At 64.5% G+C, this 52,437-nt stretch carries 65 protein-coding genes, 1 tRNA gene and 3 pseudogenes (1 of these 69 only partly in view); 35 read left to right on the top strand and 34 right to left on the bottom strand.

Annotation, left to right across the window (positions count from 1 at the left end; translation table 11 throughout):
• Nucleotides 1-392: 392 nt before the first annotated feature.
• The 3 genes and pseudogenes from EN851_RS30070 to EN851_RS30080 all read right to left on the bottom strand — a co-directional run.
• A pseudogene (locus tag EN851_RS30070) lies at nt 393-1,052 on the bottom strand (terminase family protein); the annotation flags it as partial.
• Nucleotides 1,009-1,404 carry a hypothetical protein gene (locus EN851_RS30075; protein WP_135930630.1) on the bottom strand — a complete coding sequence of 132 codons (396 nt, stop codon included), beginning with the start codon at nt 1,402-1,404 and terminating at the stop codon, nt 1,009-1,011. The gene EN851_RS30075 and the pseudogene EN851_RS30070, both read right to left, overlap by 44 nt.
• A gap of 4 nt (nt 1,405-1,408) precedes the next feature.
• Nucleotides 1,409-1,771, bottom strand: a complete 363-nt coding sequence (locus tag EN851_RS30080) for a hypothetical protein (protein ID WP_135930631.1) — start codon at nt 1,769-1,771, stop codon at nt 1,409-1,411.
• Nucleotides 1,772-2,257: 486 nt separating this feature from the next.
• Between EN851_RS30080 and EN851_RS30090 the strand changes: the two genes are divergently transcribed.
• Both EN851_RS30090 and EN851_RS30095 read left to right on the top strand, forming a co-directional pair.
• Nucleotides 2,258-2,527 (top strand): hypothetical protein, encoded by a 270-nt coding sequence (locus EN851_RS30090; protein WP_127279405.1) that lies wholly within the window; start codon nt 2,258-2,260, stop codon nt 2,525-2,527.
• Nucleotides 2,528-2,606: 79 nt separating this feature from the next.
• On the top strand, nt 2,607-2,912 hold the full coding sequence (locus EN851_RS30095; protein WP_127279404.1) for a hypothetical protein: 306 nt from the start codon (nt 2,607-2,609) through the stop codon (nt 2,910-2,912).
• Nucleotides 2,913-2,943: 31 nt separating this feature from the next.
• On the opposite strand, the gene EN851_RS30100 is transcribed toward EN851_RS30095, so the two are convergent.
• Nucleotides 2,944-3,372, bottom strand: a complete 429-nt coding sequence (locus EN851_RS30100; protein WP_127279403.1) for a DoxX family protein — start codon at nt 3,370-3,372, stop codon at nt 2,944-2,946.
• Between the two features lie 635 nt (nt 3,373-4,007).
• Here EN851_RS30100 and EN851_RS30105 point away from each other — a divergent pair.
• From EN851_RS30105 to EN851_RS30120, 4 genes are all read left to right on the top strand, one after another.
• Complete coding sequence (locus tag EN851_RS30105) at nt 4,008-4,187, top strand: DUF3606 domain-containing protein (RefSeq protein ID WP_015317039.1); 180 nt, start codon at nt 4,008-4,010, stop codon at nt 4,185-4,187.
• 244 nt (nt 4,188-4,431) lie between these two features.
• A complete protein-coding gene (locus EN851_RS30110; protein WP_127870391.1) occupies nt 4,432-4,875 on the top strand; it encodes a GFA family protein in 444 nt (147 codons plus the stop codon).
• 127 nt (nt 4,876-5,002) lie between these two features.
• A complete protein-coding gene (locus EN851_RS30115; RefSeq protein WP_127279401.1) occupies nt 5,003-5,239 on the top strand; it encodes a DUF982 domain-containing protein in 237 nt (78 codons plus the stop codon).
• An 11-nt stretch (nt 5,240-5,250) separates the two neighbouring features.
• On the top strand, nt 5,251-5,496 hold the full coding sequence (locus tag EN851_RS30120) for a DUF982 domain-containing protein (RefSeq protein ID WP_135866170.1): 246 nt from the start codon (nt 5,251-5,253) through the stop codon (nt 5,494-5,496).
• A gap of 64 nt (nt 5,497-5,560) precedes the next feature.
• Here EN851_RS30120 and EN851_RS37765 read toward each other — a convergent pair whose 3' ends face one another.
• Together EN851_RS37765 and EN851_RS30125 are read right to left on the bottom strand one after the other, a co-directional pair.
• Complete coding sequence (locus EN851_RS37765; protein WP_281041107.1) at nt 5,561-5,695, bottom strand: hypothetical protein; 135 nt, start codon at nt 5,693-5,695, stop codon at nt 5,561-5,563.
• A gap of 91 nt (nt 5,696-5,786) precedes the next feature.
• Complete coding sequence (locus EN851_RS30125; RefSeq protein WP_127279767.1) at nt 5,787-6,083, bottom strand: hypothetical protein; 297 nt, start codon at nt 6,081-6,083, stop codon at nt 5,787-5,789.
• Between the two features lie 345 nt (nt 6,084-6,428).
• Between EN851_RS30125 and EN851_RS30130 the strand changes: the two genes are divergently transcribed.
• From EN851_RS30130 to EN851_RS30145, 4 genes are all read left to right on the top strand, one after another.
• Nucleotides 6,429-7,337: an alpha/beta hydrolase gene (locus EN851_RS30130; protein ID WP_135930632.1), complete on the top strand. Its 909-nt coding sequence runs from the start codon at nt 6,429-6,431 to the stop codon at nt 7,335-7,337.
• A 361-nt stretch (nt 7,338-7,698) separates the two neighbouring features.
• Complete coding sequence (locus tag EN851_RS30135) at nt 7,699-7,995, top strand: hypothetical protein (RefSeq protein WP_135882017.1); 297 nt, start codon at nt 7,699-7,701, stop codon at nt 7,993-7,995.
• A gap of 55 nt (nt 7,996-8,050) precedes the next feature.
• Nucleotides 8,051-8,124 (top strand) — tRNA-Gln (locus EN851_RS30140).
• Nucleotides 8,125-8,262: 138 nt separating this feature from the next.
• The gene (locus EN851_RS30145; protein WP_127279764.1) at nt 8,263-8,466 is read left to right on the top strand and encodes a CsbD family protein; all 204 of its coding nucleotides are present in this window, start codon (nt 8,263-8,265) and stop codon (nt 8,464-8,466) included.
• Between the two features lie 814 nt (nt 8,467-9,280).
• Here EN851_RS30145 and EN851_RS30150 read toward each other — a convergent pair.
• Complete coding sequence (locus EN851_RS30150; RefSeq protein ID WP_127279763.1) at nt 9,281-9,550, bottom strand: hypothetical protein; 270 nt, start codon at nt 9,548-9,550, stop codon at nt 9,281-9,283.
• A gap of 75 nt (nt 9,551-9,625) precedes the next feature.
• On the opposite strand from EN851_RS30150, the gene EN851_RS30155 reads away from it, so the two are divergent.
• The 5 genes from EN851_RS30155 to EN851_RS30175 all read left to right on the top strand — a co-directional run bounded on the left by EN851_RS30155 (nt 9,626) and on the right by EN851_RS30175 (nt 12,293).
• Complete coding sequence (locus EN851_RS30155; RefSeq protein WP_135916728.1) at nt 9,626-10,000, top strand: hypothetical protein; 375 nt, start codon at nt 9,626-9,628, stop codon at nt 9,998-10,000.
• 923 nt (nt 10,001-10,923) lie between these two features.
• Nucleotides 10,924-11,211 carry a hypothetical protein gene (locus EN851_RS30160; RefSeq protein ID WP_127870387.1) on the top strand — a complete coding sequence of 96 codons (288 nt, stop codon included), beginning with the start codon at nt 10,924-10,926 and terminating at the stop codon, nt 11,209-11,211.
• A 138-nt stretch (nt 11,212-11,349) separates the two neighbouring features.
• Nucleotides 11,350-11,556 carry a hypothetical protein gene (locus EN851_RS30165; RefSeq protein WP_127870386.1) on the top strand — a complete coding sequence of 69 codons (207 nt, stop codon included), beginning with the start codon at nt 11,350-11,352 and terminating at the stop codon, nt 11,554-11,556.
• An 85-nt stretch (nt 11,557-11,641) separates the two neighbouring features.
• Nucleotides 11,642-11,911 carry a DUF982 domain-containing protein gene (locus EN851_RS30170; RefSeq protein WP_245511705.1) on the top strand — a complete coding sequence of 90 codons (270 nt, stop codon included), beginning with the start codon at nt 11,642-11,644 and terminating at the stop codon, nt 11,909-11,911.
• Nucleotides 11,912-12,059: 148 nt separating this feature from the next.
• Entirely contained in the window at nt 12,060-12,293 is a 234-nt protein-coding gene (locus EN851_RS30175; RefSeq protein WP_135930633.1) for a DUF378 domain-containing protein, read from the top strand.
• Nucleotides 12,294-12,418: 125 nt separating this feature from the next.
• Here the strand turns inward: EN851_RS30175 and EN851_RS30180 are convergent, their stop codons facing one another.
• Both EN851_RS30180 and EN851_RS30185 read right to left on the bottom strand, forming a co-directional pair.
• On the bottom strand, nt 12,419-13,480 hold the full coding sequence (locus EN851_RS30180) for a PAS domain S-box protein (RefSeq protein WP_245464335.1): 1,062 nt from the start codon (nt 13,478-13,480) through the stop codon (nt 12,419-12,421).
• Nucleotides 13,481-13,576: 96 nt separating this feature from the next.
• Nucleotides 13,577-13,822 (bottom strand): hypothetical protein, encoded by a 246-nt coding sequence (locus EN851_RS30185; protein ID WP_127277998.1) that lies wholly within the window; start codon nt 13,820-13,822, stop codon nt 13,577-13,579.
• Nucleotides 13,823-14,093: 271 nt separating this feature from the next.
• Here EN851_RS30185 and EN851_RS30190 point away from each other — a divergent pair, with 271 nt between their 5' ends.
• Nucleotides 14,094-14,402 carry a hypothetical protein gene (locus EN851_RS30190; protein ID WP_127870384.1) on the top strand — a complete coding sequence of 103 codons (309 nt, stop codon included), beginning with the start codon at nt 14,094-14,096 and terminating at the stop codon, nt 14,400-14,402.
• A gap of 90 nt (nt 14,403-14,492) precedes the next feature.
• The gene (locus EN851_RS30195) at nt 14,493-14,678 is read left to right on the top strand and encodes a hypothetical protein (RefSeq protein WP_127870383.1); all 186 of its coding nucleotides are present in this window, start codon (nt 14,493-14,495) and stop codon (nt 14,676-14,678) included.
• 39 nt (nt 14,679-14,717) lie between these two features.
• Here EN851_RS30195 and EN851_RS30200 read toward each other — a convergent pair whose 3' ends face one another.
• The 4 genes from EN851_RS30200 to EN851_RS30215 form a co-directional block, all read right to left on the bottom strand.
• A complete protein-coding gene (locus EN851_RS30200) occupies nt 14,718-16,706 on the bottom strand; it encodes an AI-2E family transporter (protein ID WP_135930634.1) in 1,989 nt (662 codons plus the stop codon).
• 160 nt (nt 16,707-16,866) lie between these two features.
• A complete protein-coding gene (locus tag EN851_RS30205; protein WP_135930635.1) occupies nt 16,867-17,946 on the bottom strand; it encodes a D-alanine--D-alanine ligase family protein in 1,080 nt (359 codons plus the stop codon).
• Between the two features lie 23 nt (nt 17,947-17,969).
• Nucleotides 17,970-18,587, bottom strand: coding sequence for a C39 family peptidase (locus EN851_RS30210; RefSeq protein WP_135930636.1), 618 nt, complete (start codon nt 18,585-18,587; stop codon nt 17,970-17,972).
• A gap of 105 nt (nt 18,588-18,692) precedes the next feature.
• Complete coding sequence (locus EN851_RS30215) at nt 18,693-19,151, bottom strand: hypothetical protein (RefSeq protein ID WP_245520848.1); 459 nt, start codon at nt 19,149-19,151, stop codon at nt 18,693-18,695.
• A 290-nt stretch (nt 19,152-19,441) separates the two neighbouring features.
• Here EN851_RS30215 and EN851_RS36535 point away from each other — a divergent pair, with 290 nt between their 5' ends.
• Complete coding sequence (locus EN851_RS36535; RefSeq protein WP_189521959.1) at nt 19,442-19,660, top strand: RNA-binding protein; 219 nt, start codon at nt 19,442-19,444, stop codon at nt 19,658-19,660.
• A gap of 78 nt (nt 19,661-19,738) precedes the next feature.
• On the opposite strand, the gene EN851_RS30225 is transcribed toward EN851_RS36535, so the two are convergent.
• The 5 genes from EN851_RS30225 to EN851_RS30245 form a co-directional block, all read right to left on the bottom strand.
• On the bottom strand, nt 19,739-20,560 hold the full coding sequence (locus EN851_RS30225) for an outer membrane beta-barrel protein (RefSeq protein WP_135930637.1): 822 nt from the start codon (nt 20,558-20,560) through the stop codon (nt 19,739-19,741).
• 58 nt (nt 20,561-20,618) lie between these two features.
• Nucleotides 20,619-21,335, bottom strand: coding sequence for an outer membrane protein (locus EN851_RS30230; protein WP_135930638.1), 717 nt, complete (start codon nt 21,333-21,335; stop codon nt 20,619-20,621).
• Nucleotides 21,332-21,517, bottom strand: a complete 186-nt coding sequence (locus tag EN851_RS30235; RefSeq protein WP_245520835.1) for a hypothetical protein — start codon at nt 21,515-21,517, stop codon at nt 21,332-21,334. Before EN851_RS30235 ends, EN851_RS30230 begins: the two co-directional genes overlap by 4 nt.
• Nucleotides 21,518-21,741: 224 nt before the next feature.
• Nucleotides 21,742-22,701 carry an AraC family transcriptional regulator gene (locus EN851_RS30240; RefSeq protein WP_135930639.1) on the bottom strand — a complete coding sequence of 320 codons (960 nt, stop codon included), beginning with the start codon at nt 22,699-22,701 and terminating at the stop codon, nt 21,742-21,744.
• A 236-nt stretch (nt 22,702-22,937) separates the two neighbouring features.
• On the bottom strand, nt 22,938-23,366 hold the full coding sequence (locus EN851_RS30245; RefSeq protein ID WP_135930640.1) for a VOC family protein: 429 nt from the start codon (nt 23,364-23,366) through the stop codon (nt 22,938-22,940).
• A gap of 156 nt (nt 23,367-23,522) precedes the next feature.
• Between EN851_RS30245 and EN851_RS30250 the strand changes: the two genes are divergently transcribed.
• Complete coding sequence (locus tag EN851_RS30250) at nt 23,523-23,777, top strand: hypothetical protein (RefSeq protein WP_245520836.1); 255 nt, start codon at nt 23,523-23,525, stop codon at nt 23,775-23,777.
• A 15-nt stretch (nt 23,778-23,792) separates the two neighbouring features.
• Here EN851_RS30250 and EN851_RS30255 read toward each other — a convergent pair whose 3' ends face one another.
• From EN851_RS30255 to EN851_RS30270, 4 genes are all read right to left on the bottom strand, one after another.
• Entirely contained in the window at nt 23,793-24,962 is a 1,170-nt protein-coding gene (locus tag EN851_RS30255; RefSeq protein WP_189521967.1) for a PLP-dependent aminotransferase family protein, read from the bottom strand.
• A gap of 155 nt (nt 24,963-25,117) precedes the next feature.
• Entirely contained in the window at nt 25,118-25,576 is a 459-nt protein-coding gene (locus EN851_RS30260; protein WP_135882101.1) for a GNAT family N-acetyltransferase, read from the bottom strand.
• Between the two features lie 273 nt (nt 25,577-25,849).
• On the bottom strand, nt 25,850-26,137 hold the full coding sequence (locus EN851_RS30265; protein WP_127280753.1) for a GIY-YIG nuclease family protein: 288 nt from the start codon (nt 26,135-26,137) through the stop codon (nt 25,850-25,852).
• Between the two features lie 186 nt (nt 26,138-26,323).
• A complete protein-coding gene (locus EN851_RS30270; protein WP_245520837.1) occupies nt 26,324-26,812 on the bottom strand; it encodes a hypothetical protein in 489 nt (162 codons plus the stop codon).
• A 101-nt stretch (nt 26,813-26,913) separates the two neighbouring features.
• Between EN851_RS30270 and EN851_RS30275 the strand changes: the two genes are divergently transcribed.
• On the top strand, nt 26,914-27,513 hold the full coding sequence (locus EN851_RS30275) for a DUF922 domain-containing protein (protein ID WP_135930642.1): 600 nt from the start codon (nt 26,914-26,916) through the stop codon (nt 27,511-27,513).
• A gap of 47 nt (nt 27,514-27,560) precedes the next feature.
• Here EN851_RS30275 and EN851_RS30280 read toward each other — a convergent pair whose 3' ends face one another.
• Nucleotides 27,561-29,096, bottom strand: a complete 1,536-nt coding sequence (locus EN851_RS30280) for an acid phosphatase (protein WP_135930643.1) — start codon at nt 29,094-29,096, stop codon at nt 27,561-27,563.
• A gap of 209 nt (nt 29,097-29,305) precedes the next feature.
• Here EN851_RS30280 and EN851_RS30285 point away from each other — a divergent pair.
• A pseudogene (locus tag EN851_RS30285) lies at nt 29,306-30,539 on the top strand (cytochrome c peroxidase).
• A gap of 208 nt (nt 30,540-30,747) precedes the next feature.
• Here the strand turns inward: EN851_RS30285 and EN851_RS30295 are convergent.
• Together EN851_RS30295 and EN851_RS30300 are read right to left on the bottom strand one after the other, a co-directional pair.
• Complete coding sequence (locus tag EN851_RS30295; RefSeq protein WP_135930644.1) at nt 30,748-31,452, bottom strand: SDR family oxidoreductase; 705 nt, start codon at nt 31,450-31,452, stop codon at nt 30,748-30,750.
• A 334-nt stretch (nt 31,453-31,786) separates the two neighbouring features.
• A complete protein-coding gene (locus EN851_RS30300; protein ID WP_135930645.1) occupies nt 31,787-32,404 on the bottom strand; it encodes an XRE family transcriptional regulator in 618 nt (205 codons plus the stop codon).
• A gap of 136 nt (nt 32,405-32,540) precedes the next feature.
• On the opposite strand from EN851_RS30300, the gene EN851_RS30305 reads away from it, so the two are divergent.
• The 3 genes from EN851_RS30305 (at nt 32,541) to EN851_RS30315 (ending at nt 36,634) form a co-directional block, all read left to right on the top strand.
• Nucleotides 32,541-33,674 carry an FAD-binding oxidoreductase gene (locus EN851_RS30305; protein WP_135930646.1) on the top strand — a complete coding sequence of 378 codons (1,134 nt, stop codon included), beginning with the start codon at nt 32,541-32,543 and terminating at the stop codon, nt 33,672-33,674.
• A 44-nt stretch (nt 33,675-33,718) separates the two neighbouring features.
• Entirely contained in the window at nt 33,719-35,347 is a 1,629-nt protein-coding gene (locus EN851_RS30310) for an ABC transporter substrate-binding protein (protein ID WP_135882030.1), read from the top strand.
• A 186-nt stretch (nt 35,348-35,533) separates the two neighbouring features.
• The gene (locus EN851_RS30315; protein WP_135930647.1) at nt 35,534-36,634 is read left to right on the top strand and encodes a serine hydrolase domain-containing protein; all 1,101 of its coding nucleotides are present in this window, start codon (nt 35,534-35,536) and stop codon (nt 36,632-36,634) included.
• Between the two features lie 6 nt (nt 36,635-36,640).
• Here EN851_RS30315 and EN851_RS30320 read toward each other — a convergent pair whose 3' ends face one another.
• Entirely contained in the window at nt 36,641-37,204 is a 564-nt protein-coding gene (locus tag EN851_RS30320; RefSeq protein WP_135916742.1) for a cytochrome b, read from the bottom strand.
• A 125-nt stretch (nt 37,205-37,329) separates the two neighbouring features.
• Complete coding sequence (locus EN851_RS30325) at nt 37,330-37,815, bottom strand: MarR family transcriptional regulator (protein WP_245520838.1); 486 nt, start codon at nt 37,813-37,815, stop codon at nt 37,330-37,332.
• 122 nt (nt 37,816-37,937) lie between these two features.
• Here EN851_RS30325 and EN851_RS30330 point away from each other — a divergent pair, with 122 nt between their 5' ends.
• From EN851_RS30330 to EN851_RS37925, 3 genes and pseudogenes are all read left to right on the top strand, one after another.
• Nucleotides 37,938-38,753 carry a p-hydroxycinnamoyl CoA hydratase/lyase gene (locus tag EN851_RS30330; protein WP_135930648.1) on the top strand — a complete coding sequence of 272 codons (816 nt, stop codon included), beginning with the start codon at nt 37,938-37,940 and terminating at the stop codon, nt 38,751-38,753.
• Nucleotides 38,754-38,791: 38 nt separating this feature from the next.
• A pseudogene (locus EN851_RS37920) lies at nt 38,792-39,813 on the top strand (AMP-binding protein); the annotation flags it as partial.
• 219 nt (nt 39,814-40,032) lie between these two features.
• A complete protein-coding gene (locus tag EN851_RS37925; RefSeq protein WP_348630741.1) occupies nt 40,033-40,305 on the top strand; it encodes a hypothetical protein in 273 nt (90 codons plus the stop codon).
• A 12-nt stretch (nt 40,306-40,317) separates the two neighbouring features.
• Here the strand turns inward: EN851_RS37925 and EN851_RS30340 are convergent, their stop codons facing one another.
• Nucleotides 40,318-41,043 carry a 3-keto-5-aminohexanoate cleavage protein gene (locus tag EN851_RS30340; protein WP_135930649.1) on the bottom strand — a complete coding sequence of 242 codons (726 nt, stop codon included), beginning with the start codon at nt 41,041-41,043 and terminating at the stop codon, nt 40,318-40,320.
• A gap of 198 nt (nt 41,044-41,241) precedes the next feature.
• Between EN851_RS30340 and EN851_RS30345 the strand changes: the two genes are divergently transcribed.
• On the top strand, nt 41,242-41,436 hold the full coding sequence (locus EN851_RS30345) for a hypothetical protein (protein WP_189521960.1): 195 nt from the start codon (nt 41,242-41,244) through the stop codon (nt 41,434-41,436).
• A 102-nt stretch (nt 41,437-41,538) separates the two neighbouring features.
• Here the strand turns inward: EN851_RS30345 and EN851_RS30350 are convergent, their stop codons facing one another.
• The gene (locus EN851_RS30350) at nt 41,539-43,644 is read right to left on the bottom strand and encodes an EAL domain-containing protein (RefSeq protein ID WP_135919373.1); all 2,106 of its coding nucleotides are present in this window, start codon (nt 43,642-43,644) and stop codon (nt 41,539-41,541) included.
• 232 nt (nt 43,645-43,876) lie between these two features.
• Here EN851_RS30350 and EN851_RS30355 point away from each other — a divergent pair, with 232 nt between their 5' ends.
• Nucleotides 43,877-44,326 (top strand): ester cyclase, encoded by a 450-nt coding sequence (locus EN851_RS30355; RefSeq protein WP_127870364.1) that lies wholly within the window; start codon nt 43,877-43,879, stop codon nt 44,324-44,326.
• A 59-nt stretch (nt 44,327-44,385) separates the two neighbouring features.
• Here the strand turns inward: EN851_RS30355 and EN851_RS30360 are convergent, their stop codons facing one another.
• Together EN851_RS30360 and EN851_RS30365 are read right to left on the bottom strand one after the other, a co-directional pair.
• On the bottom strand, nt 44,386-44,919 hold the full coding sequence (locus tag EN851_RS30360; protein ID WP_189521961.1) for a hypothetical protein: 534 nt from the start codon (nt 44,917-44,919) through the stop codon (nt 44,386-44,388).
• Between the two features lie 107 nt (nt 44,920-45,026).
• Entirely contained in the window at nt 45,027-45,353 is a 327-nt protein-coding gene (locus tag EN851_RS30365) for a DUF1330 domain-containing protein (RefSeq protein ID WP_127279716.1), read from the bottom strand.
• 175 nt (nt 45,354-45,528) lie between these two features.
• Here EN851_RS30365 and EN851_RS30370 point away from each other — a divergent pair, with 175 nt between their 5' ends.
• From EN851_RS30370 to EN851_RS30395, 5 genes are all read left to right on the top strand, one after another.
• Entirely contained in the window at nt 45,529-46,221 is a 693-nt protein-coding gene (locus tag EN851_RS30370) for a helix-turn-helix domain-containing protein (RefSeq protein ID WP_127279717.1), read from the top strand.
• A gap of 86 nt (nt 46,222-46,307) precedes the next feature.
• Nucleotides 46,308-47,423, top strand: a complete 1,116-nt coding sequence (ada, locus tag EN851_RS30375) for a bifunctional DNA-binding transcriptional regulator/O6-methylguanine-DNA methyltransferase Ada (protein WP_135930715.1) — start codon at nt 46,308-46,310, stop codon at nt 47,421-47,423.
• Nucleotides 47,424-47,436: 13 nt separating this feature from the next.
• Entirely contained in the window at nt 47,437-47,661 is a 225-nt protein-coding gene (locus EN851_RS30380) for a hypothetical protein (protein ID WP_135930651.1), read from the top strand.
• A 331-nt stretch (nt 47,662-47,992) separates the two neighbouring features.
• Nucleotides 47,993-48,544, top strand: a complete 552-nt coding sequence (locus tag EN851_RS30390; protein ID WP_135930652.1) for a methylated-DNA--[protein]-cysteine S-methyltransferase — start codon at nt 47,993-47,995, stop codon at nt 48,542-48,544.
• Complete coding sequence (locus EN851_RS30395) at nt 48,541-49,284, top strand: 2OG-Fe(II) oxygenase (protein WP_135930653.1); 744 nt, start codon at nt 48,541-48,543, stop codon at nt 49,282-49,284. The genes EN851_RS30390 and EN851_RS30395 overlap by 4 nt, the downstream gene beginning before the upstream one ends.
• Before the next feature lie 9 nt (nt 49,285-49,293).
• On the opposite strand, the gene EN851_RS30400 is transcribed toward EN851_RS30395, so the two are convergent.
• Nucleotides 49,294-50,196, bottom strand: coding sequence for a LysR family transcriptional regulator (locus EN851_RS30400; protein WP_127279721.1), 903 nt, complete (start codon nt 50,194-50,196; stop codon nt 49,294-49,296).
• 121 nt (nt 50,197-50,317) lie between these two features.
• On the opposite strand from EN851_RS30400, the gene EN851_RS30405 reads away from it, so the two are divergent.
• Nucleotides 50,318-51,232 carry an alpha/beta hydrolase gene (locus EN851_RS30405; RefSeq protein WP_135930654.1) on the top strand — a complete coding sequence of 305 codons (915 nt, stop codon included), beginning with the start codon at nt 50,318-50,320 and terminating at the stop codon, nt 51,230-51,232.
• Nucleotides 51,233-51,236: 4 nt separating this feature from the next.
• Here the strand turns inward: EN851_RS30405 and EN851_RS30410 are convergent, their stop codons facing one another.
• Together EN851_RS30410 and EN851_RS30415 are read right to left on the bottom strand one after the other, a co-directional pair.
• On the bottom strand, nt 51,237-52,178 hold the full coding sequence (locus EN851_RS30410) for a sigma-70 family RNA polymerase sigma factor (protein ID WP_135930655.1): 942 nt from the start codon (nt 52,176-52,178) through the stop codon (nt 51,237-51,239).
• Nucleotides 52,175-52,437, bottom strand: the end of a protein-coding gene (locus tag EN851_RS30415) for a dihydrofolate reductase family protein (protein ID WP_135882043.1). Its footprint extends 271 nt past the window's final position; the window shows 263 of its 534 coding nt (coding positions 272-534); its start codon lies off the right edge, out of view; it ends in the stop codon at nt 52,175-52,177. The genes EN851_RS30410 and EN851_RS30415 overlap by 4 nt, the downstream gene beginning before the upstream one ends.

Here is a 52,437-nt window from a genome sequence, read left to right on the forward strand (position 1 = left end):
TCCCAAGCTCTCCCGCGGCTGTAACCTCAGGTGGTACGGGCGACTTCGCCAAGCCAAGGTCCGGGCGGCCGCCCGGACCTTGGCTCAATCGCTTCAATCCCACGAAATCTCTCTCGTGTAGATACAAGGTGGCTCGGCGAAGCCGAGACGGAGAGGGGCATGGCGCCGACCTGGTTGAGCGGGCGCCCTACGAAGCCCCCTCTCCGACCGCTGCGCGGCCACCTCTCCCGCGCTTTGCGGGGGCGAGGAACCCAAGTCCTGAGCGGACCCGGCCGGGTCCCCGCTGCTCTGCAGCGTCCCGGCGTTCGCCGGCCTTTCATCGTGCCATCGGCACGATGAATTCGCTTACGCGAACCGGCTGCTCACCCCATCCCCTCCACCTCCCCCGCCGACAGGAACAGCAGCACCACATCGCTCATCCCCAGCAGCGGCGTGAAGGTGACGATGGTGATGCCGCCGGTGGCGTTGGTGCGGGTCAGGCCCTCGGAATAGATGTCGAGCGGCGGTTCCTCGTCGAACCAGACGCCGTGCAGCGTCTCGCCCTGCCATTTCTCGCGGCCTTTCTCGAAGCTCTTGAACGACAGCACGCTCTCGCCGGCCTGTCGGTCGCCGCCGCCGCCATGGCGCACCACGACGCTGTCGAGCGCACCGGGCGCGCCGCGTCCCATGATGGCGTCGGCGATCGCGTCGGCCGGGATCATGCCGGTGCCCCATGCCGCCTGCTGCTGCGGCGGGCCGACCAGCACGCGCTGCGGGTTGTCGCGCGTGCCCTCGCCGGTGACGCCGGCGGCCCATAGCCGCACCGGCGTGTCGAAAACCTTGCCTTGCCACCACGCGGGATAGCGGCCGGTGAGGTGCATGGCCCATTCGGCGCCGCCCGCGCGGGTCTTGCCGAGCTGGTTGCCGGCCATGAACAGCCGCTCGCGGTTGACCGCTCCAGCCGCGTGAAACTCCGCCTGGCGCTGATACGGTTTGTACACCGCCAACTGGTTGCCGCGTCTTCGGCGGTCAAGTTCCGCCAGCAGCGCCAGATATTCCGTCTTCGCGGCCATCGGCGGGGTCGTCGAGGAACGGCCTGAGGACGGTTTCGAGGCTGCGGATTCGGCTGCGGATCTCTTCATCGCTCAGTGCGTCCAGATGGTTGATGGCGACATTGAAATCCCTTGGCAGCACCGAAAGCACGATCTTCAGATACTGATCCGGCTTGTCGGCCCGCACCTCGGCCAGGACGCCGGCGCCATGCGCCCGGAAATCGGCCCGCACGGCGGCGAGAAAATCGTCGCCCAGCGTCTTCTTCGTCCGCTTCGGGCGGGGCGCCTTCGCCGCTGCCGGGCTGGCGGCGGCTTTGCGCCTCGCCGGCCTTGCCTTGCGGCGCTTCGGCACGGCGTCGGTTTCGTCAGCCATCGACCTACCCCAAGGCATCGCCGGCCGCCGCCTTGGGCGGCTCCGATCTGCTTCGCCGGACCGCCTTCTTCGAGCGAACGGTTTTCTTCCCGGCCCGCTTGCCACGCTTCGGCCTTGCGGCGGGTTTTGCCGCCCCGGCCTGAGCCTTGAGCTTCGCCATGGCGAGGCCGACAGCGCGGCTGTCGATGCCGGCCCGCGGAAAACAAAACCCACCGCTGGCGTCCCGCACCATCCCGATCAGCACGCCGGGCGCCACCGCCTCGACACGGCCGAGCCGCGCCTGCGGCGCCACGCCGTCGAATTCGCCGATGGCGCTGACGACCTCAAGGCCGTCATCGCCGGTGATGATTGTGGCATAGCGGGGCATGGGATTTCTCGCATCTCGCGGAGGTAGCGCTCTATGGCGCCCCCCTCTGTCCTGCCGGACATCTCCCCCACGAGGGGGGAGATTGGCTGTCATCTCGGCTTTCGCCAATTTCCAACGTCTGATGGAGTGGCGGAGCGCCAAAGCTGCCGATCTCCCTCCATGTGGGGGAGATGTCCGGCAGGACAGAGGGGGGCGCTGTCCCGCCAGCATTCAGATTTGCAATCGCAGCGGCGTTCCTGGCATGGCGCCAAAAAACAAAACCCGCCTCGGCGGCGGGTCGATGGCGCAAATCAGCACCATGGACAAATATGTAGCATGGCTGCCCTCACCCGGTCAACGAGCTTCTAGGAAAAAATTCATATTTTGCTGGAAGGGGCATGACCGCGGCCCTGACATTCATCAGGCTTTTCAACAGCCGGCTCCTGTGAAATCATCAGCGGCAGCTCATGGAATGATTCCCGTCGCACGGCCTTTTAGGAGAGGACGATGGACAGACCAGCCATGGCATCCGTCTTCAGGATGCGGCACGCTCCGGCCACGGTTTCCGGTGTGCGCAGCACTGGCCAGGGCCAGGCGGATCCGATCATCCGGGTGCACTCGCTTGGCGAAGCGATCCGCTTCGTCGCCCACGCTTACCCCAACTACGACATCAGCACCGTCGCCATAGACTGCGGCGACCCCTCGATCCCGCGCCTCGGCAGCCTCGAGGTCAAGGCGGTGTGGCGCGAATATGGCGAGCGCCTGACGCAGGAGTAGACGCGTCCGGCCGGCCAGCGTCCTGGGATCGGAAACGCCGCTGACGCGTTTCCACTGCGATCAATGGAGGGAGCAGTCCATGAACGTCGCCAACCTGCAACTCGAAGGCCTGCTGATGGCCGTCGCCTCGATCAACCACGTCCTGGTCAAGAAGGGCGTGCTGACAGCGGAGGAGATCGACATTGCGCTGCGCAAGGCCGAGGCCTCCGAAACCGGCGAGGAGCGATCAGGAGGCATGTCGGCGTCGAGCCGCGACGCCGTCAACTTCCCGATCCGGCTGCTGGAACTCGCCAACCAGTGCCAGCCGGAGGCGGACATGCCGTCCTTCTCGAAGCTGGCCCGCATGGTCGGCCAGATGAAGGAGCCTTATAACGACCAGATGTAGGGTCCTCTTCGCGCCTTGCCGGGCGGGCTGCTTATGCCCTGCCCGGCCATCCCAGGTTCAGCGCCAGAATCCTCCCCGGTCCATGGACCGCCGCGAACAGCAGCCCGGCCAGGAATGAAAAATGGTCGACGAAGAAGCCGAATTCGGCCTGGTTGCCTGACCAGTGGCTGGGTCCGTGGAAGGCAAAGGCCAGGAACAGCACATAGGCGGCGGCGACCAGGGCGGCCTGCGTGAAGAAGGCGCCGCTCAGCAGACACAGCACCAGCGCAACCTCCAGGATCGCCGCGCACCAGGCGAGGAAGAGCGGGAACGGGAAACCGGCGGCCGCGATATAGCCCGCCGTGGCCTCCATGCCCATGAATTTGAAGGTCACCGCCATCAGGAAGACGGCGGCGAAGATCAGCCGGGCAACGAGGAGGGCCGCGGTCTGCCACGGCGATTGTGCGATTTGCGACGACATGGTTGTTCTCCAGCTTCATCAGCCCCAAGGACGCGCCGCCACGCGCGGATCCGACATGGGCCAGCGATTTTTCATGAGTCGGCGATTTTTTTCTCTCCGATTTCGGAGCACGCGCAGGGCGCCGGTCGTCAGCCGCCACAACATGCGCCGGGCGTTGACGAACAATTAACGATCCTGAAACTTGTCCGTAACCGGCAACGTGATATTGTTAGCTGGGGCTAATGCACGGCGTGTCCTGTGCACTGATTTTGGGGTGGGTCGAGTTTTGGGCGCAAGCGTCAGGTTGGGAACGAAGTCCTATCTGGTCCGGTCACCGGTGTTGGAGTGCGATGGCTGCGGCGGCACAGGACAGGTTTTCCAGTGCCCGCGCTGGACGAGTTCAAACGGCCTTTGCTGTCCCGCCGGCACGCATTACCGCGGCTGCCCCGGCGCCAGCGCGCCCTGCGCCGAATGCGGCGCGACTGACGGCCACGGCGCCGACCCGGCCTTTCCATCGGCCTGAACCGGGGCCGGCCGCAAGTGCCCGGCCGTCGCCGCCATCCGCCATGGAACCAGCATGACCGATCCGTGTTATGTCTGACCGCGACATCTAGACGTCCGCGCAACCATGCGGCTTACAGAAAGTGAGGCCAGCCATGCCCGACGACAAATCGAAGACCAAGCAGGACCGCAAGCTGGTCTCGAGCGAGGAGACCTATGAGGTCGCCGCCTTCGCGCGCAAATACGGCATTCCGCAGAGCGAGGCGCAGACCATCATCAAGCGCTATGGCCCCTCGCGCAAGAAGCTCGACAACCACATGGCCGCGCGCGGATAGAAGAACGCGGCCCGCAAGGCGGCAACCATTTCACCTGGATGGCGTTGAAGATTGCTGCGGGCCGCGTCAACCGGGCCCGGCGGTACGGTGAACAGGATGTCTTTTTCCCGGTTTCTCATCCTGGCCAACGAAATGGCAGACGAGCATCTGTCCCGCCCGGCCCGTGGCATGCCAAACTGACGAAGCATCGGCTGCACAGCCGTATGGCTGACAGCCAGGGTGGCGAAAACGGAGGGCCGCAACCATGTCCGAGACAACACGCAGGACCGGTAGCTGCCTGTGCGGCGGCGTGCATTTCGTCGTCACCGGCCAGCCGTCGCGGGTTGGCCTTTGCCACTGCAAGGACTGCCGCAAGGCGAGCGGTTCGGTCTATTCCGCCTTTGCCATCTGGCCGCGCGATGCCTTCGAGACATCGGGCGAAGTGGCCAGCTACGGCACACGCAGCTTTTGCCCGACCTGCGGCAGCCGCGTCGCCTGGGTCGACGACAACGAGGCCGAGGTGATGCTCGGCAGTCTCGACGTCGCGCCGACGGACCTTGAACCGCAATATGAATTGTGGACCGGCCGGCGCGAAACCTGGCTGCATGCCTTGCCCGACGCCGAGCAGTTCGAGCATGACCGGCCGCTGGCAGAGGGCGCGGATCTGCCAGCGCCGAGAGCCTTGTCGGACGCCGTCGCGAGCGATTGAGCGCAAGCTTGAAAATTGATCGTCCGGACCTGGAACCCTGCCCTGTCGGCCACGTTATCCGGCGCTTCCTCTGTGCATGTCGGCTCGCCCCCGGTTTTGACCGCCATGCGATTCATGGAGACGACCGTTGAACGACAAGATGTTTCCCCGACCGATCCGCCTGAAGTTCGCCCCGGAACGGGAGCGCGTGGTGCGCAGCGCCTGGGAAGGTCTGGAATGCCTTGGTGACTGGCCGGCCGGCCGGGGCCGGCGGTACCGGGCGGCACTGCGCAGCTGCCGCGATGCCCTGGATGGCTGGACGCCGCCGGAAAAGGCGATGCGGGCGATGATCGACGCCGCGCGTGAAGCGCGCATCCTCCAATAGCGGGAAAACCAATGGCCGATTTGATGCTGTCGACACCGCTGCGGGTCAAGCCGCATGGATCGGACACGATCCGTGAGGTGGCCACGCTCCAGGACGCCAGTGAAGTCCTCATCGACTGGCCGCATGCCAAGCGCGGCCCTTTCTACCAGGCCGCGCGCGAGAAGATCGAGGCGGCGCTAACCAACAATGAAGGCGCGGCACAGGCACAGGAGGCCTTTACCGCGCTGTGCGATCACGCCGGCCTTCTGGTCCGATAGGCCAAGGCAAATGCCCAAACAAAAAGCAGGCGAACTCGCCTGCTTTTTTTGGACCCATTTTCGATCATTGGGTGGGCAGATCGCCGTTGACGATCGGGTGGGAACTCTCGAAGCCGAAGCTCTTCGGCGCCATCAGCATCAGGACGATCACAACAGCAATAGAGGCAAGCAACGTAGCGGTGCCGGCAACATCTCTCACGATCCCATCCTTCCCAGGTCCGTCTTGTCATAGAAACGTTTCCTGGTTCGCGAGGTTCCGCTGCAGGCACTGCAATGTCGTCTAACCAACTCTACTGCTTCGGCGGCTGGGGCGGCACTTCGCCAGGCTTGATTACCGGTGTGTTGCCTTCATCGGGCGCCGGCGCGGCCATACCTTGGTCGCCGGTAGCCGGCGGCTTCAACACGCCGCCGCAATCACTGAGCTTTTCGCTCAGGTCGCCGCTGCCGGACTGCTGCTTGCCGCCTTGATCCGTCTGCACCCGGCATTTGTCGCCCTGCTGGTTCGGTATCTGCTGAGCCGTCTGTGCCGCGGCCGGCATCGCCACGGCCAGCATCGTGGCGCATGATGCTATGGCGAGAGCTTTCATCTCGGCCTCCTTCGTTGAACAGCCGCCCGCGGCGGCCTTCCCTTCACTGGGACAACGCCCGTCGGCCCGAAAGGTTGGCCCAATGGGTTGGCGAAGAGGGCCTGCCTCTGGGGCCGGAGCGGCTGTCTGTCGCCCTCACTCCAAGGCCGGCCCTGGGTTCGAGGCGGTGCAGCAGCCCTGCCACGATCAGCACGATCAGCATGGCGAACCCGGCCAGAGGCCAAGGCCGCGGGCGACGCCGATCGCGCCGGCGAGCCACCTTCGCGGCGCAAAGAGCCGGCGCTTGCATAAAAGGCGCTGCAACCAACTCCATTCTCCAGCCGTTGCCTGTGCCGGAGGCCAGCCATGTTCGAGCATTTCCAGCCTATCGACGTCGACATCGGGGACGCCAGCATCTTCGTGCGCCGCTCCGGTGGCGGACCGGCGGTGCTTTTGCTGCACGGCTTTCCGCAGACCCATCTGATGTGGCGCGACGTTGCGCCGGCGCTCGCCGAACGTTTCACCGTCATCTGCGCCGACCTGCGCGGCTATGGCCGCAGCGCCTGCCCGGCATCGAGCGCCGATCACGCGCCCTATGCCAAGCGGGCCATGGCATCCGACATGGTGGCGATGATGGCGGAACTCGGCTTTACCAGCTTCATGGTCGCCGGCCATGATCGCGGCGGGCGTGTCGCCTACCGCCTGGCGCTCGACCACCCCGACCGGATCAAAAAACTCGCCGTGCTCGACATCGTGCCCACGGCCGATGCCTGGGACCGGGCCGATGCCCGGCTGGCCCTCGGCTACTGGCCGTGGTCCCTGCTCGCGCAGCCCGCGCCCTTGCCGGAAAAGATCCTGGCTGGCGCCCCAGACGCCATCGTCGACAATGCGCTGGGCGGCTGGGGTTCGTCGTCCGATGTCTTTCCGGCCGGCATCCGCCAGGCCTATGTCGATGCCTTGCGCGACCCCGCCCACATCCACGCGATCTGCGAGGAATACCGGGCGGCGGCAACGCTCGACCGCGAACACGACCGGGCGGACAAAGCCGCCGGCCGGCGCATCGCCTGCCCGGTGCTGGCACTGTGGAGCGGGCAAGGCGCGCTCGCCCAATGGTATGCCGGCGAAGGTGGGCCGCTGGCGCTATGGCGGAACTGGGCTGATGACGTGCGTGGCCGCGCGATGTCAGGCGGGCATTTCTTCCCCGAGGAAATGCCCGGGCAAACGGCTGGCGCGCTGATCGATTTCTTCGGCGAGGTCAAGGCCGGTGCCGGTTAGCCACCGCCCCGGTTAGCCACTGCCAGTCACCTCGGATCAGCCGACTGATTGCTCCGCTGTATCGTCGCCGTCGGGTTCACCAGGCCGGAAAGGATCGGATCTTCGCGGACACTCCTCGAAACGAAGGTCGCGGCCGCCGCAGAAGGAACAGCACATCGCCTCACGGCCCTCGTTTCCGGGCCACCATTGCGGTGTCTCGTAGGGTTTCCTGCCGTCCATGCCCAGCAATGCGCGACGCCCGATTTGGTTGCGCGGAACCCAACAGACACGAAAGCGGTTGTGTGCGACAATGCAAGCGGCCATTCCAGCGCCAATCCGGACCGGCCGCATGTGCAATTCAGTCAAACCAAAGAGAACCCTCATGTCCGCTCGCGTTCTGACCCTGTTGATGGCCATCGGCGCCGTGCTCGCGACGACCGGCCTGGCCGATGCCCGTCCCGACAGCCGCTCCATGAGTTGCGGCGAGATTCGCGCCATGATCCAGAGCCATCGCGCCGTGGTGCTGACCACCGGCCGCAACACCTATGACCGCTATGTCAGGCAGTTCGGCAACGAGTGCGACTGGCCTGACGTCCCGATGTCGGCCTATATCCCGTCCCGCGACGGTAGCTGCCCGGTCCATCGCTGCCAGGACCCGGGCGTCGATTTCCCGAATTGACGGCCGGCGGTCCGAATTGACGGCAAGCCGCAAGGACGCCATAACGTCCCGCCTTTCCCGCTTCGTCTAATGGTAGGACAGCGCCCTTTGAAGGCGTGAATCGTGGTTCGAGCCCATGAGCGGGAACCAAAAAAAACCAATGACTTAGACGCAATTTTTGACGTATCGTCGAATATGCATCGATCCCCCGAAGGCCGCCACAGATGGCCTTTTGGGAACTTCCTCGACACGACGACGTTGCGCCTTTTTCGAACGAAGGAGGTTGTCATGGACTGGAATCGCGTCGAGGGAAACTGGAAGCAAGTGAAGGGCAAGGTCAAAGAACAGTGGGGAAAACTCACCGACGATGATCTCGATCGCATCGCCGGCAAACGCGATCAGCTCGAAGGCAAGATCCAGGAGCGCTACGGCATCGAAAAGGATCGCGCCCGTCGGGATATCGATGACTGGTATAGCAGGCAGGGCTGGTAGGAAAGGCACCGTGAATCCAGCCTTCGTCTTCGGCATGCACGGGACTCGCGCAACCTTCCCCGGCCTCCGAAAGCGATGGCCCGCGCCACCCAACTCTGACGCGGGCCGACCAAAGGTCTTGGAGGGACGTTGGTCAGCAGTCGACCCCGGCTGCCGATGATTCAATCAGCGTGCGCTAAAATAGTTCCAACTTTCGAAACTCCATACTCATGCAACAAAGCCTGGCAAACCACGTCGTCACCATCTGGAGACTAAGCCGCGGCCAGCCGGCCGACCAACGCGATTTGCGTCAGCTCTTCTGGCTCGAAAAGCCAGGCCACGAGCCGTTGGCCAGCGTTATTGAATTTCCTTGCCTTAAATGAAAGGCCCGCCGCGTGGCCCCCCCCGCGACGGGCCCTGGGCGTGGCTACATCCTAAAGAATCGACCACGATATGATTAACGCCCGCCTCCAAAGAATGTTCCAGGCATGAAAAAGCCCGCCGGGCGAAACCGGCGGAAAGAGACAGAAGTGCTAGGGATCTACCCAGCATAGGGTCAACGGGTGGCGGCAGGGTTGGTTGCGGACGGGGAATGACGCGGCCAATGTCGCGCAAGGACACCTCCTTTCGGATGACTTCGTTCTTATTGGAAGGCGGGGCATAGTCGGCCCAGCCCGGCAGGACCCCGTGGCCCCCCACAGGTACCGGCCGGCTAGGCTCGGCGCTCCCCTCCAAACTCCGGCGCCGAGCCGCCGCATCCCCGGCCCCCCGATCATACGAACCGCGAAGCGTAAAACTGTAGCCCGCCAGCGGAGCACTCGGCCAAGACCGCCAGTCAGTCTTTGCTACTGTTCCTCCGCCGATCGATCGCGCCATAATCAGGGATGCAGGTGAAGAACACCGGCCGCTGACCCCTGCCTGCACGCTTGCACAGATCGCACCGGAACACTTTCACCAAGTCGTTATGCATGGCGCCGTGGTCGAGCCCCAGGCGGGCGCCCAGCGCTTGCAAGTCGATCTGGAGGGAATGATTGCACATCGGATGCCCGCAGGTGACGTAGAACGTCTCGCGGTTGCGAATGGCATCGGCAATGGTTTTGGACATGGTGCGGCCTCAGATTGCAGAAATCGCCGCGCGAGGAATATATTCCTATTGATTGACTTGGCAAGGGCGGAGCCGGTGGCCATCAACAACGTTCTGACGCATGCTCAAGAAAATCGCTTTGCCTCGGCCTTCATGTCGCCGCCTCCTCGGCTGACGCAAACATTCCTCCGTGGATCAACCGCCACGCAAGCCTCCGGCTCATGGGCCAATCAGGGAACAACTTCCATCCCGCGCGAGTTGTTGAGCCGGGAGGACGCGGATCATGATAAGGTGGCCATTGTCATGCAACACATCGATGACACCAAAAAGCTGGTTGACCGCTTGGATGAAACGGAGCGTCGCATCAAGGAAACTCAGGAAGTCATCGAGGGGAACCGTAGGCTTATAGAGCGATCCCGTGAAATTCTTTCCAATGTAGCGAGCGCTGCAGCGCTTCGCGGCTTAGGCTAGTATCTGGACCTGAGAGTGTGTCCGCGCTGGGCGGGATAAACCAGCAAACGGCATTTGTGCTGAGCATCGTAAGCCGCCGGGAGGAACTCCAGCTTGGCCCGGCTGCCGGTAGTCCTTAAAACCCCCGTGACGACATGCGATCGGGGATGTGGTTCGGGTCCATGAACGGGAACCAGGCAGAAAACCGCAAGCGAACTCTCTGAACGGAATCAGGCCGGATCGCTTCAGATCCGCTACCGATCGGCCAATCGGGATACAGGTAGGATGTCGGCCGGTGCCCTGCCTGCTAGGACCGCTCGCACCGGAAATCCAAGTCATCGTGCCTCCGTAGTCCAGCCCCAGGCGGGCGCCTGGGGCCTTGGATGAACAATTCAGAATGGCAGGAGGACGGCGACTTCCGCCCTGGACCCCGTCGCGATTGACGGCCAGTTAACGTTACGTTAACTTTAATTTAGATCACACTAAAATAGGTGGCTCTAATGAAAATGGCTCTCGTTTGCCTGGCGCTTGTCCTCGCCGGTTCAAGTGTCGCTGCGGCGCACGAAAAGAAGGCAAAAGTCACTGCTGCGAACACATGCGCTGGTCTATCGATCAAGGCGGCAGTGGCGGCAAAATTGGATTGCACCGCAACCGGAACAGCAACGTCGACCCAGACCGACGCAGCGAATACCAAGCCGCGCCTCGGGTACCAGAACGCTTGGACGATATCCTCGTTTGGCCTTTGATGTTCCGGCGTTTGGTCAACCCAAAGGCGCGGACCGGGCCGGGCCTTTAAGCGCGGTCGCTTCCCTGGCCAAGCAGTTTCGATTACGGGCGTCGAATACCTTTGGAAGAAGCGCAGCCGAATGCCCACGGGGCGGTGCTCGATCCCCGGCATGAAACCTTGCGTCCCGTTGCACGTTGTCGGCCAACAGGAGAGTTTCATGGATCCGGCAACCGCGGCGGTGATGATCATGCTTTCATGCAACGCATCGCTCTGCCGGCCCATGGAGTCGCAGCCCGTCGCCTATTCCTCGCTCGAGGAATGCCAAGCGGCCCTTGCAGTCAGATTGGCACCGTGGCCGGGCGGCGAAATGGTCGGCCGATGCAAGCAGGTCGACCGGACGGCGACCGGCTCGATTCCCCCGGAAGGCTATGCCACGGTTCAAGTCACGCGTGGGATGGGCCGCGATGCGGTCACCACCAACTACTTCGTTCCGAGAGCCAACTAGAAGCCTGGAAGCCGTCGGACCGCCCGTTGGCCGCCAGGCGGACATCGGGCAGGTCACTCGGTTTGCCCCGGCCCTCCTGAAACCATTTCACGGACCCCGCGTTGACGACCGGGCACCGCCAGCCACAGGAGACATTCCATGACCGTCAATTGCCGCATATCCATCGACAACCGGCCGGACGCCACCAACGCCACCTTCCAGGCCGTGCCGCGCATTGGAGAGAGTGTTTCCCTGTCGGTCGACGGAAGCCCGCAGGATTTGCGGGTCTCGCGTGTCGTGCATGTGCCCAACGGCGGCCTGGAAGGCGCCGCGATCATCGTCGAGGTGACGACCAACATCCTCTAGGCCTTGTTTTGCCGGGAGATGCCGGGCCGAGCCTCACGCGACAGTGATCGGCTGATATGAAACCTCGCGCGGCCACGCGCGTTCCATGCGCAACATGGTCGAGGTTCCAATGCAAACCGCGTGGTTCTCCAAGCCCGTCGTGGTTTCGGTCGGCGTCACCGGAGCCACCCGCAACCTGTCCAACACACAACAGGCCATCGAACTCCTCACGACACATTGGCGCGATGCCGGCAGCCTGAAACATCAGTCGGCGCTACGCGCCTGCCGTCGCGCCACGAGTGGCGACGTTTCCCCGGATATCGCGAGGGAGGCCTTTGTCGAGGCCGCGCGCGAGGCGCACGTCCTGGTCGAATAGGCTCCAGGCCCCGCAACCCGGCCTGATTTCGCGCCCAACCACCGCTCACGCTCGTTACCACCGTTCACAATTCCGTGATTGACGGAACCTCCTGAAACCACAGGCGTTTTTCTTCCGGCGTTTGTTCAGGCAACATCAGGAGGCGTTTATGCGCATCATGAACTTCGTCACCCTCGCCCTTATCATCCTTGGTGGTCTCAACTGGCTGGCCATGGGCGTAACGGGCTATGACGTGATCGGCACGGCCCTTGGAGGAGTCACCTTGGCCCGCCTCGCCTATACGGTCATCGGTCTTGCCGCCATATGGCAGCTCATGCCGGGCTTCCAGAGCTTCACGGTTGGCGAAGTCGATGCCGAAAGGCATATCCATCATCATCCGTGACCGGTAAAACGGGCGGCGGGGTCCCCCGCCGCCCCACCATGACCGCTATTTCTACGCGCACCTGCCCGGCGGCAACCAAGCTTCCTCGTTCAGGATCGAACGGACAACCTATTGAAATCTCGAATCTAAATACCCAAACCCGCCGCATCGGCGATGGGCTCGGTACCGGCTTGCGCCACGATGATGGAGGCCAGGGGCGCGCTCAGTCGCCATTTCAAATGGCCGGGCGACCGTTCCAGAACGGCTGAGCCACCCAGCGACTGCGGCGCCACACGCTGCAGCACGACGGTGCCGAACCCCTTGCGCGTGGTCTCGTCGCGCCGGTCGCCGGGACGAGGCTTCGATGTCTCCTCCCAGGTCAACTGGAATTCACGCTCGCCCAAGGCGCTAGAGCCTATCGTCCAGGTGATCTCGACCCGGCCGGCATCACTGGACAGGGCGCCATATTTGGACGAGTTCGTGCCGAGCTCGTGGAAGGCCATGCCGAGGTTCTGCACCGCGTTCGACTGCAGCGTCAGGACCGGCCCGGAAAGCAGGATCTGCTCCTCGCGGCCGAAGGGCTTCAGATGCTCCTGGATCAGGTCGAAGAGGCTCGCTCCCGCCCACTCCGAGGTGACGAGCAGATCATGCGAGCGCGACAGCGCCATGATGCGGGCGCGTATCAGTTCCTCGAACTCTTGCGGGTCGCTCGAGCGCTTGCTCGTCTCCCTGACCATCGACAGGATGACCGCGAACTGGTTCTTGACGCGATGGTTGACCTCGCGCATCAACAGCCTGATGCGGCGCTCGCTCTCCTTGGCGGCGGAGATGTCGCGGGCGATCTGCGAAGCGCCGATGATCTCGCCTACGCCGTTCCTGACTGGCGAAACCGTCAGCGAAACGGCAATGAGCGAGCCATCCTTGCGCCTTCTGGTCGTCTCATAGCTCGCCACGCGATCGCCGCTGCGAACCCGGCTGATGATCTCCGTCTCTTCGCCCTTGAGGTGGTCGGGTATCAGCATAAGGATGGACTGCCCCACCGCTTCCTCGGGGCTGTAGCCGAACATGCGTTCAGCAGCGAGGTTCCAGCTTGTGATGACGCTGGTCAGATCCTTGCTGATGATCGCATCGAAAGAGGAATCGACAATCGCCGCCAGCCGCGCATCGGCGCTCGCGCCCAATCGTCCCTTGTCTTCAACATCACTCATCGCCGCCAGGAATTCCGTCATGGCCACCTAACTAGCCCGCAAACCAATCGAGGCAATCACCCCCCTGACGGAATTAAGGAATCCGCAGCTCCCGGCTTACTCAGCTGTCCCGCCGTTTGGCCTTCTGCCATCGACCTCGGGCGCCAGCACGCCGAATTCCTGCGATTTGGTCCCTTGCCCGGCGGCGAGGAAGCCATCGGAGGCCAGACCCCGGCGCAACAGCTCCCTCACCGCGGCGGAGCGGCTCGGCATGCGCTTTTCGAAGCGCCAGTTTTCCAGGGCCATCAATTCGTCAACGGTGAGCATGATCTGCAGCCGTTCCGGACGTTCCAGGTCAGCCATCTAAGCTTCCTCGCTGGAGCTGAGAATGTGTCGAGTTAGTATCTACCTCGTTCAGCTAATAAATAGGGTTTGCCTCATAATGCGTCAAGTGCCGCCAGTGGGGGAACGGCGCATCTAACCCATGATGAGAATAAGACGTCGGACCCCCACTTGCATCACTATGCTAACTTATTGATTTTATTCAAATATTTCTGAGAATTCGCTTGTCATCCGCGTCCACCTGGCGCATGCTGCGACATGGATAGAAACAAGCCCTCCAAGGGAGGTTTAAATGCGGTACGAATACTCTTCGCGGTTGCTGGACGACGTCAATTCGGCGGTCCAGAGGGCCTTTGAGATGGCAGGCATCGTCAACATCAGCGCGGTGGCGGAACAGATCAGGGTGCGAAACCTGGCCGAGAATGTCGCCCTCGAGGACGTCGAATACCTTGTCCTGCACGCTGCCCAGGTGCTTGGCGCGGCAATCGAATTCGACGCTCTGGGCAACGGCTTGGCTGCGAGTGGGAACGGGCTCGTCGACAATGGCGAGGAGAGTGCGGTCATGCCGTTCAATCTTCCTCGGTCAGCCTCGATGCAATAGTGAAAAGCCTGCGGACCGCCACGGCTCCAAGCGCAGTGGAACAAGTCCGGTCTCTGGAGGTTACTGCATCGCCCGACGGAGGAGAATGTTGTGAAGACCCTGCGCAGTCTGCTTGCCGAACTGTCTTCCAACTGGCTCCGGCGCCGCAAGGTTCAGGCACCGGTCGGTGGAAATCCGGTCAAACCTGTTTCCCGCCTTCCCCACCAGACCGCGAAGATGCGGCCAGCCCACAAGCCCAAGCCGCCCTCCTCCCGCGACGTTGCTTCAAATATGTAAACGACCGCGAAACCCCTACACACTTTTCCGGGAATTGCCCTAGCTCGCAGCGGTGGCCGAGGCCTTTCTTGGGGTGGCCCGCTGACGCCGCATGCGGCGTTTGGCAACGAGCTTCAGGGCGACCGGCGGCTCGTTCGACAGTGCGCCCACCACTGCATCCATCATGCCATGCGCCACGAAATCCGCGTTGATGTCCTGGGCCAGTTTGACGGCTGCGTCCTTGTCCTCATTTCCGGTCTCCGACCAGAACACGATTCCCACCCGCAGCGCTGCCTTCGTACGCTTTAGCCGGCGAACCAGAAACCGGGCGTGCTTGATGGAATCCGCGTTCAGGAAGCCAACCACGACCGTGTCGACGGTGTCGAGTTCGAGGCGGCGAATACCTCCCGGTTCCATGTCTGCAAAGCCTGCCTTCGAGACCGTCGTGCCCTGGACTTCCAGGACCTGGGCCAGCATGGCTGCTGCGGCGTCGTCAAGCTCGCCACGCCCGCCAGCGCAAAGCACCGACATATCCGTGCCGTCGGGCAGGTCGGCCTCCTCCTCGCCGGCGGTCTCACCGTCGTCGCTCGCCTCCGCGGCCACGAGCGTGCCATCCTCCTCATCCGCTTCCTCCTGCGCACTTTCGTCGAGGTTTGCCACCAGCGCCTGCGCACTGGCCGCCAACTGCCGCCTTTGCTGATCGCCCATGACACCGCGCGCGCGGTCCTGCTCACCCAGCAGAAGTGCGGGAATAGCGACCTTGTCGTAGAAATCGACCAGATATTTCTCTTCCAGCATCTCTTCGGCGTGGTCCGTGGCTTCGTCCGGATCACCGGCCAGCAGACGCTGGTAGAGGCGCGCATGGGGTTCGAGCACAGGCTCGTTGCCGAAGAGCACATCGAGGAACTCGAACTGCGGCACGTGCCTGCCCAGCACCACCAGGCACACGGTGAGCGGTGTCGACAGGACCAGCCCAAGCGGCCCCCAGAGCCACGTCCAGAAGATGGCCGCTACGATGATGGCGAGGGATGACAGCCCGGTTCGCGAACCATAAAGCCAGGGTTCGACGACATTGCCGGTAACCAGTTCCATCACCACGAACAGGGCGGCTGTCCACAGCACGAGCGACCAGCCTGGCGCCACGGCCAGCGCCAGGAACAGCGGCAGCAGCATGCCTATGGCAGGCCCGATGTAAGGAACAAACCGCAGGGCTAACGCGAGCAATCCCCATAGCAAGGCATTTGGAATGCCGAGGATCCACAACCCGATCGCTATCGGTATCGCGTACAAAATGTTGACGACCAGTTGCATCAGCAGGTACCGGCCAACACGCTTGCCGGCATCCTGAAGCGCCTCGGTGGTGCGGTGAAGGTCGCCATAACCGACAAGCCGGATGAAGCGGTCGCGCAAGTCCTCTCGCTCGAGCAGCATGAAGATGACGACCACGATGATCAGCCCGGCCGATCCGAGCGGGCTGATCAGCGGCCCGACTATGTTCTGCAGGACCTCCAGCGGCCTTTCGCGCGAGACGATCTCGACCGGCACCGGCTCACGCGGCGGCTTTTCCGGGGTGGCGGCCGGCGGCGACGTCTCCTGCCTGTCGATCTCCTGGCCGACACGTTCGACAACCTTGCCCAACCTGGCAATGATCCCTCCGCCGACTCCGGTCTCCTTGAGCGAGCGGATCTTGGTCAGGATGTTGGTCTGGTAGACCGGGATGTTCTGCGCCAGTTCGCTGACCTGCGTGGCGAGAATGAAGCTGAACAGGGCAAGGGCGGCGAACGCCCCCAAAACGCTGACGATGACGGCGGCAATCCGGGGAATACCGGCCCGTTTGAGCGCGGACACAAGAGGGGCGAGCGCGAAAGTCAGCAACAGCGCGATTGCTATCGGCAGGAAAACCTCACGCCCGAAATAGAGCGCCGCCACCGTGGTGACGATGGTGGCCACATTGGGCAATGACGTTCGAGGGTGTGGGGCGGCGGGCGAAAGAATATCCTCCAATCCATGAGGCGGCGATGCCATCCCGTTTCGACGATTGGCCGCCATTCCCTGTCCCTCCTGCCGGCTCCATGATCGGGCATATAGAGCCGGCGTACAACATTAGCCAGAGGTGAAACACACGTCGTTCAAGGCGCAGTTTATCCGGCGTGGCGACCGTGCTGAAAGGGCGCACCGGCCTTCCGACGGGCTGCCTGCCCGGATCGGATCAGCGCACGCCGTGCCGCGCCAGCGCGTGCTCGATCAGCGCGTCCATGACCTCCGCGTAGCCGATGCCGATCGCCGCCAGCGCCTTGGCGTACATCGAGATGTCGGTGAAGCCGGGCAGCGTGTTGACCTCGTTGACCAGCAGGGAGCCGTCGGCGCGCAGGAAGAAGTCGACGCGCGCCATGGCCTCGCAGCCCAGCGCCTTGAAGGCTTGCCCAGCCATGTCCCTCGCTCTGTCGGCGATCGCGGCGGGGACGTCGGCGGGCACCTTGACCACCGCGCCGTCGGCATCGAGATATTTGGCCTCATAGGTGTAGAAGCCATGCTTGCCGGCCGGGATGATCTCGCCCGGCAGCGAAACCGTGAGCGAGCCGCCTGCCCGTTGCAACACCGAGCACTCGATCTCGCGGCCTTCGACGAACTCCTCGATCAGCACCTTGCCGTCGTAGCGGAAAGCCGTTTCGACGGCCGCTTCAAAGCCATCCCTGTCGTTCACCTTGCTCACCCCGAAGGACGAGCCCTGGCGTGCCGGCTTGGCGAAGAAAGGCAGCCCAAGCGCCCCGGCGATCTCCTGGAACGAACCGACATCGCCTCTGTGCACGGTGACCGAGCGGGCGACGGCAAGGCCGGCCTCGCGCATGAGCCGCTTGGCGACGTCCTTGTCCATGGCGGCGGCGGAAGCCAGAATGCCGCAGCCGACATAGGCGACATCGGCGACTTCCGCATAGCCCTGCACCGAGCCGTCCTCGCCGAAGGGACCGTGCAGCACGGGAAAGACGACATCGACAGGCGTAAGGTCAGCCCGTATTCCCTCGTGCGACGCCGGGATCAGCCGGCCCTTGCCGCCGGGCAGCAGGGCGACCTCCACGCCGTCCTCCGACACCGGAGCCCCTGCCCCATCGCCGCCAGCCTCGGACGAGGATTGCAGCAGCCACCTGCCCTCCCGGGAAATGGCGATCGGCACCACCTCGTAGCGCGTCCGGTCGATCGCCTTCAGCACGTTGGCCGCCGACAGCCGCGACACATCGTGCTCGGCCGAGCGCCCGCCATAGAGGATGGCAACCCTGATCTTTCCGGTCATCGAAATCCCTCAACTGTCGAAAATCAAATGGCGACGGCAATGCCGCGATTGGCGAAGAAACGATCGAAATCGCCTGGCGCCAACACTGCGTTTGCCTGTGTGGCGCTGGTATGGCCGGATGGGTTGTGAAAGCGAAAACCCTCATCCGACGCGGCGGTGACCAGAACCAGGTGTCCGCCCTTCGATGGCGGCTCGCGCTCGGGCCAGCGGATCGAACTGCTGACCGAAGCGATGAAGAAGCGCGACCGGGCGAGGATCGCTGGAATGTCCGCCGTCGCGACATTGGTCATCACCTCGGCCTCGAGGCCGAATTCCTGCTTCACGAAGGCAACGAAAGGCGCGTAGATCAGCCCCTTGATCGAGCCTTCATTGACGACATAGCCGCCATATCCGGTGCACCGTCTTGCCAGTTCGATCGTCGGCACGATCTGGCCACGCGTCGCCAGGATCATCTTGAGACACGCCATGCCGCAGACATTGGCGGCCCAGACCGCGTATTCGTCGCGCGTGGCGGCACCCGATCCCTGCCATAGCGGATCCCGCCGCAACGCGGCCTCGGCGCCATCGTCGAGCACCGCCAGCGTCATGTCGGGCGTCTCCCACTGGCTGAAAAACGGCACGGCTTCAGGCAGTGGACTCATGCGGATTCCTCGGGTAGCCAATCAATCTCGTATACGAGAATACGAGATTGATGAAAAGCCGCTCGGACCCCGTCGAATTTGCTCGGGGGCGTCGCGGGGCGCCGTCTAATCAACCTTCGTCCAGCCGAAGACCAGCCAGGCGTATTTCGATTTTTCGTCGGGTTCGGCGGTGTAGGTCATCTGGATGTCGCCGCCCTTGGCGTAGATATCGAGCCTGGGCGCCGTGTCCAGCTCGAGCCATAGCGAACTCTTGCTGAAGGACCAGGTTCCGCACCAGACGCAGGAACCCGATGTCGGGTCGCCGGGCTGATGGAAATTGTAGCGGCCATCCGCCGTGATCTCCAGATAATCGAACGCGCCGTAAAACGCGGTCACCGTCTGCTGGAACTCATTTGCGGCGGCTTCCTGTTCCGGCGTGGGCGCATCCTTCATGTCGCGCGGCGGCCGGGTGGTGGCGCCGCTGAGTTGCCATTTGCCGACAAAGTCCTTCTGGGTCGGAAGATATTCCTCCTGAGCCTGCGCCGAAGATATATGAGTCATTGGTAATATGAATGGTGCGACCATTGTTTCTCCACGGTGGGCAAGAGATGTTCTGTTCGGGATGTTGTTGAGAAAGGCGGCGCGCATTGCTTCAACGCCGATTCCCGTCCGCCTTTTTTCGGTTAGCACCGCAGCCACCGATCTGGCAACGCAAGGCAGCGATCGGTAGTGGGCCGGTTTGGTTCTACGACTACAAGGGATTCGTAAAGCCGCCGCCGCGGGTGTAGTGTGCCTTGTCGTCCGCACCAACCGAGGCAAACGGACGCTTGAAAGTCAACTCAGGTGCTTTCGCCCCGACGAGGGAGGAGAGCGTCATGGCTTTCTCAAAATTCAGCAGCATGTTCACGTCCGAAGATTTGGACCTTCTCCAGAAGGTGTTCGACCAACTGTGCCGAGAGCGCCGTCTGGCCCTCAAGGACAAGGATCAGAGAGACCAGCTCGCCCGCGAAGTTATGGAAGCTTTCGAGGATGGTTTCACCGACGAAACCGAGTTGTGGCAGTCGCTTTCGAAGCGACGCACCGCCCAAGCGTGAGCGGCGGGACGCGATTGCCTCCAGTCATGCAGCAAATTCCGATGCGATCATGGCCGCGCTTGCAGCCGTGCCGCCGGCTCACTTCGTGTTGACCACCGAAGCGGGCCGATAAGTGTCCATGGTCGCGCCGTTGCGGTCCTCGTCGAAGAGGGAGTCGCTGCCGAAGCTGGCGCGCAGGCCGATGACGACCTTGTTTGCCCTGAGGTCCTGGGTGGACGTTTCGAACTTCCTCCGTTCGAATTCATAGCGTCCGAACACCGCCCAGGGCGTCTCGTCGAACCGGTACATGGCCTGGACGGCCGCACCGACCACGTCCTCGTTGGTGCCGTCGTAGTCGGTTCGGTTGAAGTCGAGTTCCGCATCGAGGCGAAAGTTCTTGCGGACGAAATAACGCGCCACGGCGCGCACGCCCCACTGGTCGCCGTGAAAGTCGCTGATGGTGAGCTGGCCGACACTGGCCTGGCCATAGAGGGTCAGGTTGCCGAGATAGAGTTGTGCTTCCGGGCCGACAGCATAATTGTTCACGGTGACGCCGCTTTCGCCGACCGATGTGTAGGCGGCGAAGATGCCGGCGGCAAAACGGTCGGGATCGCGGTAGAAGCCATGGATCGCACCGCGCGTTTCATCCAGCGCGTCGTAGTGGCCCCATATGCGGTCGTAAGTCAGGTCGCCCTGCAAATTCCAGCGCTGTGCAAACGGGATGTTGACGCGCAGGGCACCGCCGCCGGCCCGCGTCGTGTAATCGTCGCCGACGAAGCGCAGTCCGCCGAGATAGAGTTCGCCATAACCGGAAATACGCGGCGCCACCGCCGTCTCGGTGGCAAGCGGCTGCAGGATATCCGCCGCGCGAGCCGATGTCGCAACGATCAGCGACGCGAGGCAGGTGGAAAAGCGATGCATTTGGAGCCCTCGAATACGAATTTCCGACGCTGCGCCAGCGGCGAAAGATAAGCACTGTTCAGAATTTGTAGGCGATGCCGAGCCGGATATCGTTCGTCTTCAGGTCGATCTCATCATGCAAGCGAACCCCGCTGGGAACCGCGATGCGTGTCGAGGGGTGGCGGCCGAAATCGGCAAAGCGGTATTCGCCCCGAACCAGCCAATTGTCGGTGACGGCGTATTCGGCACCCGCGCCCAGCGTGTAACCGCTGACGGTGTCCTCGACATCGGCATAAGCGGCTCCGCCTGGAAGGGCGACCGTGGTGTGCTTGTACTTCGCCATCGCCAGGCCGCCGGTGACGAAGGGAAGCCAGCGATCCATCGCATAGCCGGCCCGCAGGCGAACCGATCCGACTGCCTCCAGTTCGAGCACGCCGCCGAAGCCGGGATCGTCTACGCCAGCCGCCCGATAGAGTGTGGTGTCCTTGACGCTGGCAAAGCTGTAGTCGCCCTCGATGCCGAGGACCAGGCCGCCGTCGAACTGCTTGTCATAGCCGGCATAGAGACCGCCGAAACCGCCGGACGGGCCGTAGCCCCAGCCATAATCGTCGAAGGCCCCTGGCGCGAAAGTCTGCCCGACCCTGGCGTTCCCCCAGGCATATCCGGCCTGCGCGCCGACATAGCCGCCGGACCAGCTGTAGCTGGCAGCCACGGGCAAGGTTTGAGTGGCGTCGGCGGCGAACGCCATGCCGGCTGGCACCGTTGCAAGGATCGTTGCCAGAAGGATCGTCTTCACTGTTTGCCGCCCCCAAAAAGATGCCGTGTCCCGCCGGACTTTCCGGCGGCGTAACCGACGTCGGCGCCGGCATAAAGCCCGGACCAGTCGTAACCGGCCGGCGCGGTTTCGCCGATGTCCGCCGCACATGCCGCGCCGACCGGCGCGAGAAGGATGGCGGTTGCAAGAAGAAGAGTATTCATTGTGTTGTCTGCTGCCCCAATTGTCGTTCTCCGCCGCGTTGATGCCCGCGGAGATCCAGCCGTTGTCGAGAACCCGGTTTTGCATTGTCCACCGGCCGCGTCTTGGGCTGGGCCGCACCCGAATTGTCGGGGAAAGCGCGGCAGTGCTTTCCCCGTCCGTGTGGCCATTCGGCCTCACTCGATCGATGTGTCGGGTATCCCACGGGGGATCGCTGTCGGAGACGCTACCTGGCGCTACTTGGCGTCGAGCCGAAGCGGCGGCGGAAACAGCGATTGAAATAGGAGACGTCGGAAAAGCCGCTCAACAGCGCGATCTCGCTGACCCGCATGCGGTCGTTGCGCCGGTCGCGCAGCATGCGATGGGCTCTCTGCAGGCGCAGTTCGAGAATATGCTCGGCGAAACTGGAGCCCGTCTCCTGCAAGAGATCATGCACGTAGCGCGCGGAAAGCCGTAACTGCTGGGCGATGTGCTGGGCCGAGATGCCGGGATCGGCGAAGTTGTCCCGCATCTTCTGCAGGATGGCCTGCAGCCTTGCCGCGCGCAAGCCGCGCACGCCCGCCAGCTCGGCGACCTCGCCCTTGGCGCCTGTCGCCAGCCCGATCAGGTCGACGATCGTCTCGGTGGCGTGGGCGACGAGATCGGGCGAGACCAACGCCGGTCCCGCTTCCAGGAAGCCGCAATAGCGCTTGAGCATGTCGAGCGCTTCATTGTCGGTGCCGATGGTCAGCGCCAGGCGATCCTCGACATGGGCGAAGGCATTTTCCAGGATTTCGCGGGGCACCACGACATTGGTCCAGACATTGTGGTCGCCGCCGGTCATTTCCAGCGCTTCCGAAGCCGAGACCAGCGCGCCTTCGCCCCTGCCGATGCTGTAGTCGCGGCCAGTCTGCACGCCGCTCAGGCTTGTGTCGCCATCGTTGACCAGCAGCAGGTAGCCGTCGCGGCCGTCATCGGCGATGTTGCGGGTCTTGCGGCTGGCGTGCCTGATCGTCCCGGCCATCCGTCCGAGCACCAGCGGCCCGATCGCGGTGGCTTCGATATCCGCCTGGAAAGGCACGTTCGCGGAGATGGCGTATTCGACCGACCATATCTCCGCGACATGGATGTCCTGCCAGAGCGCGAAACGCGCGCGGTCGTCGAGATGCGGCGGCAGGTCGACCGACGAGAAGACATTCTTTTTCAACGAGCAACCCGGCCTTTCCCGCGCACGCGTCTTCCCTGAAGCCGCACCGTATGGGACCGATTTGCCTGTTGTCCAGAGGCGCCGCTATCCATGCCCTGCAGGACAATTTCAGTGCCGCACAGGTCAAGAATCCGATCGGATTCGCCGGCCCGGCGTTCGAATTTCCAAATACCCGGCACATGCTGCCGGAATCACCGGCATCGGCTTGGCGCGGTGGCTTCGGCGGCCGAATGCCCCTAAAATGTGATCTTCACGGAGGCCGCGCTGCGGTGGGCCGGGCCGTGGTGGACGGCCTCGATGTTGTTGCCGTCGGGGTCGAGCAGGAAGGCGGCATAATAGCCGGGATGATAGGGCCGCTCGCCCGGCGTTCCATTGTCCGTGCCGCCGGCCGCCAGACCGGCTTTGTGAAAGGCATCGACCATGGCGTGATCCCTGGCCTGGAAGGCCAGATGATGGCGGCCGGTCAGCTTTCCCTGTGCGGCCCGGCTGTCGGCGCTGGAGATGAACAATTCGTCGGCCCAGAGATAGTCCTCGCCGGTGCCGCCGATCGGAACACCGAGCACCTGGAAGAGCGCCTCGTAGAAACGCCGGCTGGCGGGGAGATCCCGCACCACGAGCTGGAGGTGGTCGATGAGCCGGCCGCGATGCAATTCCTGGGTTTCCATGAAAGCTCCTCCTCGCAAGGCCTCGAATTTAGGCCCGGGCGGCAGGGCGTCAACGCGCGGCACGTGCATCTGCTGACAACCAGCGACAAAATCTTCGGGCCCGATGGAACTTTTCGGCTGACGGCAAGTTTGGTGGCGCGGCGGGAGGACTTGCGATTGGATTGTTTTCAGAGGCTCGAAGCGCTGGTCGACAGCGCCGGCGCCGACGGCATCGAGGAAGCGAACGCATTGCTGCGCCGGTTCAAGGACAGGTCCGAACAGACGACGCGGGCCATCGATGAGTTCATGCTGGACTTAAAGACGCTGGTCTTCGTCGTCGAGACCGGCGAAGAGGGTTTCCAGAAGCCGATCCGCAAGCTCGCCCGCGCCAGACTTGCGAAGCTCAAATATCTGGTGAACGTGCCGGCGTAGGCGCCGGCCGCGGGCCTAGCTCTTGAGCAGCGCCGCGAGCCGTGGAATGCCCTCGGTCACGGCGCGGCGGTTGGCAAGCGTGAACGAGAGCCGCAGCGTGTTGCGCCCGGTGCCGTCGGCGTAGAAGGCATTGCCCGGCACGAAGGCGACGCGCGCCTCCTTCACCGACCGCGCCAGGAGTTCGGTGGCGTCGGTGCCTTCCGGCAACGTCACCCAGACGAACATGCCGCCTTCCGGGCGGCTCCAGGTCACGCCCTTCGGCATGTTGGCTTCCAGCGCATCGAGCAACCCGTCGCGGCGCTCGCGATAGGCGCCGATCAGCTTGTCCACCTGGCTGTCGAACACTGATTCGGCGACGCGGTGCATCACCATCTGGTTGACCGATGGGCTGTGCAGGTCGGAGGCCTGCTTCATCAGCACCAGCTTCTCGATCACGTGGCGCGGCGCGCAGACCCAGCCGACGCGCATGCCCGGCGACAGGATCTTCGAGAACGAGCCGCAATAGAGCGTGCGTGCCTTGTCGATGCCGCCGGAGCGCGCGCAGTCCAGTGCCAGGATCGGCGGCACGCCTTCGCCGTCATAACGCAGCGCCCGGTAGGCGGCGTCCTCGATGACGGCGATGTCGAGCTCGCCGGCAAGGTCGAGCACGGCCTCGCGCTGCTTTCGGTCCAGCGTGTTGCCGGTCGGATTGGCGAAGTCGGGCACCAGATAGGCGAACTTCACACGCCCGCCATTGGCGGCGGCAGCGGCGCGATAGGCCGCCGGCGTCATGTTGCCGCCTTCGGGGCGCAGCCGGTCGTAGCGTGGCTCATAGGCGTTGAAGGCCTGCAGCGCACCGAGATAGGTCGGCCATGTCACCAGCGCCGTATCGCCCGGCGACAGGAACAGCTTGCCGAGATAATCCAGCGCCTGCTGCGAGCCGGAGGTGATGAAGATGTTGGCCTCGTCGCAGGCGATGCCGAGCTTGCCCATCTGTCCGGCGAGCCACTTCCGCAGCGGCAGATAGCCTTCCGAGACCTGATACTGCAGCGCCGCCCCGGCTTCCGCCCCGCCCAGCACATCGGCATAGGCGTCGCGGATGGCATCGGCCGGAAACAGCGAGGGATCGGGAATGCCGCCGGCGAACGAGATGATGTCGGGCTGGTCGAGCAGCTTCAGCAGCTCGCGGATTTCCGACGCCTTCATGCGCGACGAACGCGACGCCAACAGGTTCAAAAGGGTCAAGACACGCCTCCCGGACGTTTTCTTATATAGGTCAACTTGGCTGACCTATATCCGCTCTTGCCGGCAAATTGAATAGTGCCTGAAACAATTCCCGCATGCGCCAGTCGCAAGGAGGCCTAAAGGCTCTTCTTGTAACCAATATGGCTGGCGGTGAAGCCGAGCCCTTCATAGAAGCGGTGCGCATGCGCCCGGCCCTTGTCGGTCGTGAGCTGGACAAGGCCGCAGCTTCGCGCCCGGCATTGCCCGATCGCCCATTCGAACATCTTCTTGCCGATGCCGCCGGAGCGCCTGCCGCCGGCAACGCGAACCGCCTCGATCTGCCCGCGCCACGCGCCCTTGCGCGAGAGCCCGGCAAGGAAGGTGATCTGCAAGGTACCGATCACCGCCGCGCCGTCGACGGCCACCGCAAGCAGCTGGTTTGGGTCGGCGTCGATGGCGTTGAAGGCATCGACATAGCCTTGCGCCAGCGGCAACGAGGCATCTTCGCGGCTCGCTCCCAGCGGATCATCGGCGAGCATGGCGACGATGGCCGGCAGGTCGGAGGCTTGCGCCTTGCGGAATTGGATGTTGGTCATGGCGGATGAGATACGGCCGGCAGTTCACCAGGGCAAGGTTCGGCTCCCCTTCCCCCTTCGTGGGGATGTTCCGGCTTGGCAACATGCTTCTCACGACAATGGGCTAGTGGCAGGCTGACATCAGATGTTAGGATGGTGAGGCACCTTCGAAGGTTAGCCTAAGCTATCCCATCTTCGTCATCCTAGGGCGAAGCAGGAGCGCAGCTCCGTCGCGGAGACCCTAGGATCCATGCCGGGACGCCTGCAACGACCAAAGCGGGGCAGGACACAACGCTACCACCCAGTGCCGCGGAACAACTCGAACCATTCCGGATTTGCTTTTTCGATCAGTTCGATCTTCCATTGTCGCGACCAGCGTTTTAGCGATTTCTCGCGCTGAATGGCATCGGTGATGTCGAAATATTCTTCATACCAGACCAGTCGCTGCACACCATATCGACTTGTGAAATACGAGCCTTTGCCGGACTTGTGCTCGGGCATGCGGCGACCGAGATCGTTCGTGACGCCGATATAGATGGTGCCACCCTTCTGGCTCGCGGTCATGTAGACATAGCCGGTCATAAGTTAAGGCTATCGGGTAACGCGTCGGGAGAACATCCTGGTTCCGCTGTGTTCCTCGGCGAACGGCACGGCATGGATCCTAGGGTCTGCGCTCCGTCGCTTCGCTCCTTGCTCCGCCCTAGGATGACGACGGTACGGATGCTCAGCCCAATTGTAGCTGCCACAGCCGCCGCACAGTATCACCAATCAATCCCCATCGGCAGGCTTGGCCTTGCCGCACTGCGCCAGCACTTTGCCGATGGCCGCGCTCGACCCCTTCAGAGGAAAGCTGATATCGCCATATTTCTCAGCGCTGACCGACACATCCCCCTTCGAGCGCAGCAGGTCGAGCAGCGGGTCGGCTTTCGCCAGATCGACCACGAAATAATTGTACATGGCCTCCAGTTGCAGCGTCTTGGTCACCGTCTTGCCATCGGCCTTGAAGTCGAACTCACCGCTGATGCCCGGCTCCAGTTGCTGGCCGCTGTCACCCAGATCGTAGCTCAGCACCGGATTGTCGAAACAGGCCAGCATCAGATGGGCATCGCCCTTCGGCCCGCCGCAGACCGAGGCGGTCAGCACCTTGCCGCCCTCGTCCTCTTCCATCCTGGCGCTCCAGCCGCAGGACGCGGCAAGAACCGGCTGCACGCCGAGCAATGCCGCCAAGGCGCCAGCGGCAACGAAATATCTTCTCATGACTCCCCCTTCGGGCATTTGCAGCACCCGCCGGCAGCATATAGGAAAAGCCGCTGAATGGCATTGCCGTCCGGCAAAGGCCGCGCGCCTTGGAGAGAGCGGTGTCGAGAGCCTGTGTTCGCCTGTGTCTTCTGACCGCCGCCCTGGTGGCCTTGCCGCTCGCCGCGCGGGCCGAATGGAAGCCGGTGGAGAAGGTCGAGACCTATGCCATTTCAGGCCAGTCCGGACCGGAACTCTACCGCTCGATCGGCGAGAATGGGCCGAATGTCGGCGTCGGCCGCGCTATCGCCCAAACCAATTTCAAGCTGACCTGGACCAGGGATTATCAGCCGCGTGCCGGAGCCTGCGTGCTGGTCTCGGCCAAGCCCAGGCTCATCATCACCTACACCTTGCCCAGCCCTTCCTCGCCGCTGCCTTCAGCCATCCAGAAGAACTGGGAGGTTTTCCTCGCCGGGGTCAGCGCCCACGAAAAGGTGCATGGCGCGACCATTGTCGACATGGTGCGCAAGATCGAGGCGGTGACAGTCGGCCTGACCGTCGCGGATGACCCCAAATGCAGCAAGATCCGGGCCGAGATGACCAGACGCCTGGCCGCGCTCTCGCAGGCGCAGCGCCAGGCAAGCCGCGATTTCGACCGCGTCGAACTCGGCCAGGGCGGCAATCTGCAGAAGCTCATTCTTGCCCTGGTGAATGGCGGCTGAGAACGGCCACCGCGCCACACGGCGCGGCGGCATGACCGCGGTCCGCTCTACCGGCTCAGATCCAGCGCCGCGCTCAGATCCCCCATCGGCGGTTCGCCATTGGCGGCCAGCGCCTTGTCGCGGGCGACGATGCCGGTCAGCACCGGCAGGTCGTAGCGCGCGGTGATGAAGCGCAGGATCGACGTCGTGTCGTACTGGGCGTGGTCGACCGTGCCCATCCTCGCATAGGGCGAGACGATGAAGGCCGGGATGCGGTTGCCCGGGCCCCAGCGGTCGGCCTTGGGCGGCGCGACGTGATCCCAGAAGCCGCCATTCTCGTCATAGGTGACGACCACCAGCATGTGGCCCCATTGCGGGCTCTTCTCCAGATGCGCGACGACGTCGGCCAGATGCTGGTCGCCGCTGGCCACGTCGGCATAGCCACCATGTTCATTGAGATTGCCTTGCGGCTTGTAGAAACTCACCGAGGGCAGCTTGCCGTCGTCGATCGCCTTGATGAACTCGGCGCCATCCAGGCCACCGTCCCGCAGATGCTCGGCCCGCGCGGCGGTGCCGGGTGCGTAAGCGGCGAAATAGTTGAAGGGCTGGTGGTGGAACTGGAAGTTCGGCACCGGCGTCGCGTTCTTGCCGTCCAGCGTTGCCTGCCAGGCGCCGGCGTACCAGGCCCAGTCGACGCCCTTCAGCGACAGGAGATCGCCGATGGTGATGTCGTGCTGCGGCGGCAGCGTGGTCGGCGCGGCCGGGTCGGCCAGCGCCTTGTCGCCGCCCTCGGCCGGTTTGTTGGCGCTCGGCTGATAAGGCGGCTGCATGGTGTTGACGGCATGGAAATCGGGTGTGATGGCGCCGTCATTGACGAATTTCGGCACGCCGCCGAGCGCCGATGCCGGCGAATTGTCGGCGACCTTCAAGGACGTGCCGTCGGCATCGACCACGGCGATCTGGCCCTTGATCGGACTGGTGTCGGCGTGCGGGTAGACCGGCGTACAGGCGCAGGCGAGCTGGAAATGGTTGAGGAAGGAGCCGCCGAAGGCGCCCTGGAAGAAATTGTCGGCCAGCACGTATTTCTTCGCCACCTGCCACATCGGCAGGCTCGAGCCGTCATAGTGGCCCATGACGAGGCCGCCGGAATCGGCCCAGGCGACGAATTTGTCGTTCTTCCCGCCGTCGATCTGCATCTGCTCCTGGTAGAAGCGGTGCCACAAGTCGTGGGTGATGACGTTGGTTCCCTCATGGAAGCCCTTGGGATCGTCAATGGCGAAGGCGGCGTTGGCGAGATGCGCGGTCTCGGACTCCGTCACCACGGGCGTGACGCCCTTGCCGGTCAGCCCGCCCCAGGCCGGCGGCAATTCGGTCAGCGGCTTGCCGTCGCGGTCGAGCTGGCGCGCCTGGTCGGCCGAGACATTGGCCAGGCCATTGGCGCCGGGGAAGCCGCCATAGAGATTATCGAAGCTGCGGTTTTCGGCATAGATGACGACGACGGTGTCGATCTTGTCGAAGCCGGGAGGGGCGGCATGGGCCGCCGCCGGGGGAAGCAGGGCCGAACCGGCCAGACCGAAGGAAGTGAGGAGCTTGAGCCTCGTCATGGGAAGACCTCGTGGCTTGACTGTGGCTGGAGGGCGCGGGGAACCATAGGGGCAGCTAACGTGGCTGCCTTGTCACCTTTGTGACAGCCGCCGCCACGGCGAACACGGTTTCGTGAGCACTGGAGCCGGTCATCAATCCGTTGCACTGCGTTCCTATTTCCGGACCAAAGCGGACCATGCCCATGACGACCAGACGATGGAAAAGCCTGATGATCGCCATTGCCGCGATCTCGACCTTTGGCCTTGCCGCGCCCGCGAATTCGGCGGGGCCGGATGGCTTCCATCCCGGCCCACTGTCGCGCGCCGAAGCCTTCGCGCGCGCCAAGGCGCTGACCGCCTTGGGGCGAAAAATGTTCTTCGACCCCTCGCTCTCGGCCTCGGGCAAGCAGGCCTGCTCGTCCTGTCATGATCCTAGCCATGCTTTCGGGCCGGCCTCGGCCACGCCGGTCGAAATGGGCGGGCCAAACCTCGACCAGCCCGGCGTGCGCGCCGTGCCATCGCTGCGTTATCTCCAGGCCGCGCCCGCCTTCACCGAGCATTTCCATGATTCCGAGGACGAGGGCGACGAAAGCGTCGACAACGGTCCGACCGGCGGCCTGACCTGGGACGGCCGCGCCGACCACGGCAAGGACCAGGCGAAAATCCCCCTGCTCTCGCCCTTCGAGATGGCCAACAAGGGTGCCGGGGCGGTCACCGCCGCCTTGCGCAAGTCGGCCTATGCCGGCGAGTTCAAGACGGTGTTCGGCAGGATGTCTTCAACCATCCCAACGATGCCTTCGACGCCGCCGCCGAGGCGCTCGGCACGTTCGAGCAGAGCGCGGCCGATTTCTATCCCTATTCCAGCCGCTACGACGCCTTCCTCGCCGGCAAGGCGACGTTGTCGACGCAGGAGCTGCATGGTCGCGCTCTGTTCGAGGACGAGAAAAAAGGCAATTGCGCCAGTTGCCACCTCAGCGAACCCGCCAATGACGGCGAGCCGCCGCAATTCACCGATTTCGGCCTGATCGCCATCGCCGTACCGCGCAACCCGGCAATCACGGCCAACACCGACCCAGCCTATGCCGATCTCGGCCTGTGCGGCCCGCTGCGCACTGATTTTCGCGGCCGCACCGACTATTGCGGCCTGTTCAAGACGCCGACGCTACGCAACGTCGCGCTGCGCAGGAGCTTCTTCCACAATGGCGAGTTACACACCTTGCGCGACGCGGTCGCCTTCTACGCCAGCCGCGATACCGATCCCGGCCGCTGGTATCCCAAGAATGCCGACGGCACGGTGAGGAAATATGACGACCTGCCAAAGGCTTACTGGCCGAACTTGAATCAGGCCCGCCCTTCGGCGGCAGGAGACCTGGCGGCAAGCCGGCGCTGACGGATGCCGAGATAGACGACATTGTCGCGTTCCTGCAGACGCTGACGGATGCAGACCAGGTGGCAGCGAAATAACCTGAGACGCGGCGGGACAGCGCCCCCCTCTGTCCTGCCGGACATCTCCCCCACGAGGGGGGAGATCAGCTTTGATTGCGGCTCTCGCCCATTGTTTCAACGTTCCAAAAAAGGGCGCGGGGCGCCAACACTGCAATCTCCCCCCTTGTAGGGGAGATGTCCGGCAGGACAGAGGGGCGCGCGAAGGAACACGACGCCCCTTAATATGTCACAGCGCCCGGATAACGCCCCCATCCACGCGGATACTCTGCCCCGTAATATAGCCCGCCCCTTCCGACGCCAGGAAAGCGATGGTCGCGGCGATCTCCTCCGATGTGCCGTAGCGTTGCATCGGCACGTTGTCGCGGCGCTCTTCGGTCGCTGGAAGGCTGTCGATCCAGCCGGGCAGCACATTGTTCATGCGCACATTGTCCGATGCATAGGTGTTGGAAAAAATCTTGGTGTAGGCGGCAAGGCCGGCGCGGAACACGGCCGAGGTCGGGAACATCGCGTTCGGCTCTGCCACCCACGCCGTCGAGATGTTGATGATGGCGCCGCCCTTCTGCTTGATCATCTGCGGCGCCACGATGCGCACCGGCCGGATGACGTTCATCAGGTAGACATCCATGCCGGTGTGCCACTGCTCGTCCGTGATCTCAAGGATCGGTGCGCGCGGCCCATGGCCGCCGCTGTTGACCAGCACGTCGATGCGGCCCCACTGCTCAAGCGTCAGGTCGGCGAGCCGCTGCAGATCGTCATTCGACTGGTTGGAGCCGGTGACGCCGATGCCGCCAAGCTCCTTGGCCAGCGCCTCGCCCTTGCCCGACGAGGACAGGATGGCGACCTTGAATCCCTCCGCCGCCAGGCGCTTCGCCGCCGCCGCCCCCATGCCGCTGCCGCCGGCAACGATGACGGCTGTCTTTTCTGAGCTCATGGATTTTCCTTTTTGGGTTGGCGGGAGTCGCGGTTTCAGCGGTCCTATAGCCGGTTTCGCCAGGCAGTTCGAACCAGAAAGACTGAATCGATCTGCAAAAAACTTGGGCGGGTGGCGCTGCCCTCATTGCCCTGCCGGGCATTTCTCGCCGTATAGTGACGGGGAGAAAGAAGCCGGTCGCAACGCCGGCGCCCTTACTTGCGACGTTGGGGATTGGCGAAATCATCCGCCACAGCCCCCCTCTCCCCGTCACTTTACGGGGAGAGGATGCCGGCAGGCAGGTGAGGGGCAGCGCCGACATCAGCCAATTGCAACTGACGCGGCCAATCGCCCCCTACCCTTCCACCGTCTCCAGCACGGAGAGCAGCGTGCCTTCCATATCGGGTTCGTCGCCGGAGCAGACGCACAGCATCTCTGCGTCGCCCTCGCCCACCGACAGGTAGGCGTGGCCCATGGTGGAATCGATGTAGACGCTCTCGCCCACTTTCAGCCGCACCGGCGCGTACTGGTCGGTGTGCAGTTCGATCTCGCCCTTGAGCACGATCAGGAATTCCTCCCCGGCATGCCTGGTCAGGGGGCCGAATTCCTCCGGCGTGCGGGCGCGCGCATAGGCGTGGATCGGCACCATGCGCTTGCGCACAAGGTCGGTGGCTAGATACCGGTAGTCGTAGTTGCGGGTCAGCTGGCGCAGCGTGTTGGATTGCGAGGTTACCGACCGGCGGGTGCGCGCCGCCGGTTGCTTGCGGTCGCCGCTGAGGAGTTCCGTTACATGGATGCCGAGCCCCTCGCAGATCTGCAACAGCTTGTCGTAGCTCAGCGACATCTGGTCGTTCTCGACCTTGGACAGCGTCGACACCGCGACGCCGGTGAGAGTGCTGACCTCCTGCAAGGTCCACCCATGTCTCTTTCTCAAAGAACGCAGACAATCACCGAGGTTCGGTTGCTCCGACATTGTCAGCTCCATGGCGCGGCGGTCAGGCCGTTTGTCCGCCCTAGGTAGTCGAACTCCTGACCGCCATCAACAACACCAACAATTTTCTTATACGCTAAATATTGACTGGATACGAAATTATTTTTACGACTGGAGGATGCGGTCGAACTCTCCCGGAAAAATCATCGTCATCGGTGGCGGCATTGCCGGCCTCTCGCTTGCCGCCGAGATGGCGGACTGGGCCGAAGTCACCGTCATCGAACGCGAACCGCATCTCGGCTACCATGCCAGCGGCCGCTCCGCCGCCCTGTTCAGCGAGACCTATGGCAACCGCCTGGTGCGCGCGCTGACGCTGGCCAGCCGGCAGGCAATAGCCGACGGCGGCTTCGCCGCCCATCGGCGCGGCGCATTGCATGTCGGCTGGACGGGTGACGACGCTGCCATCGACCGGCTGGCCGGCGAATTGCAGGCGCTGGTGCCCAGCGTGCGCCGCCTGTCGGCGGCCGAGCTTCACGCGCTGGTCCCGGTCATAGCCAGGGAAGCCACCTGCGGCGGCGTTTACGAGCCGGACGCGGTGGATGTCGACACGGGCAAGATGCTGGCGGCAAGCGCCTCGGCGCTGAAAGCCGGCGGCGGCATCATCCGCACCGGCGAGGAAGTCCGCGCCATCTCGCCCGACGGCCGCGGCCTGCGGGTGGAAACGAGCGCCGGGGTCTACTCGGCAGACATCGTCGTCAACGCCGCCGGCGCCTGGGTCGATGTCGTCGCCGGCCTGGCCGGTCTTTCCGGCCTCGGCTTCCAGCCGAAACGGCGCACCGCCTTCCTGTTCGATGCGCCCGCCGGGGCGGACATATCCAACTGGCCGCTGGTGGTCGACCTGCACGAACAGTTCTATTTCAAGCCCGATGCCGGCAGGCTGATCGGCTCGCTGGCCGACGAGACGGATTCCGAACCTTGCGACGCATGGCCGGAAGACATCGACGTCGCCATCGCCGTCGACCGCATCGAGCAGGCAACGTCGATGCGCATCGGCCGTCCGTCGACGCCATGGGCCGGCCTGCGCACCTTCGCGCCCGACCGCACGCCTGTCGCCGGCTTCGACCCGCGCCTGCCCGGCTTCTTCTGGCTCGGCGGCCAGGGCGGCTACGGTTTTCAGGTGTCGCTGACACTGGCCAGGATGAGCGCGGCGCTGATACGCGGCGAGCCCCTGCCCGCGGATGTCGCGGCGCTCGGCGTCACCGCCGCGGCGCTGGCGCCCGACCGCTTCCTTGCCCCGGCAGCGACGCCATGAAGTTCCTTCCCTCAACCCCGAATGTGCCATCAGGAGCGTTTGCGATGAAATCCCTGCGCGCAGTGCTTGCCTCATCCCTTCTGGACCCATCCCTTCTGGCCTCGACCCTTCTGGCCTCGTCCGTCCTTCTCGGCGGGCAGGCCTATGCCAAGACCCTGGTCTATTGCTCGGAAGCCAATCCCGAGACCTTCAACCCGGCGATCGGCATCGCCGATTCGACCATGGATGCAGCCGCCAAGACGATCTTCAACCGGCTGGTCGAGTTCAAGCCGGGCACGACGGAGGTGGGTCCGGCGTTGGCCGAAAGCTGGGATGTTTCGCCCGATGGCAAGACCTACACCTTCCATCTCAGGCACGGCGTGAAATTCCAGTCGAACGAGCATTTCACCCCGACGCGCGATTTCGACGCGGACGACGTGCTCTACACCTTCAACCGCCAGCGCGACGCCGACAATCCCTACCACAAGCTCGGCGGCGGCGCTTACGAGTACTTCAACGCACTGGGCATGGGCACGCTGATCGACAAGATAGACAAGGTCGACGACCACACGGTGCGCTTCACGCTGACGGCTCCCAACGTCACCTTCCTGGCCGGGCTGGCGCTCGACTATCTCTCCATCCTGTCGCTGGAGCAGACGCAAAAGATGGTCGCGGCCGGCACGCCCGAACTGATCGACAGCATGCCGGTCGGCACCGGCCCGTTCGTGCTTCAGGCCTATGTTCCCGACAGCCAGGTCCGCTACGCCGCCAACAAGGATTACTGGCGCGGCGCGCCGAAGATCGACACGCTGGTCTTCGCCGTCACGCCCGAGCCGACCACCCGCGTCGAGCGCATCAAGGCCAATGAATGCCAGGTCGCCGCGCCGCCGCCGCCAAGCGCGGTCGCCGATCTGCGCGGCGACCCCGACATCACGGTGCTCGATCTCAAGGGCCAGAACATCGGCATCCTCGGCTTCAACGTCGAACACCAGCCGCTGGGCGACGTGCGCGTGCGCACGGCACTGGCCAAGGCCATCGACCGCAAGGCGATCGTCGAAGCGGTCTATGCCGGCGCCGGCACCGTAGCCGGCAGCGTCGTGCCGCCGGCGCAGCTCGGCGCCGTCACCGATGCCGGCATCGACTATGATCCCGATGGCGCCAAGAAGCTGCTGAAGGAGGCCGGCCACGAAAACGGCCTCAAGATCAGCCTGTGGGCGATGCCGGTGTCGCGCCCCTACAACCCCAACGCCAAGCGCATGGCCGAGATGATTCAGGCCGACTGGGCAAAGGTCGGCGTGCACTCGGAGATCGTCAGCTTCGAATGGGGCGAATATCTCAAGCGCACCGCGGCGGGCGAACAGGACACGTTCCTGCTCGGCGGCAGCAGCGACAATGGCGACCCCGACAACATGCTGAGCTATCTCCTGTCCTGCGACGGCGTGAAGGGCGGCTCCAACCGCTCGCGCTGGTGCGACAAGGATTTCGAAAAACTGCTGGACGAAGGCCGCGTCGCCGCCGACCCGAAAGAACGCGCCGCGATCTACGGCAAGGCGCAGGCGATCCTGAAGGCCGAGGTGCCGGTGGCGCCGATCGCCCATTCGATGGTGGCGATCCCGATCCGCAAGAGCGTGCTGAATTATGTGCTCGACCCCTTCGGCCGGCAGAATTTCGCTGCGGTCGACATGGCGGAATAGAGCGGAGCGCCGCCCTTCCCTTCTCCCCTTGTGGGAGAAGGTGGCCTCGCGAGGCGAGGTCGGATGAGGGGTGTTCCAGGGAACGCCAACGCCTCACTCCGTCACGCACCCCTCATCCGTCTCGGCGCTGCGCGCCGATCCACCTTCTCCCACAAGGGGAGAAGGAAAAAGGAAAGCGAGACATCCATGCCAAAGAACCTGAACGTCCTCCTCGACACCTACCTCGCCGACGGCGCTGTCGGTGCTTCGCTCGCCTATGCCAAGGGTGGCTCAACACCAACGGCCCTTACCGCCGGCCTCGCCGACCGCGCGCATGGCACCCCTGTCAATTCAGACCAACTGTTCAAGATCGGCAGTTGCACCAAGACCTTCGTCGCCGCCGCCCTGGTCAAGCTCGCCGAGACCGGCAAGCTCGACCTTGGCGCGCCGATCTCCTCCTGGTTCGCGGACCTGCCCGGCGCCAGGGATATTTCGGTGCGCCAGCTGATCAACCATCGCAGCGGCCTGCCGGAATTCGAATATTACATTCCGATGGACCCGACCCGGCAATGGACGCCGCGACAGCTGGTCGACATCGCCTTCGCCTCCGACAAGCAGAAGGCGCCGGGCGGACCCGCCGTCTACAACAACACCGGTTATGTCCTGGCCGGCATGGTGATCGAGGCCGTCACCGGCCAGCCGCTGGGCGCCTATGTCAGAAGCGCGATCCTTGACCCGCTCGGCCTGGAGAACACCTGGTCGCCGGCGACCGAACCCTTCCCGGAAACATCGATGGTGCGCGGCTATTACCACCGGCCGCCGCCGGCGTCGAACGCGCCCACCGACATCGCCTCGGGCGGCGAGATGTGGCGCATGGACGGCGTGCTGCCCTATTCCGACGAACTGCAGGACTCTTCGGATTCCTTCCCGTTCGGCGCCGCCTATGGCTGCGGCGACATGGTGTCGACGCCATCCGACATGGTGGGCTTCATGCGGGGCCTGTTCTGCGGCAAGCTGTTGTATCAGCCCTTCTTCGCCGAGATGTTCGAACACCGCGTGCCGGCGAGTTTTCCAGGCACGCGCATGCGCGAGACGGGTGCCGGCATGTTCCAGAGTACCTATGCCGACCGTGCCTTCTATGGGCATCAGGGCAGCATTCCAGGCTATGTCGCCGTCATGCTGCACGATCCCGAGACGGACCTCACCATCGCCATGACCAGCAATGTCGGCTCCGGCAATCGCCTCTCCTTCCAGGCCAGCGGCCTGCATCCGGTCGTCGATCAGGCGATCCGCATCATTCTCGACTGACCGCGTTCAGCCGCCCTGCCCGGACGATGGATCGGGCAGGCCCGGCAGCATCTGGCTCAGCACCCGGTCGCGAAGGAAGACGTGATGGAAGATGGCGGCGGCCGCGTGCAGGCCGGCGAGCCACATGATGATATCGCCGAGCGTGCCGTGGATCTCGGTCAGCGGAGCGCCCCAGGTGCCGGAAAACGGACCGATCGCTCCCAGCCCATAGACAGTGACCGGATGGCCGCCGAATAAGGCGCCGGCCATGGCTGTCGCCGGCACCGCGAACAGCAGCGCATAGAGCGCCCAATGCGTTGCCTTGGAAGCGACCTCCATCCAGGCCGGCATGACCGGAGCATCGGGAATGCGATCGAACCGGCGCCAGATCAGGCGAATGACCAGCAGACAGAAAACGGCGAAGCCGAGCGACTCGTGCAGCAGCAGCGTCGACGCCCTGGCCGCTGAATAGACCCGCTCCGGAGGACCACCCGCGGAGACCAGGAAGGCAATGAGCACCAGCAGTGCCGTCAGCCAGTGAAATGCCTGGGCGAGGCGTCCATAGCGGGTTGTCGTACCGGATAGCGACATGCGAGAACTCCAAAGCTGTTTGACATCTCCCATCGCCCTCGAATGTGGCCTTATTTCATCTGTCCTCAAATGACATGGGTTGCCGCGGGACGGCGGTGCTGTGTTCGCCGGCGGCTGGCAAGGACCTAGCCTTGCTCCGTCCAGATCAGGCGCAGCAGGCGAAGCAGCGTTGCCCGCTCCTTGGCTGTCAGCCGATGCAGGAACCGGTCTTCGTGCCGGCGAACCTGTTGCCGCCATCCGGGCATGGCCTTGCGTGCGGCCGCTGTCAGAGTCAGCACCTGTACGCGCTTGTCGTCGGCATGGTCGTCGCGCTCGACCAGCCCCCGCCCCTCGAGTTCAGCGAGCAGCGGCGCCATGTTGGCGCTCTTCATGCCGAGCTGGCGGCAAAGTTCCGCGGCACGGATGCCGGGCTGTTCGTCGATCAGCGCCAGCATGCCGTAGGTGACCGGGCGCAGCGCCGCATCGGCCAGTTCGACCGCGAAATCACTCAAGGCCAAGGTCGAGGCACGCCTGAGATTGTAGCCGATCTGCGCATCGAGCGCGTCTTCGGCCATCGCCCCCGGCTCACCAGGATCGGGGCGCGCGCTGGGATCGGTGTGAATCTCTTCCATGTTGAACCGATCGCCGCGATCAAAGTCCTTGTCAAGCAGAAAAGACTATGCGACATAGCAAATATATAGCTATGCATCATAGCAATTTCCGTGCATGTGAAATCCATGGGAGGACACTGACCATGACCGAAGAGCCCGTTGCCTTCGATGTCGAGAATGGCATCGCCTGGGTGCGATTCAACCGGCCGGACAAGCGCAATTGCATGAACCCGCCGCTCAACCGGCGCATGATGGAGGTTCTGGACGCGCTCGAATTCCGCGACGATGTCGGCGTGCTGGTGCTATCGGGCGAAGGCAGCGCCTGGTCGGCGGGCATGGATCTCAAGGAGTATTTCCGCGAGACCGAAGCCAAGGGCCTCGGCGCCATCCGCAAGGCGCAGTCCGAAGCCTATGGCTGGTGGCGGCGCCTGCGCTGGTATGGCAAGCCGACCATCGCCATGGTCAATGGCTGGTGTTTCGGCGGCGGCTATGGTCCGCTCTTTGCCTGCGATCTCGCCTTTGCCGCCGACGAGGCGCAATTCGCCTTGTCCGAGATCAATTGGGGCATCCTGCCCGGCGGCGGCGCCACCAAGGTGGTGGTCGATCTCCTGTCGATGCGCGACGCCATGTACCACGCGCTGACCGGCGAGCTCATCGACGGCAGGAAAGCCGCCGCCTGGAAGCTGGTCAATGAAAGCCTGCCGCTGGCCGATCTGAAGACGCGTGTCACCGAGGTCGCGAACGTTCTTTTGAAGAAGAACCCGATTGCCCTGAAGGCGACCAAGGATGCCATCCGCCGTGTCGCCGAGATGACCTACGACAATGCCGAGGACTATCTCGTGCGGGCGCAGGAAGCGGCCAACTTCCATGACAATGACGGCCGCAAGGAAGGCATCCGCCAGTTCATCGACGAGAAGAGCTACAGACCGGGTCTTGGCGCCTACGACAAGGCCAGATGACGCAATAAACCATCGACGCAATCTGGGAGGAGATGCGAATGCCGGCCTGGACGACATCGGATCCCGTGGCCCTGCACGCCGGGACGCAGCCGGATCGTCTTGCCTGCGTCGACCTGGCATCCGGCCGGCGCTGGACTTATGCGGCGCTCGACCGGACCATCCAGCGCGCCGTCGGCGTCCTCGAAACCGCCTGGGGCCTCGAACAGGGGCAGCGGATCGCCACGCTTGCCCGCAACAGCGCCGACCTGCTTATCTGCAGCAGGCCGCGATGCGGCTCGGCGCCATGTTCGTGCCGCTCAACTGGCGTCTCGCCGGCGCCGAACGGCAGGCGATCCTGGCCGATTGCGGCCCTGTGTTGCTGCTGCATGACGCGCCACTCGAAATGACATTGCCGGTAGGCTGCCTGTCGGTCGAAGTCGCGGCCTTCGCAAGGGCGGTCGAGGCCCAGGCGCCGGCGGCGCGCCGTCCCTTGCCGGACAGTGATGTCCCGTCGATCATCCTCTACACGTCGGGCACCTCGGGCCGGCCGAAAGGCGTCGTCGTCACGGAGCGCAACGCCTTGGCCACGGCGGTCAATTTCGGCGTGCTCGGGCGCGTCGGCAATGCCAGCGTCTTCCTCTGCGATGCACCGATGTTCCACGTCATCGGTCTCGTCACCAGCCTGCGCCCACCGCTGCTGCAAGGCGGCACGGTGCTGATCTCGCCCGGCTTCGATGCCGCTGCCACCAACCGCCGCCTGGCCGACCCCACGCTTGGCGTCACCCATTATTTCTGCGTGCCGCAGATGGCCAGGATGCTGCGAGAACACCCCGACTTCGCGCCGGCGCGCTGGACGTCCCTCACCGCCATCTTCACCGGCGGCGCGCCGAACCCGGCCATCGACATCAACTGGTGGCTGGCGCAAGGCGTCCGCATGGTCGATGGCTTCGGCATGACGGAAGCCGGCACCGTGCTTGGCATGCCGGTCGAGGCCGAACGGATCGCCCGCAAGGCCGGCTCGGCCGGCCTGCCGGCGCCGACGATCGGCCTGCGCATTGTCGACGACGACGGCCAGGACGTCGCCGCCGGTGAACCGGGCGAGATATGGCTGTCCGGCCCCTCGATCACGCCGGGCTACTGGAAGCGGCCGGAAGAGACGGCGCGCGCCTTCACCAGCGATGGCTGGTTCCGCACCGGCGACATCGCGCGGCGCGATGACGAAGGCTTCATCACCCTCGTCGACCGCCGCAAGGACATGTTCATCTCCGGCGGCGAGAACGTCTATCCCATGGAAATCGAGATGGTGCTGCTCGACCATCCCGACATCGCCGAAGCCGCCGTGATCGGCGTCGCCGACGAGCGCTGGGGCGAAGTCGGCCGCGCCTTCATCGTGGTCAAATCCGGTCGGGTCCTGGATCCGGCCGCTCTGGCAAGTCACTGCGCCGCCCACATCGCCCGTTACAAGGTGCCGAAACAGTTCTTGCTTATCGAGGAGCTGCCGCGCACCGCCTCCGGCAAGATCCAGAAACACGTTTTGCGTGCCTGGACAGCACCGGACGGGCAGCGAGTCTAGGCGGGCCACGGTTCAGCTCATACTCGTGGAGCGAAACATCGCCACGGCCGCGGCCACGATCTGCGCATTGTCCTTCGCCACCGTTCCATCGGCGAGCGTCTTGCCGTCTTCCAGTCCGACCCGCGTCGACCAGCGCTTTTGCCGCGCAAGTTCCACGAACGGCCAGACCGTCGCATCGACGCCGTGCAGCAGGATTGGCCGCCGCACGCCCGCGCGTTCGAGGACGGCGGCGATGCCGTGCGCCTCGTCGAGGGCCGTGGGCAGGTCCGGCATGTCGATCTCGATCAGGATGCGCAGCACGCGGCCATGATCGGCCAGCGCCACGAAGCGCTCCGCATCTTCCGTGGTGGCAAGCCCCGCCTCGATGCCGACGCCCTGCCCGCGCAACAACTCCATCACGGCGGGCGCGTCGGCTTCCGAGAGATTGACCGAGGCGTAGTCGGGCAGTTCGCGCCAGGCCGCGATCGCCGCGCGGGTCCGCGCCACATCGTTCTCGATCCAGGCGCCGGTCGACACGCCTATCAATGTGCCCGGACAGGCCTGGCGCACGGCAAGGACCGTCATATCCACCGCCGCCAGGCTTTCGCTCCCGTCGGCGCCACGCGGATGGATGTGCAGTTCGGCCGCACCCGCGGCAACGCAGGCCGCCGCGTCGCCGGCCATCGCTTGCGCCGTCAGCGGCAGGCTGGGATGGAAATCGCGCGGACGCGCGCCGTTGATGCAGGCCTGGACGATCATCGATTTCACCTCGGACAAAAGAGCGCAGTCTAGCCGCGCCGCCACACCGCGCAAAGCCGCGGCGCCGCCACTCCTGACACGGCGGCGCCATCGCCGCGCGGTATTTGCCAGCATTTGAATAAAAGGCGCCTGTGGATATTTACCCCACCTTGCGCCAGGCCAGCCAAAATACATTAGGGCGGGATCATGGAGGGACCATTGACCAGCGATTTTTCAGCCGCCCGGCTCCATCTCGAACGCGCCTACCACTATCTGCGCGGCAATGACGAGGCGAGCCGTTCGACTTGCGAGGCCCTCGACCTGTTGATCGAGACGGTGGCGGAAGCACAGCACAGGAAGCCGGAACCCGAGGTACTGGAATTTTCGCGAGTGGCGGCGCGCCGGCTCGGCTGAACAGAACGCGTCGCGCTGAACGGATTCAGTCTGCGCATCAAGCCTTCGTCTTCACGCATGTCGCTATCCAGGTCGCTTTTGGAGCGACATGCGTTTTGTCCATCAGGACGCCATGCGTCTCGATGCGCCGCCGGCCATTCGCGCCGCGCGCGCCACGATCCGCTCCAGCGGTTCGGGCCGGTGCAGCAGAAAACCCTGGCCGAACTCGACGCCCATGTCATCCAGCATGGCCACCGTGTCCTGCCGCTCGATCTTCTCGGCGACGACTGCGCAACCGAGGCTGCGGGCAATGCTGGTGATTGCCAGCACGATCTCGCGGTCGAAGCGGCTTTCCGTGACGTGCTCGATGAAGGAGCCGTCGATCTTGATGGCATCGACCGGAAAGCGCCTGAGATATTCGAACGAGCTCATGCCGGCGCCGAAATCGTCGAGGCTGACCCTGCAGTGCCGCTCGCGCGCCTTGCGCACGAAGGTTTCGGCGGCATCGAAATTGGTGACGGCGGCGGTTTCGGTGATTTCGAAGCCGATGCCCGAATGCGGCGCCCCGGTTTCCTCGATGATGCTGTCGACGAAGTCCCATAGTCCCGGATCGCTCAGCGTCTGCGCCGACAGGTTGAAGCCGAGCGTGATCGCGCCGGATTTCATCGCCGCGCCGTGCCGCGACAGCGCGGTGCGGATGATCCAGCGATCGAGCCGCGCGGCAATGCCGAAGCGCTCCGCCGCCGGTATGAACTCGCCGGGCGGGATCAGCCGACCGTCCTTTCCGGCAAGCCGCGCCAGCACCTCGACATGGCGGTTCTCTTCCCAGGGCCTGCCCAGCCGGTGGATCTCCTGGCCGAACAGCTTCAGCCTGCCATCCTCCATGGCGTCCACCGTGTCGGCGGCGAGCCGTGCCGCGTTGAGGCCGCCCGAGCCGGAGACGGCATCGGTCGAAAACAGCGCGAAGCGATCGCGCCCGGCGGCCTTGGCCGCGTAGCAGGCATCGTCGGCGCAGGCCAGCGCGTCGGCCACCGTGGTGACGCGGTCGCGGACGATGGCGATGCCGATGCTGGCGGCCAGCCGGCGTGAGGTCGCGGCAACGCCGAGATCGGCGTCGCGCACGGCCGCCAGGATGGCGCCGGCCAGCCGCTCGGCCTGCACGGCGTCGCAATCGGGCACCATCAGCGCGAACTCGTCGCCGCCGAGCCGCGCCGCATGCGCCGATGGCGGCAGGCAGCGGCCAATGCCCGCGGCGACGCTCTTCAGCGCCAGATCGCCGGCGGCATGGCCGGCGAAATCGTTGAGCGCCTTGAAGTAGTCGAGGTCGATGTAGAACACCGCGAGCGGCACGCCCGTGGCGATATGGTCGGCGAGCAGCCTGTCGAAGGCGGCGCGGTTCCACAAGCCGGTCAGCGCGTCATGGCGGGCGGCGAAGGCAAGCTCCTGTTCGCGCAGCTTGTCCTCGGTGATGTCGCGCACCGTGCCGAGAACCAGGCCGGCCGCGCCCGCCGCGGCAACGAAGCGCACCAGCGACTCGACATGGCGGATGGCGCCGTCGCGCCTGATGATGCGGTATTGCGAGGCGGTAACCTTGTCCGAGCCGGGCGTCGGCAAATGCGCCTGCTCGGTGGCTTCCTTGTCGTCGGGATGCAGATAGGTATGCCAGAGGCCGCCCGACACTTCGTCGGTGTCGGCAACGAGGCCGAATATGTCCCGCGTGCGGGCGTCCCAATAGCTCTTGTTGGTGGCCATGTCATAGTGCCAGATACCGGTGCCGCTGGCGGCGAGCGCCAGGCGGAAGCGCACATTGACCTGTTCGAGCGCGGCCTCGGCCGCCTTCTGCTTCGAGATGTCGGTCTGCACGCCCATCAGCCTGAGCGGCTTGCCGTCGACGTCGCGCTCGACGATGCCGCCGCGGTCGAGCACCCATATCCAATGGCCCTGCTTGTGCTTGAGCCTGAGTTCGGTTTCGATGGCGTCGGTCAGCCCGGCAATGTGGCGGTCGCCGCTGGCCAGCGCCCGCTCGCGGTCGTCGGGATGGGTCAGTTGCAGCCACAGGTCGCTGGTGTTGGCGAGTTCATCCTCGCCGTAACCCAGCATTCGCGCCCAGGTCGCCGAATAGAAGCTGTCGCCGGTGCGAAGATTCCAGTCCCAGACGCCAAGATGGGCGCTCTCCAGGGCCTTGGCCCAGAACGCTCCGTTGCGATTTTTCCTGCCCTGCCGCGCCATCGTCCGTTTCGCCTGCCCCATCCCGCGGGGCAATCTGCGGCAAAACCAGAGAAGAAAGCGTTACTTGTCGCGCAAGGCGGCGGAGGTGCGCCGCCATCACCGGCCGTTGCTGCTCTGCGCCTTTCGATTGGCCGGCAAGAACCGGAGTTTTGCGCGCGTCCGATCGTCCTAGGGATGGCTGGGGATCATCGACACAGGTGATCTCCAAACCAGACAAGAAGAGGACCTCCCTATGACCAAGCAGGAAGACAACAAGGCCGTCGTCGTCAGATGGTTCACCGACTTCTGGGGTGAAACCTGCGACCTCTCAGTCGTCGACGCCGTCGCCGCGCCCGACATGCTGCTGAAATATTCACTGCACGAGCCGCGCCGCGGTCGCGACGACATCAAGGCCTTCATGACCGATTTCCGTGCCGCCTTCCCGGATCTCAATTTCTGGGCCACCGCCGATCTCATCGCCGAGGGCGATTATGTCGTCGGCCAGTGGGAGGGCGGCGGCACGCATACCGGCCCGGCCTTCAGCGATTTCCTCACCGGTTCGCTGCCCGCCGCCACCGGCCGCACCATGCGGTTCACCGGCACCACGGTGCTGAAGGTGATCGACGGCAGGATCGTCGAGGAAATCGGCCTCGACGACGGCGTCGCCGCCCTCACCCAGCTCGGCCTGATCAAGGCCGCCTGAGAGCCTCATGCAATTCGAGAGTTCGGCCAGGCGGCGTTGGCGCCGCCTGGCCGTGCCGGTTACTGGCTCGGCGCCATCACGTGCTCGCATGACACTTTCGGGTTCATGTCGGCGAAGGTGCCGGTCGGGTTGCCTTTCCAGGCCCAGACATGCAGTTCGTAGAACTCACCCAGGCCATAGCGGTTGGGCGCGCTGTTGAAGTTGAACAGCTGTCCCTCGAGCGACGCCGGCCCCTTCGAAGTGATGTATTCGACCGCCACCAGCTTCAGCGTGCCGTCGGCCATCGGCTCGTACATCACCGCTTCGGGACGGGCGATGTCGATCTTGTCGTCCTTCAGATACCCGCCATTGACATAGTGGATGCCCATGGCGCCGCCGGTGATGCCGCTGGCGCAGGGAATGGGCGCATAGCCTTCCGCCGTCGCCGCGTTGACGTCGAGAAACCGGCTGTTGGCTGCCCGCACCTTTTCGGCCAGCGGATTGGCGTCCGGCGCGCCCGCCGCCTCCTGATGCGCCTGTGCGAAGGTCGTGCAGACGGCCAGCACGGCCCCCGCCATGAGAAGCCCGTTGCGAAAGTTTGATTTCATATCCATTCCTGTTGAAAAGGCACGGCTGGCCGGCCGCCGACAATACGGCGGCGCGACAGGCAAGCGCCGTGGCTGTTGTTGCGTGGAGATCCCGAAAACGCGGCGAATGCCGGTCATCCCTTCGGTAGGTACGGGATCGTTCCGGCCAGATCGGTGTCGTCGATCAGCTGGAAACGGCTGTCGCTGCCGTCCTGGCGGGCCGAAACGAAAGGCGCATAGGCCGGATCGCTGGTGAAGGCGCGCGCCGCGGCTTCCGACGGGAAAGCCATCAGGGCGATCAGCGTCGTGTCGAGCGGCATGCCTTCGAGCGTCGTCACATTGCCGCTTCGCGACAGATATTTGCCGCCATGCTTGTGGACGAGGTCGTGCACCGAGGCGGCGTAAGCCGGGACCCACTTCGGGTCCTTCATCTTGATGTCCGCGATAACGTAAGCAGTCATTGTGCTCTCCTGGTTGCGGCGCACAGGGGCATCCCGTGAACCGGCCAAAGGGTTCGCATGGCAGGGCCAGCGCCAGCCAGTCCGCGATCTGTACCGGGCCGGTACAGTTTCTGTACTCGCCGCTTCAATCACGAAGGACTAATGTTGGCCGCAGGTTCGAGGGAGAGGCACAGTCATGACCCAGCACGGATACAAACAGTTCTGCCCGCTATCGATGGCCGCCGAGGTGCTGTGCACCCGCTGGACGATGGTGCTGATGCGCGAGCTCGTGGCGGGGTCGACCCGCTTCAACGACCTGCGCCGCGGCGTGCCCAAAATGTCGCCGACCCTTCTGTCGCAACGGCTGAAGGAGCTAGAGTTGGCGGGGATCGTCGAGCGCAAGGAGGTCCAGGGAGAGAAAGGGATCTTCGACTACCGGCTGACCGAGGCCGGCCGCGATCTGCGCCCGGTCGTCGAGGCGATGGGGTTCTGGGGCCAGAAATGGGTCGAGTCCCGGCTGTCGCTGAAGAATCTCGATCCGTCGCTGCTGATGTGGGACATGCGGCGCAATTTGAACCCCTCGCCGCTGCCGGAAGGACGCACGGTGATACAATTTCTGTATCAGGAACTCCCCGCCTCCAAACGCTCCTGGTGGCTGATCGTCGAAAAGCACGGCGAGGTCGACCTGTGCTGGTACGATCCGGGCTTCGACGTCGACCTCTATGTCTCGACCGACCTGCACACGATGACGGCGATCTGGATGGGATTGCTCACCGTCGAGAAGGCCGGTGCGAAGGTCGTCCTGACCGGCGACCAGGCCATCGGCAGGCAGATGCAGACATGGCTCGGCCTCAGCCCCTTCGCGGTGGAGCCCAAGCGCGCGGCGTAGGACAGGCCGGGGGTCGTCGGACGCGATCTGCGCCGTTCGGCAGGAAACGGGTGGCGAGGCGGCCTTTTGGCGGCTTCTATGCGCTTATGTTCATCACCCTGACCAAACATCTGCAACCCGCGCCACTGCCGGTGGACGACGATCCGCGCTGGGCGCGCATCGTGGCGCGCGACAAGTCGGCCGATGGCGTATTCTGGTATTCGGTGGCGACGACCGGCGTCTATTGCCGGCCGTCCTGCCCGTCGCGGCGCGCCAACCCCGCCAATGTCCAGTTGCACGACACTTTACAACAGGCGAAGGCGACAGGCTTTCGCCCATGCCGGCGCTGCAATCCGGATGGCCCTTCGCTCGAGGCCGCCAACGCCGCGATGGTCGCCGATGCCTGCCGCAGGATCGAGGCGAGCGAGGAGGAACCCTCGCTCGCCGAACTGGCCGATGCCGCCGGCCGCAGCCCCGGCTATTTCCACCGCGTTTTCAAGGCGGTCACCGGGCTGACGCCGAAAGATTATGCAGCGGCCCGCCGTGCCGCCCGGGTCCGCCAGGGGCTGGAAGACGGCGTCAGCGTGACATCGGCGATCTACGATGCGGGCTTCAATTCGAGCGGGCGTTTCTACGAAAAGTCGACCGGCATGCTCGGCATGACGCCGACGCGCTATCGCGCCGGCGGCGCCAACGAAGAGATCCGCTTCGCCGTCGGCGAAACTTCGCTCGGCACAATCCTGGTCGCATCGAGCCGCAAGGGCGTCGCCTCCATCCTGCTCGGCCAGGATCCCGACGCGCTGGTGCGCGACCTGCAGGACCGTTTCCCCAAGGCGCGGCTGGTCGGCGGCGACGGCGACTACGAGGCTCTGGTCGCCCGCGTCGTCGGCTTCGTCGAGGCGCCGGCGCTCGGCCTCGACCTGCCGCTCGACGTGCGCGGCACCGCGTTCCAGCAGCGCGTCTGGCAGGCCTTGCGGGACATCCCGGCCGGCCACACCGTTTCCTATGCCGAGATCGCGCGGCGTATCGGCGCGCCGAAGGCGACCCGCGCCATCGCCGCCGCCTGCGCGGCCAACGCCCTTGCGGTCGCTATTCCCTGCCACCGCGTGATCAGGAAGGACGGCGCCCTGTCGGGCTATGCCTGGGGCGCGGAGCGCAAACGCGCGCTGCTCGACCGCGAGGCCGGCGGGACGGCGACGACCTACCGGTCCTCGCGGGCCTGACGAGGATTCGGCAATGCGCGCGATGGCCAGGTCTCCCACCACCGGTGCCAACAGCCAGATCGCCAACGGCGCTGCCGTCAGAGAGGACGCGAAGGCGCTGGTCATGGCCGCCATCGGCGAACTGGTCCACGGAGGCAAGGCTGAGTGGAACCGCACCGCCACCGGCGAGATCGAGCTGCGGCTGTTATCAGGCGAGGTGTTCTTGCTCGGCGAGATGTCCGTCACACGTGTCGTGTGAGCTTTCCTTCGCGCAGGGCGGAGCATGAATAGCCGAAATCAGCACTCTACGGCGCCCCCCTCTGTCCTGCCGGACATCTCCCCCACAAGAGGGGAGATCGGCAGTTTTGGCGCCCCGCTCATTCTTGCAACGTTGGAAATTGGCGAAGGCGATGATGACATCCAATCTCCCCCCTCGTGGGGGAGATGTCCGGCAGGACAGAGGGGGGGGCGCCGTAGAGCACCTGCCTCCGCGTCCTCAGGCGCCCGAGATTTGAATTTGAAAGCAAGCATCGGAGTGAGGAACATCCGGCCCGTCGCTAGGGTTCAGGCACACAGAAGGAGTGAAGGCAATGAACCACATGCAAACCCATATGCCGGCGACGGGCGCCAGCGCCGCCCTCGACACCATCACCTATGCCATCGGCCAGTCCGCGCTTGGACGCATCCTAGTGGCGCGCGGTCCTATCGGCATCTGCGCCATCCTGATCGGTTCCGACGCCAATACGCTGGAACAGGACCTTGCCAACCGCTTCCCCGGCAGGGTGCCGCTCGAAAGCGAGGCCGGCTTGCGCGACGATCTCGTGGCGATTGCGCGCTTCATCGAAATGCCTGGCGCCGGCCTCGACCTGCCGCTCGATCTCAGCCACGGCACGCGCTTCCAGCGGCGCGTGTGGGACGCGCTGCGCACGATCCCATGCGGGGCCACCATCACCTACACCGCCCTTGCCCGGCGCCTTGGCATGCCGGACGGCGCCCGCGCCGTGGCGACGGCCTGTGCCGCCAACCCCATCGCGCTCGGCATTCCCTGCCACCGCGTGCTGCGCGCCGACGGCTCGCTGTCCGGCTACCGCTGGGGGACCGAACGCAAGCGCGCATTGCTGGAGCGGGAGGCGGCGATATGAACGCCGACGCCAGGGTTGCCCCATCGCTGGTCGAAGCCGCCGAGACACGCATCGCCGCCTACGACTGGCCGGCGCTCACCGCCGAGCTCGACGGCTTCGGCTGCTCGGTGATGGAAAAGCTGCTCTCACCCGAAGAGTGCCGGCAGCTCGCCGGCCTCTACCCCCAGGAGCAGCATTTCCGCAGCCACATCCACATGGCCAGGCACGGCTTCGGCAAGGGCGAATACCGCTATTTCCGCTATCCCCTGCCCGACCTGATCGGCGGCCTGCGCGGCGCGCTCTATCCCAGGCTGGCCGAGGTCGCCAACCGGTGGAACGAGCGCATGGCTATCCCCATGCGCTACCCCGCCACGCATGCCGCGTTCCTCGACCAGTGCCATGCCGCCGGCCAGGTCAGGCCGACGCCGCTTTTGCTGCAATATGTGCCCGGCGACTTCAACTGCCTGCACCAGGACCTCTATGGCGACCTCGCCTTCCCGCTGCAGGTGGCGATCCTGCTTTCAGAGCCCGGCGAGGATTTCACCGGCGGCGAATTCGCGCTGACCGAACAGCGGCCGCGCATGCAGAGCCGGGTCGAAGTGGTGCCCTTGCGCCAGGGTGATGCGGTGGCCTTCGCCGTCCACAACCGGCCGGTGCAGGGCACGAAAGGCAATTACCGCGTCAATTTGCGCCACGGCGTCAGCCGGCTGCGCTCAGGCATGCGCCACACGGTCGGCATTATCTTCCACGATGCCAGGTGAATGCCGGCCTCATGCTTCCCAGTAGGGCGGGTCGCCAAACACATCGCGCAGCCATGCGGTGAGCGCGCGCAGTTTGGCCGATCCGCGCCGGTCCTCGGGAAAGGCCATGTAGATGCTGGCTCCTTCCGGCTCGGCGCCGACATCGACGCTCACCAGCCGCCCGTCGGCGATTTCCGCCTGGATGAAATAGGCGGGAAGCAGGGCCAGGCCGAGGCCGGCAAGCGCGGCATCGCGCATCAGGATCCCGTTGTTGACGCGCAACGTGGTCTGAGGGCGGACAGTCGTCAGCCGCCGTGAAACCTTGAACCGCCAGTCGGCGGCGCCCCGTATGGAATAGATGATGCCCTTGTGGCGTTTCAGGTCCTCGACCGTCCCGGGCCGTCCGAATGTCTCGAGATAGTCCGGCGCTGCCACCAGGAAGCGCCGGCTCGAAGCCAGCTTCCTGACGATGACGGGGCCGTCGTCGACCACCGGCCCGTGACGCAAAATGGCGTCGTAGCCGTCGGCCACTATGCTGACGAAGCGGTCGTCGAGATCGAGCGTCAGCTCAATCCCCGGATGCTTGGCCAGGAAGCCATACAGCGCCGGGCCGAGATGCAGGATTCCGAAACTGGTCGGCGCCGCTATTCTGAGCGGCCCGGCGAGTTCACCGCGGCGCTCGGCGATCTCGGCGCTGGCATCGGCCACCTCCTGCATGATGCGCTTGGCGCGTTCATAGAAACTTCGTCCTGTCTCGGTGATGGAAAGCTTGCGCGTCGTGCGGTCCAGCAGCTTCGTGCCGAGGCCGCGTTCGAGTTCCGACAGCCGCTCGCTGATGACGGATTTCGACAGCGCCATGCGCCGGGCCGCTTCGGTGATCGAACCGGATTCCGCCACGGCGACAAAGGCGGCGGCGGCTTCGAGCTTCAGCATTGTTCGGCTTTCCCGAATTCACAATCAGGCGTCCGTCGCCTAACGAAATCAAGGGCATGGTGTCATAGTTCACAAAACCGCGATACCGCGGTGATAGAACAAAATCTCCAGGAGTGCTTACATGTTTCGTCCTTTGGTCATCGTGCTCGGCTTGTTGGCAATGAGCGTTCCGGCCTCGGCCCGCGTGGTCGCCTTTCCTGCCAGCTTCAAGACGCAGACGATCAAGACCAACGGCACCAGCCTGCACGTCCGCGTCGGCGGTAAGGGTCCGGCGATCGTGATGCTGCATGGCTTCGCCGATACCGGCGACATGTGGGCGCCGGCCGCGATAGCCCTGATGAAGGATCACACGGTGATCGTGCCGGACCTGCGCGGCATGGGCCTTTCGGCGCATCCCGACGACGGCTACACCAAGAAGAACCAGGCGGTCGACATCGCCGGCGTGATGGATGCGCTGAAGATCGACAAGGCCGAGCTGGTGACGCACGACATCGGCAACATGGTCGGCTACGCGCTGGCCGCGCAATATCCCAAGCGCATCACCAAATGGGTCGTCATCGACGCGCCGCTGCCGGGCATCGGCGACTGGGACAAGATCAAGCAGAGCCCGCTGCTGTGGCACTTCAACTTCCGAGGCCCCGACATGGAGCGGCTGGTCGCGGGTCGCGAGCGCATCTACCTCGACCGCTTCTACAACGAACTGTCGGCCGACCCGAAGAAGATCGACGAGGCGACGCGCGCCCACTACGCAAAACTCTATGCACGGCCGCATGCCATGCATGACGCCTTCGAGCAGTTCAAGGCATTCGACCAGGACGCCATCGACAACCAGGCGATGTTGGCCAGCGGCGGCAAGCTGCCCATGCCCGTGCTCGCCGCGGGTGCGGAAAAATCGGCCGGCACCAGCCAGGCCGACATCCTGCGCCTCGTCGCCACGGATGTGACCGGAGCCGTCGTGCCCGCTTCGGGCCATTGGATCATGGAGGAAAACCCCGATGCCACCGTCAAGCTGATCACGGATTTCCTCTCCAGGTAACGGCCTAGCGGGTCACTCCGTCGGCGGCGATCATGTCCAGTATCCACGGGCAGGCATAATAGTCTGCGATGCGGTCGATCGCCCCACCGGTCGCATGGATTCGCACCAGATAGGCCGGCCGCCAGACCTCGCCATATTGCCTGTCGACGACCAGCATGATCTCCCCTTCGATCGTGCCTGGCCGCATGCGCCAGGGCAGCTCGCTGCGCTCATATTCGACGAAGTAGGGCGAGCGGGAGAGCAGGCCGTTATAGCAGTCCGAGACCCGCAGCCGCGCATCGGCGCTGGTCAGCGCCCGCACCCCGTCCCAGTCCCTGGCATTGAAGAGCGCGACATAGCGGTCAAGCAGCCGCTCCAGTTCCGGGTTATGTGGTGGCACCGCGACCGGTTGCGCGGGCAAGGCGGCGAGCTTGGCGCGGCCGCGATTGAGCGCCGACTTGACCCCGCCCGATGTCGAGCCGACCAAATCGGCGATCTCGTCCAGCGAATGGTCGAAGACGTCCTTCAGCAGCACGCAGGCGCGCTCCTTTGGCGGCAAGTGCACCACCAGCCGCTCGATGGCGCGGCCGGCGGCCGGACCGGCCGGCTCGACCGGCAGCACGATATCGTCGCCGGCATAGAAGGCTTCGGCCGCGTGCCGCGTGCGGCGATTGCGGATGAAGTCGATGCACCTGTTATGCGCGATGCGAAACAGCCACGGCCGCAGCGCCTGCGCATCGTCGAGCAGCTCGATCTTGCGATAGGCCTCGAACAGCGCCTCCTGCATGATGTCCTCGCCATCCAGCGCCGAGCCGGTCATGCGCGCGCAATAGCGATGCAACCTGGCGCGCAGATGCGAAACCGTCTCCAGGAACGCGGCATAGCGCAGGTCGAACACGCGGTCGGGCTCGGGCCAGGCCCGCATGGCTTGCATCGTGTCGGGGGATTTGCGGATCTGCTGGTTCATCGCGGCACGTAGGTCAGGGTCACCACGCCGTTGGCGAAACGATGCGTGCCGACAAGATCGAGATCGACCGGTCCGACATCGTCGAAGGCGCGCTTGCCGTGCCCGACCCATGTCGGCACGATCGACAGATGATACTCGTCCACCAGCCCCGCGCCAAGCAAGGTGCGGTCGAGCTGCGACACCCCATATTTCAGGATGTCGCCGCCCGGCTGCCGTTTCAGCGCCGCCAGCGCCCCGGCGACATCGCCCTCTATCAGCG

The sequence above is a fragment of the Mesorhizobium sp. M8A.F.Ca.ET.208.01.1.1 genome, from assembly GCF_004791315.1.
Classification (GTDB): Bacteria; Pseudomonadota; Alphaproteobacteria; order Rhizobiales; family Rhizobiaceae; genus Mesorhizobium.

What these genes read in the sequence shown, in the direction of transcription:
- EN851_RS30075 (WP_135930630.1), bottom strand. Translation starts at nt 1,404, where the DNA reads ATGGCTGACGAAACCGACGCCGTGCCGAAGCGCCGCAAGGCAAGGCCG.
- EN851_RS30080 (WP_135930631.1), bottom strand. Translation starts at nt 1,771, where the DNA reads ATGCCCCGCTATGCCACAATCATCACCGGCGATGACGGCCTTGAGGTC.
- EN851_RS30090 (WP_127279405.1), top strand. Translation starts at nt 2,258, where the DNA reads ATGGACAGACCAGCCATGGCATCCGTCTTCAGGATGCGGCACGCTCCG.
- EN851_RS30095 (WP_127279404.1), top strand. Translation starts at nt 2,607, where the DNA reads ATGAACGTCGCCAACCTGCAACTCGAAGGCCTGCTGATGGCCGTCGCC.
- EN851_RS30100 (WP_127279403.1), bottom strand. Translation starts at nt 3,372, where the DNA reads ATGTCGTCGCAAATCGCACAATCGCCGTGGCAGACCGCGGCCCTCCTC.
- EN851_RS30105 (WP_015317039.1), top strand. Translation starts at nt 4,008, where the DNA reads ATGCCCGACGACAAATCGAAGACCAAGCAGGACCGCAAGCTGGTCTCG.
- EN851_RS30110 (WP_127870391.1), top strand. Translation starts at nt 4,432, where the DNA reads ATGTCCGAGACAACACGCAGGACCGGTAGCTGCCTGTGCGGCGGCGTG.
- EN851_RS30120 (WP_135866170.1), top strand. Translation starts at nt 5,251, where the DNA reads ATGGCCGATTTGATGCTGTCGACACCGCTGCGGGTCAAGCCGCATGGA.
- EN851_RS30125 (WP_127279767.1), bottom strand. Translation starts at nt 6,083, where the DNA reads ATGAAAGCTCTCGCCATAGCATCATGCGCCACGATGCTGGCCGTGGCG.
- EN851_RS30130 (WP_135930632.1), top strand. Translation starts at nt 6,429, where the DNA reads ATGTTCGAGCATTTCCAGCCTATCGACGTCGACATCGGGGACGCCAGC.
- EN851_RS30135 (WP_135882017.1), top strand. Translation starts at nt 7,699, where the DNA reads ATGTCCGCTCGCGTTCTGACCCTGTTGATGGCCATCGGCGCCGTGCTC.
- EN851_RS30145 (WP_127279764.1), top strand. Translation starts at nt 8,263, where the DNA reads ATGGACTGGAATCGCGTCGAGGGAAACTGGAAGCAAGTGAAGGGCAAG.
- EN851_RS30150 (WP_127279763.1), bottom strand. Translation starts at nt 9,550, where the DNA reads ATGTCCAAAACCATTGCCGATGCCATTCGCAACCGCGAGACGTTCTAC.
- EN851_RS30160 (WP_127870387.1), top strand. Translation starts at nt 10,924, where the DNA reads ATGGATCCGGCAACCGCGGCGGTGATGATCATGCTTTCATGCAACGCA.
- EN851_RS30165 (WP_127870386.1), top strand. Translation starts at nt 11,350, where the DNA reads ATGACCGTCAATTGCCGCATATCCATCGACAACCGGCCGGACGCCACC.
- EN851_RS30170 (WP_245511705.1), top strand. Translation starts at nt 11,642, where the DNA reads ATGCGCAACATGGTCGAGGTTCCAATGCAAACCGCGTGGTTCTCCAAG.
- EN851_RS30175 (WP_135930633.1), top strand. Translation starts at nt 12,060, where the DNA reads ATGCGCATCATGAACTTCGTCACCCTCGCCCTTATCATCCTTGGTGGT.
- EN851_RS30180 (WP_245464335.1), bottom strand. Translation starts at nt 13,480, where the DNA reads ATGAGTGATGTTGAAGACAAGGGACGATTGGGCGCGAGCGCCGATGCG.
- EN851_RS30185 (WP_127277998.1), bottom strand. Translation starts at nt 13,822, where the DNA reads ATGGCTGACCTGGAACGTCCGGAACGGCTGCAGATCATGCTCACCGTT.
- EN851_RS30190 (WP_127870384.1), top strand. Translation starts at nt 14,094, where the DNA reads ATGCGGTACGAATACTCTTCGCGGTTGCTGGACGACGTCAATTCGGCG.
- EN851_RS30200 (WP_135930634.1), bottom strand. Translation starts at nt 16,706, where the DNA reads ATGGCGGCCAATCGTCGAAACGGGATGGCATCGCCGCCTCATGGATTG.
- EN851_RS30205 (WP_135930635.1), bottom strand. Translation starts at nt 17,946, where the DNA reads ATGACCGGAAAGATCAGGGTTGCCATCCTCTATGGCGGGCGCTCGGCC.
- EN851_RS30210 (WP_135930636.1), bottom strand. Translation starts at nt 18,587, where the DNA reads ATGAGTCCACTGCCTGAAGCCGTGCCGTTTTTCAGCCAGTGGGAGACG.
- EN851_RS30215 (WP_245520848.1), bottom strand. Translation starts at nt 19,151, where the DNA reads ATGGTCGCACCATTCATATTACCAATGACTCATATATCTTCGGCGCAG.
- EN851_RS36535 (WP_189521959.1), top strand. Translation starts at nt 19,442, where the DNA reads ATGGCTTTCTCAAAATTCAGCAGCATGTTCACGTCCGAAGATTTGGAC.
- EN851_RS30225 (WP_135930637.1), bottom strand. Translation starts at nt 20,560, where the DNA reads ATGCATCGCTTTTCCACCTGCCTCGCGTCGCTGATCGTTGCGACATCG.
- EN851_RS30235 (WP_245520835.1), bottom strand. Translation starts at nt 21,517, where the DNA reads ATGAATACTCTTCTTCTTGCAACCGCCATCCTTCTCGCGCCGGTCGGC.
- EN851_RS30245 (WP_135930640.1), bottom strand. Translation starts at nt 23,366, where the DNA reads ATGGAAACCCAGGAATTGCATCGCGGCCGGCTCATCGACCACCTCCAG.
- EN851_RS30255 (WP_189521967.1), bottom strand. Translation starts at nt 24,962, where the DNA reads ATGAAGGCGTCGGAAATCCGCGAGCTGCTGAAGCTGCTCGACCAGCCC.
- EN851_RS30260 (WP_135882101.1), bottom strand. Translation starts at nt 25,576, where the DNA reads ATGACCAACATCCAATTCCGCAAGGCGCAAGCCTCCGACCTGCCGGCC.
- EN851_RS30265 (WP_127280753.1), bottom strand. Translation starts at nt 26,137, where the DNA reads ATGACCGGCTATGTCTACATGACCGCGAGCCAGAAGGGTGGCACCATC.
- EN851_RS30270 (WP_245520837.1), bottom strand. Translation starts at nt 26,812, where the DNA reads ATGAGAAGATATTTCGTTGCCGCTGGCGCCTTGGCGGCATTGCTCGGC.
- EN851_RS30280 (WP_135930643.1), bottom strand. Translation starts at nt 29,096, where the DNA reads ATGACGAGGCTCAAGCTCCTCACTTCCTTCGGTCTGGCCGGTTCGGCC.
- EN851_RS30295 (WP_135930644.1), bottom strand. Translation starts at nt 31,452, where the DNA reads ATGAGCTCAGAAAAGACAGCCGTCATCGTTGCCGGCGGCAGCGGCATG.
- EN851_RS30300 (WP_135930645.1), bottom strand. Translation starts at nt 32,404, where the DNA reads ATGTCGGAGCAACCGAACCTCGGTGATTGTCTGCGTTCTTTGAGAAAG.
- EN851_RS30305 (WP_135930646.1), top strand. Translation starts at nt 32,541, where the DNA reads ATGCGGTCGAACTCTCCCGGAAAAATCATCGTCATCGGTGGCGGCATT.
- EN851_RS30310 (WP_135882030.1), top strand. Translation starts at nt 33,719, where the DNA reads ATGAAATCCCTGCGCGCAGTGCTTGCCTCATCCCTTCTGGACCCATCC.
- EN851_RS30315 (WP_135930647.1), top strand. Translation starts at nt 35,534, where the DNA reads ATGCCAAAGAACCTGAACGTCCTCCTCGACACCTACCTCGCCGACGGC.
- EN851_RS30320 (WP_135916742.1), bottom strand. Translation starts at nt 37,204, where the DNA reads ATGTCGCTATCCGGTACGACAACCCGCTATGGACGCCTCGCCCAGGCA.
- EN851_RS30325 (WP_245520838.1), bottom strand. Translation starts at nt 37,815, where the DNA reads ATGGAAGAGATTCACACCGATCCCAGCGCGCGCCCCGATCCTGGTGAG.
- EN851_RS30330 (WP_135930648.1), top strand. Translation starts at nt 37,938, where the DNA reads ATGACCGAAGAGCCCGTTGCCTTCGATGTCGAGAATGGCATCGCCTGG.
- EN851_RS37925 (WP_348630741.1), top strand. Translation starts at nt 40,033, where the DNA reads ATGGTGCTGCTCGACCATCCCGACATCGCCGAAGCCGCCGTGATCGGC.
- EN851_RS30340 (WP_135930649.1), bottom strand. Translation starts at nt 41,043, where the DNA reads ATGATCGTCCAGGCCTGCATCAACGGCGCGCGTCCGCGCGATTTCCAT.
- EN851_RS30350 (WP_135919373.1), bottom strand. Translation starts at nt 43,644, where the DNA reads ATGGCGCGGCAGGGCAGGAAAAATCGCAACGGAGCGTTCTGGGCCAAG.
- EN851_RS30355 (WP_127870364.1), top strand. Translation starts at nt 43,877, where the DNA reads ATGACCAAGCAGGAAGACAACAAGGCCGTCGTCGTCAGATGGTTCACC.
- EN851_RS30360 (WP_189521961.1), bottom strand. Translation starts at nt 44,919, where the DNA reads ATGGATATGAAATCAAACTTTCGCAACGGGCTTCTCATGGCGGGGGCC.
- EN851_RS30365 (WP_127279716.1), bottom strand. Translation starts at nt 45,353, where the DNA reads ATGACTGCTTACGTTATCGCGGACATCAAGATGAAGGACCCGAAGTGG.
- EN851_RS30370 (WP_127279717.1), top strand. Translation starts at nt 45,529, where the DNA reads ATGACCCAGCACGGATACAAACAGTTCTGCCCGCTATCGATGGCCGCC.
- ada (WP_135930715.1), top strand. Translation starts at nt 46,308, where the DNA reads ATGTTCATCACCCTGACCAAACATCTGCAACCCGCGCCACTGCCGGTG.
- EN851_RS30380 (WP_135930651.1), top strand. Translation starts at nt 47,437, where the DNA reads ATGCGCGCGATGGCCAGGTCTCCCACCACCGGTGCCAACAGCCAGATC.
- EN851_RS30390 (WP_135930652.1), top strand. Translation starts at nt 47,993, where the DNA reads ATGAACCACATGCAAACCCATATGCCGGCGACGGGCGCCAGCGCCGCC.
- EN851_RS30395 (WP_135930653.1), top strand. Translation starts at nt 48,541, where the DNA reads ATGAACGCCGACGCCAGGGTTGCCCCATCGCTGGTCGAAGCCGCCGAG.
- EN851_RS30400 (WP_127279721.1), bottom strand. Translation starts at nt 50,196, where the DNA reads ATGCTGAAGCTCGAAGCCGCCGCCGCCTTTGTCGCCGTGGCGGAATCC.
- EN851_RS30405 (WP_135930654.1), top strand. Translation starts at nt 50,318, where the DNA reads ATGTTTCGTCCTTTGGTCATCGTGCTCGGCTTGTTGGCAATGAGCGTT.
- EN851_RS30410 (WP_135930655.1), bottom strand. Translation starts at nt 52,178, where the DNA reads ATGAACCAGCAGATCCGCAAATCCCCCGACACGATGCAAGCCATGCGG.